Source organism: Specibacter sp. BI4 (assembly GCF_056680095.1).
Window position 1 is genome coordinate 1090362 of the sequence record NZ_CM155265.1, and the last position, 57326, is coordinate 1147687.

The 57326-nt window shown below is 62.0% G+C and carries 53 protein-coding genes and 1 tRNA gene (2 of these 54 cut by a window edge); 39 read left to right on the forward strand and 15 right to left on the reverse strand.

Annotated features, from left to right (window positions below):
- The 6 genes from AC1L6K_RS05120 to AC1L6K_RS05145 form a co-directional block, all read right to left on the reverse strand.
- Window positions 1-1220 carry the 5' portion of a hypothetical protein gene (locus AC1L6K_RS05120; protein ID WP_480951646.1) on the reverse strand. Its footprint begins 430 nt before the window's first position, so the window shows 1220 of its 1650 coding nt (coding positions 1-1220); its start codon is at window positions 1218-1220; the stop codon falls past the left edge of the window.
- A 362-nt stretch (window positions 1221-1582) separates the two neighbouring features.
- Entirely contained in the window at window positions 1583-2599 is a 1017-nt protein-coding gene (locus AC1L6K_RS05125; RefSeq protein ID WP_480951647.1) for an isopenicillin N synthase family dioxygenase, read from the reverse strand.
- A 177-nt stretch (window positions 2600-2776) separates the two neighbouring features.
- A complete protein-coding gene (locus tag AC1L6K_RS05130) occupies window positions 2777-3742 on the reverse strand; it encodes an NUDIX hydrolase (RefSeq protein ID WP_480951648.1) in 966 nt (321 codons plus the stop codon).
- On the reverse strand, window positions 3742-5985 hold the full coding sequence (locus tag AC1L6K_RS05135) for an RNA degradosome polyphosphate kinase (RefSeq protein ID WP_480951649.1): 2244 nt from the start codon (window positions 5983-5985) through the stop codon (window positions 3742-3744). The genes AC1L6K_RS05130 and AC1L6K_RS05135 overlap by 1 nt, the downstream gene beginning before the upstream one ends.
- An 80-nt stretch (window positions 5986-6065) precedes the next feature.
- Window positions 6066-7052 carry a mycothiol synthase gene (mshD, locus tag AC1L6K_RS05140; protein WP_480951650.1) on the reverse strand — a complete coding sequence of 329 codons (987 nt, stop codon included), beginning with the start codon at window positions 7050-7052 and terminating at the stop codon, window positions 6066-6068.
- 424 nt (window positions 7053-7476) lie between these two features.
- Window positions 7477-8175 (reverse strand): winged helix-turn-helix transcriptional regulator, encoded by a 699-nt coding sequence (locus AC1L6K_RS05145; RefSeq protein WP_480951651.1) that lies wholly within the window; start codon window positions 8173-8175, stop codon window positions 7477-7479.
- A 143-nt stretch (window positions 8176-8318) separates the two neighbouring features.
- Here AC1L6K_RS05145 and AC1L6K_RS05150 point away from each other — a divergent pair, with 143 nt between their 5' ends.
- The 5 genes from AC1L6K_RS05150 (at window position 8319) to AC1L6K_RS05170 (ending at window position 13374) form a co-directional block, all read left to right on the forward strand.
- Window positions 8319-9053: a permease gene (locus tag AC1L6K_RS05150; RefSeq protein WP_480951652.1), complete on the forward strand. Its 735-nt coding sequence runs from the start codon at window positions 8319-8321 to the stop codon at window positions 9051-9053.
- A gap of 208 nt (window positions 9054-9261) precedes the next feature.
- Window positions 9262-9864, forward strand: a complete 603-nt coding sequence (locus AC1L6K_RS05155; RefSeq protein ID WP_480951653.1) for a nitrobindin family protein — start codon at window positions 9262-9264, stop codon at window positions 9862-9864.
- A 113-nt stretch (window positions 9865-9977) separates the two neighbouring features.
- Complete coding sequence (ygfZ, locus tag AC1L6K_RS05160) at window positions 9978-11075, forward strand: CAF17-like 4Fe-4S cluster assembly/insertion protein YgfZ (protein WP_480951654.1); 1098 nt, start codon at window positions 9978-9980, stop codon at window positions 11073-11075.
- 161 nt (window positions 11076-11236) lie between these two features.
- Window positions 11237-11839, forward strand: a complete 603-nt coding sequence (locus AC1L6K_RS05165) for a PadR family transcriptional regulator (protein ID WP_480951655.1) — start codon at window positions 11237-11239, stop codon at window positions 11837-11839.
- 29 nt (window positions 11840-11868) lie between these two features.
- On the forward strand, window positions 11869-13374 hold the full coding sequence (locus AC1L6K_RS05170) for a DHA2 family efflux MFS transporter permease subunit (RefSeq protein ID WP_480951656.1): 1506 nt from the start codon (window positions 11869-11871) through the stop codon (window positions 13372-13374).
- On the opposite strand, the gene AC1L6K_RS05175 is transcribed toward AC1L6K_RS05170, so the two are convergent.
- From AC1L6K_RS05175 to AC1L6K_RS05190, 4 genes are all read right to left on the reverse strand, one after another.
- Window positions 13313-14044, reverse strand: a complete 732-nt coding sequence (locus AC1L6K_RS05175; protein WP_480951657.1) for a GNAT family N-acetyltransferase — start codon at window positions 14042-14044, stop codon at window positions 13313-13315. The two genes, AC1L6K_RS05170 and AC1L6K_RS05175, sit on opposite strands and share 62 nt — an antisense overlap.
- A 112-nt stretch (window positions 14045-14156) precedes the next feature.
- A complete protein-coding gene (locus AC1L6K_RS05180; protein ID WP_480951658.1) occupies window positions 14157-15182 on the reverse strand; it encodes a 6-phosphofructokinase in 1026 nt (341 codons plus the stop codon).
- 127 nt (window positions 15183-15309) lie between these two features.
- Window positions 15310-15651: a hypothetical protein gene (locus AC1L6K_RS05185; protein WP_480951659.1), complete on the reverse strand. Its 342-nt coding sequence runs from the start codon at window positions 15649-15651 to the stop codon at window positions 15310-15312.
- A complete protein-coding gene (locus AC1L6K_RS05190; protein ID WP_480951660.1) occupies window positions 15651-17015 on the reverse strand; it encodes a PspC domain-containing protein in 1365 nt (454 codons plus the stop codon). The genes AC1L6K_RS05185 and AC1L6K_RS05190 overlap by 1 nt, the downstream gene beginning before the upstream one ends.
- Window positions 17016-17129: 114 nt before the next feature.
- Between AC1L6K_RS05190 and AC1L6K_RS05195 the strand changes: the two genes are divergently transcribed.
- The gene (locus tag AC1L6K_RS05195) at window positions 17130-18425 is read left to right on the forward strand and encodes an ATP-binding protein (protein ID WP_480951661.1); all 1296 of its coding nucleotides are present in this window, start codon (window positions 17130-17132) and stop codon (window positions 18423-18425) included.
- Entirely contained in the window at window positions 18422-19078 is a 657-nt protein-coding gene (locus AC1L6K_RS05200) for a LuxR C-terminal-related transcriptional regulator (protein ID WP_480951662.1), read from the forward strand. The genes AC1L6K_RS05195 and AC1L6K_RS05200 overlap by 4 nt, the downstream gene beginning before the upstream one ends.
- Before the next feature lie 126 nt (window positions 19079-19204).
- Here the strand turns inward: AC1L6K_RS05200 and AC1L6K_RS05205 are convergent, their stop codons facing one another.
- Window positions 19205-20440, reverse strand: a complete 1236-nt coding sequence (locus tag AC1L6K_RS05205; protein WP_480951663.1) for a pyridoxal phosphate-dependent aminotransferase — start codon at window positions 20438-20440, stop codon at window positions 19205-19207.
- Window positions 20441-20719: 279 nt separating this feature from the next.
- Between AC1L6K_RS05205 and AC1L6K_RS05210 the strand changes: the two genes are divergently transcribed.
- The 9 genes from AC1L6K_RS05210 (at window position 20720) to rplL (ending at window position 26782) form a co-directional block, all read left to right on the forward strand.
- Window positions 20720-20792: transfer RNA gene (locus tag AC1L6K_RS05210), tRNA-Trp, on the forward strand.
- Between the two features lie 117 nt (window positions 20793-20909).
- Entirely contained in the window at window positions 20910-21203 is a 294-nt protein-coding gene (gene secE / locus AC1L6K_RS05215; RefSeq protein WP_480952699.1) for a preprotein translocase subunit SecE, read from the forward strand.
- A gap of 87 nt (window positions 21204-21290) precedes the next feature.
- Window positions 21291-22097, forward strand: a complete 807-nt coding sequence (gene nusG / locus AC1L6K_RS05220; RefSeq protein ID WP_480951664.1) for a transcription termination/antitermination protein NusG — start codon at window positions 21291-21293, stop codon at window positions 22095-22097.
- 129 nt (window positions 22098-22226) lie between these two features.
- Window positions 22227-22658, forward strand: coding sequence for a 50S ribosomal protein L11 (gene rplK, locus AC1L6K_RS05225; RefSeq protein ID WP_480951665.1), 432 nt, complete (start codon window positions 22227-22229; stop codon window positions 22656-22658).
- A gap of 151 nt (window positions 22659-22809) precedes the next feature.
- Complete coding sequence (gene rplA, locus AC1L6K_RS05230; RefSeq protein ID WP_480951666.1) at window positions 22810-23517, forward strand: 50S ribosomal protein L1; 708 nt, start codon at window positions 22810-22812, stop codon at window positions 23515-23517.
- Between the two features lie 115 nt (window positions 23518-23632).
- On the forward strand, window positions 23633-24196 hold the full coding sequence (locus AC1L6K_RS05235; protein WP_480951667.1) for a GNAT family N-acetyltransferase: 564 nt from the start codon (window positions 23633-23635) through the stop codon (window positions 24194-24196).
- 5 nt (window positions 24197-24201) lie between these two features.
- Window positions 24202-25308, forward strand: a complete 1107-nt coding sequence (locus AC1L6K_RS05240; RefSeq protein ID WP_480951668.1) for a GNAT family N-acetyltransferase — start codon at window positions 24202-24204, stop codon at window positions 25306-25308.
- A 346-nt stretch (window positions 25309-25654) separates the two neighbouring features.
- Window positions 25655-26242 carry a 50S ribosomal protein L10 gene (rplJ, locus tag AC1L6K_RS05245; RefSeq protein WP_480951669.1) on the forward strand — a complete coding sequence of 196 codons (588 nt, stop codon included), beginning with the start codon at window positions 25655-25657 and terminating at the stop codon, window positions 26240-26242.
- A gap of 162 nt (window positions 26243-26404) precedes the next feature.
- Entirely contained in the window at window positions 26405-26782 is a 378-nt protein-coding gene (rplL, locus tag AC1L6K_RS05250) for a 50S ribosomal protein L7/L12 (protein WP_480951670.1), read from the forward strand.
- Window positions 26783-26885: 103 nt separating this feature from the next.
- On the opposite strand, the gene AC1L6K_RS05255 is transcribed toward rplL, so the two are convergent.
- Window positions 26886-27386, reverse strand: a complete 501-nt coding sequence (locus AC1L6K_RS05255) for an aminoacyl-tRNA deacylase (protein WP_480951671.1) — start codon at window positions 27384-27386, stop codon at window positions 26886-26888.
- Window positions 27383-28582, reverse strand: a complete 1200-nt coding sequence (locus tag AC1L6K_RS05260; RefSeq protein ID WP_480951672.1) for an acetyl-CoA C-acetyltransferase — start codon at window positions 28580-28582, stop codon at window positions 27383-27385. Before AC1L6K_RS05260 ends, AC1L6K_RS05255 begins: the two co-directional genes overlap by 4 nt.
- A gap of 490 nt (window positions 28583-29072) precedes the next feature.
- Here AC1L6K_RS05260 and rpoB point away from each other — a divergent pair, with 490 nt between their 5' ends.
- Window positions 29073-32591: a DNA-directed RNA polymerase subunit beta gene (rpoB, locus tag AC1L6K_RS05265; protein WP_480951673.1), complete on the forward strand. Its 3519-nt coding sequence runs from the start codon at window positions 29073-29075 to the stop codon at window positions 32589-32591.
- A gap of 104 nt (window positions 32592-32695) precedes the next feature.
- A complete protein-coding gene (locus AC1L6K_RS05270; protein ID WP_480951674.1) occupies window positions 32696-36598 on the forward strand; it encodes a DNA-directed RNA polymerase subunit beta' in 3903 nt (1300 codons plus the stop codon).
- Between the two features lie 154 nt (window positions 36599-36752).
- On the opposite strand, the gene AC1L6K_RS05275 is transcribed toward AC1L6K_RS05270, so the two are convergent.
- Entirely contained in the window at window positions 36753-37745 is a 993-nt protein-coding gene (locus AC1L6K_RS05275; protein WP_480951675.1) for a patatin-like phospholipase family protein, read from the reverse strand.
- Between the two features lie 424 nt (window positions 37746-38169).
- On the opposite strand from AC1L6K_RS05275, the gene rpsL reads away from it, so the two are divergent.
- The 7 genes from rpsL to AC1L6K_RS05310 all read left to right on the forward strand — a co-directional run bounded on the left by rpsL (window position 38170) and on the right by AC1L6K_RS05310 (window position 48195).
- Window positions 38170-38544 carry a 30S ribosomal protein S12 gene (gene rpsL / locus AC1L6K_RS05280; protein ID WP_038464715.1) on the forward strand — a complete coding sequence of 125 codons (375 nt, stop codon included), beginning with the start codon at window positions 38170-38172 and terminating at the stop codon, window positions 38542-38544.
- A 1-nt stretch (window position 38545) separates the two neighbouring features.
- Entirely contained in the window at window positions 38546-39016 is a 471-nt protein-coding gene (gene rpsG, locus AC1L6K_RS05285) for a 30S ribosomal protein S7 (protein ID WP_038464713.1), read from the forward strand.
- Window positions 39017-39088: 72 nt separating this feature from the next.
- Entirely contained in the window at window positions 39089-41203 is a 2115-nt protein-coding gene (gene fusA / locus AC1L6K_RS05290) for an elongation factor G (protein WP_480951676.1), read from the forward strand.
- A 161-nt stretch (window positions 41204-41364) separates the two neighbouring features.
- Window positions 41365-42555 (forward strand): elongation factor Tu, encoded by a 1191-nt coding sequence (gene tuf / locus AC1L6K_RS05295; RefSeq protein ID WP_480951677.1) that lies wholly within the window; start codon window positions 41365-41367, stop codon window positions 42553-42555.
- Window positions 42556-42742: 187 nt separating this feature from the next.
- Entirely contained in the window at window positions 42743-43300 is a 558-nt protein-coding gene (locus AC1L6K_RS05300; protein ID WP_480951678.1) for a hypothetical protein, read from the forward strand.
- Between the two features lie 4 nt (window positions 43301-43304).
- A complete protein-coding gene (locus AC1L6K_RS05305; RefSeq protein ID WP_480951679.1) occupies window positions 43305-43790 on the forward strand; it encodes an SRPBCC family protein in 486 nt (161 codons plus the stop codon).
- 421 nt (window positions 43791-44211) lie between these two features.
- A complete protein-coding gene (locus AC1L6K_RS05310) occupies window positions 44212-48195 on the forward strand; it encodes a hypothetical protein (protein WP_480951680.1) in 3984 nt (1327 codons plus the stop codon).
- Window positions 48196-48292: 97 nt separating this feature from the next.
- Here the strand turns inward: AC1L6K_RS05310 and AC1L6K_RS05315 are convergent, their stop codons facing one another.
- Window positions 48293-49582, reverse strand: coding sequence for an MFS transporter (locus AC1L6K_RS05315; protein ID WP_480951681.1), 1290 nt, complete (start codon window positions 49580-49582; stop codon window positions 48293-48295).
- Window positions 49583-49999: 417 nt separating this feature from the next.
- Here AC1L6K_RS05315 and rpsJ point away from each other — a divergent pair, with 417 nt between their 5' ends.
- The 14 genes from rpsJ to rplE all read left to right on the forward strand — a co-directional run.
- Window positions 50000-50308, forward strand: a complete 309-nt coding sequence (rpsJ, locus tag AC1L6K_RS05320) for a 30S ribosomal protein S10 (RefSeq protein ID WP_038464699.1) — start codon at window positions 50000-50002, stop codon at window positions 50306-50308.
- Window positions 50309-50325: 17 nt separating this feature from the next.
- Entirely contained in the window at window positions 50326-50976 is a 651-nt protein-coding gene (gene rplC, locus AC1L6K_RS05325; RefSeq protein WP_480951682.1) for a 50S ribosomal protein L3, read from the forward strand.
- Between the two features lie 4 nt (window positions 50977-50980).
- Window positions 50981-51817: a 50S ribosomal protein L4, sunset domain variant gene (gene rplD / locus AC1L6K_RS05330; protein ID WP_480951683.1), complete on the forward strand. Its 837-nt coding sequence runs from the start codon at window positions 50981-50983 to the stop codon at window positions 51815-51817.
- The gene (gene rplW, locus AC1L6K_RS05335; RefSeq protein ID WP_038464693.1) at window positions 51814-52119 is read left to right on the forward strand and encodes a 50S ribosomal protein L23; all 306 of its coding nucleotides are present in this window, start codon (window positions 51814-51816) and stop codon (window positions 52117-52119) included. Before rplD ends, rplW begins: the two co-directional genes overlap by 4 nt.
- A gap of 30 nt (window positions 52120-52149) precedes the next feature.
- On the forward strand, window positions 52150-52989 hold the full coding sequence (rplB, locus tag AC1L6K_RS05340) for a 50S ribosomal protein L2 (RefSeq protein ID WP_480951684.1): 840 nt from the start codon (window positions 52150-52152) through the stop codon (window positions 52987-52989).
- Window positions 52990-53001: 12 nt separating this feature from the next.
- A complete protein-coding gene (rpsS, locus tag AC1L6K_RS05345; RefSeq protein WP_018773666.1) occupies window positions 53002-53283 on the forward strand; it encodes a 30S ribosomal protein S19 in 282 nt (93 codons plus the stop codon).
- Window positions 53284-53321: 38 nt separating this feature from the next.
- The gene (rplV, locus tag AC1L6K_RS05350; protein WP_038464687.1) at window positions 53322-53687 is read left to right on the forward strand and encodes a 50S ribosomal protein L22; all 366 of its coding nucleotides are present in this window, start codon (window positions 53322-53324) and stop codon (window positions 53685-53687) included.
- On the forward strand, window positions 53688-54536 hold the full coding sequence (rpsC, locus tag AC1L6K_RS05355; protein WP_480951685.1) for a 30S ribosomal protein S3: 849 nt from the start codon (window positions 53688-53690) through the stop codon (window positions 54534-54536). It abuts the gene before it with no gap.
- Window positions 54537-54953, forward strand: a complete 417-nt coding sequence (gene rplP / locus AC1L6K_RS05360) for a 50S ribosomal protein L16 (protein ID WP_038464683.1) — start codon at window positions 54537-54539, stop codon at window positions 54951-54953.
- A gap of 2 nt (window positions 54954-54955) precedes the next feature.
- On the forward strand, window positions 54956-55279 hold the full coding sequence (gene rpmC, locus AC1L6K_RS05365) for a 50S ribosomal protein L29 (protein ID WP_480951686.1): 324 nt from the start codon (window positions 54956-54958) through the stop codon (window positions 55277-55279).
- Window positions 55276-55569 carry a 30S ribosomal protein S17 gene (gene rpsQ, locus AC1L6K_RS05370; protein ID WP_480951687.1) on the forward strand — a complete coding sequence of 98 codons (294 nt, stop codon included), beginning with the start codon at window positions 55276-55278 and terminating at the stop codon, window positions 55567-55569. The genes rpmC and rpsQ overlap by 4 nt, the downstream gene beginning before the upstream one ends.
- 564 nt (window positions 55570-56133) lie before the next feature.
- The gene (gene rplN, locus AC1L6K_RS05375) at window positions 56134-56502 is read left to right on the forward strand and encodes a 50S ribosomal protein L14 (RefSeq protein WP_480951688.1); all 369 of its coding nucleotides are present in this window, start codon (window positions 56134-56136) and stop codon (window positions 56500-56502) included.
- A gap of 3 nt (window positions 56503-56505) precedes the next feature.
- The gene (rplX, locus tag AC1L6K_RS05380; RefSeq protein WP_480951689.1) at window positions 56506-56868 is read left to right on the forward strand and encodes a 50S ribosomal protein L24; all 363 of its coding nucleotides are present in this window, start codon (window positions 56506-56508) and stop codon (window positions 56866-56868) included.
- Window positions 56865-57326: the 5' portion of a 50S ribosomal protein L5 gene (gene rplE, locus AC1L6K_RS05385; RefSeq protein ID WP_480951690.1), read on the forward strand. 117 nt of this gene lie beyond the right edge of the window; 462 of the gene's 579 nt are visible here — the first part of the coding sequence; the start codon lies at window positions 56865-56867; its stop codon lies beyond the right edge, outside the window. The genes rplX and rplE overlap by 4 nt, the downstream gene beginning before the upstream one ends.

The window sequence follows — 57326 nt, forward strand, 5'->3', positions numbered from 1 at the left end:
TTGATGAGTGCCAGCACGAGTCCAACTGTTGCGACCGCAAAGGCAAGGTACATCGGCCGCGGCAGCAAGACACCCAAGCTGCCGCGGGGTGTGCCCGGGGTTGCATAGTTGCGTCGAAGGAGGAATTCCATGGCCAGGTGGGCCAGCAGGACGAAGACTGCTGCCGCAGCCACAATTCCCGTCAGGCCAAACCAGCCATGCATCGCAAAGCCCGCGGCGGCACCGGCGACGGCGGCCGGAAAGATTGCTGCGCTGGCAGAATTGGTGAGCTTGGCGGCCGCGGGTCCGTCATCCGAGGCAAGCGCTGTGGAAGGTCCCGGGACATGCAAAGTGTTGTATCCGGCGTCGTCCGAGGGGGCGTCAAGGAAGGGCGGCTTCCAGAACAGCATGGCGATGAGGACCGCCACGTTGACGATGGCCAGCCAGTTCACCCATGAAGTGGCGGGGGAATCCGGGGCCGGTTGGGTGAGGTAGTTGCCGGCTATGGCGGCCAGCCCCGAGGCGACAGTGGCCGAGACACGCAGCAGCCGGTTCATGCCGATGGTCCGCAGGGTGGTGTTTTGCTCGGGGCTCAGCGCCTCGAGAGACCTGCGTGAGGCAATGAGCCGCATGACCAGAATGGTTCCGGCGGCCAGGACGACCAGCGAAGCGCCCAGTGCTGTGGCAAGCATCCAGCCGGGAATTCGTCCATCGAGGGGGAGCGGGAAAAGTCCTTCCGAGGTTCGTCCGGAGTTGCGGCTGGGAAAGGCAGGGGCAAACGAGAGCCACATGAGGGCGCCCCCGGCGAGCAGGAAGATGCCGAGAGCTGTCCATCCCAGGGCTGGTTGCACGTAATCGCGGACCCTGCGAAACTCCAGGACGGCCACGCGCTTGGCAGATTTTGGTGCCGGCCAGGAAAGTTGGCCGACCAAATGAACCAGAATGACGGCCACGACCGGGACGATGAGCCAAAAGAAGGGAATCGTGGACCAAGGGTCAACCGGGTGAAGAATGGTCGAATCGAAGGAGTCAGTCGATTGACGGGGCGAATAAAGCCCGGCCCGGCTGGCGCCGGTCAGGCTGCTGAAGGCCCACGCGATGATGCCGGTCCACAGGGCGTGCTTGCGGATATGCTCCAACGACTTTGATGCAGCCTTGCTCCATACAAACATCCGCAGGGCCAGATAGACCACCACGGCAGCGCCGACCCCGATCGTCCCCACGAGGACGAGCAGTTCCATCCAGTTGATTCCAAGCATCGCTTCCCCCGTAACTCCGAACTCTTTGTACCGAGCGTACGGTACAAAGAGTTCAGGGGAAAGAGTTCGCCGCTTATGTCGTGCCCGAGGCGGCCCGAGCGCGCAATTGTGGTCACGGGCAGACGCGTTCCCAGCCACCATAGCTGCGAACAGGCTGGAACCAGTGCATCTGCGCATCGAAACAGCAGCAGATGTGAAATTGGTGGCCGGTTTAATTCGAAACTGCAGCAGATGCGATAAAACAGCGGCCGAAACAGCATCAGCTGCAGTTTCGATCGGGGCAAGTGCATCAGCTGCTGTTTCGAACCGGCTAAGTCACCACAACTTCGAGTTGGCCGAAAATACTACTTCTCGAGCAGGTCCGGGTGCTGGACTGCGGCAACATTGGGGTGCGCGCGCAGCCGGTATCGCAGGGCGTTGTCGCCATACGTTTCCAAAATGGGGCTGTTGCCCGGGTCGGCCGACACTCCGCGTGCCTTGGCCTGGAACTCCGGGCTGACGGCGAGCTGGGGCATGGTGGCGTCAAGGGCCGGGTTGTAGAAGAACGGCAGGGAGATCCTGTCGGTGCCGCGAAGCGGGGAGATGACGCGGTGCAGGGTCGCCTTGAGGTACCCGTTGGTGGCCAGCTCGAGCATCTCGCCAATGTTGACCACAAAGGTTCCGGGCACCTGGGGTGCGTCGATCCACGTCCCCTGGTATTCCACCTGAAGGCCGCCCTTCTCAGGCTCGACGAGCAGGAGTGTCAGCACGCCGCCGTCGCGGTGTGAACCCACGCCCTGTACGGGGTCGGGGTTGGATTCGCCGGGGTAACGCACAATCTTCAAGAGGGGGAAGGCTCGTTCGGCAAAAGCAGCGTCAAAGGTGTCCTCGGGTGCGCCAAGCGACACGGCAAGGGCCCGCAGAAGGTCAAGGGAAATGGCGCTGAGCCGCTCGGTCCACTCGGATACGACCTCGCGCATCTCGGGCAATCCTCCCGGCCACAGGTTGGGGCCCTCGAGGCGCCAGTAGCTGGGAACACCGTCGCCGGGCTCCACCACGTCACGTTCCACGCCGATGTCGATCTGCTCGCGCCAGTCGGTGGCGCCATCGGTAATTTCCCCGCCCATGCGGGTGTAGCCCCGAAATTGGGGGCTGTGAACGTTTTCAACCGCAAGCTTCAGATCCTCGGGGAGGTCAAAAAAGCGGCGGGAGATGTCGAGCATGGCATCAGTGAGCTCCTGCGGCACGCCGTGGCCCGCCAGATAAAGGAAGCCCACTTCATGCATTGCATTGCGCAGTTCGTCCCGGAATGCGGCGGCCTCTTCCGGGCCCGCGCTCAGTCGGGAGAAGTCCAAGACGGGGAGTGATTCGAGTGAAGACATCGTATATATCCTTTGCGGCGACATTGGCAAGCGAAATCCTGTATTCGCTTCAATGTTACGTACCGGAGTTCGGTAAAGGGGAACAACGTGTCGAAATGCTACGTTCGGCTTGGATTTTAAGGGTGGCTTCCCCGCCGCCACAGGGAAGCCCCAACCGCCACAGGGAGGCGTGGCAGGTCAGTCCTCGTACGGTTTGTGCTGCTCCAGGGCCACGATCCGCCCTGGTTCGGCGATGGAAACATGGGCAACCAGGACTTCGCCGGGAGACAAATACGGATCAAGCAACGGCAGGGCAGCACTGAGCGCAGGGGACATGTGGGTGGCCAATGTTGCCAAAATGGTTGGTAGCACCGGGCGGTGGGTGCACACTGCCGTGGAATTTGTCTTGGTCAACAATTTTTCAATGGCAGCTCCGGCCTTGTTCGGATGGCGTTTGTGGTCAGCCTCTGTCAGACAGGGAACCACCTTGACCTTGGCCTTTGTCGCCTGGGCGTAGGGCGACATTGTCGCGATGCACCGCATCCAGCCACTGGTGTATATCCGGGAAGGGTGCCAGGACATCAGCAGTCGCTGCAGGTACAGGGCTTGGCGTTTTCCAGTCGCGGCCAACGGGCGTTCGCCTTCGGCCCGTGTCCATGACGCACGGGGCTTGGCCTTTGCGTGCCGGATGATCAGCAACGGCCAGGTGTCAAGAGTCCCGTTTTCATGGGCTGCAACCAAGGCTTCAAGGGGTTCCAGGTCCGACGGGTTGGACAGCAGGCCGCGGGCTTTGTTGGGGCTGCACCAAATGACGGAGTCGACCTCTTTCCCGTCGGGGACGGGCGGCATGTCATCCGTGGCGGAAGCCCAGTAGTGGACTTCCTTCAGGCCGGGTTTCACCGCGTATTGAATGGCGGGCAGCGGAATTCCCAAAGTGATGGGCAGGCCCACCTCTTCGTACACTTCACGCACAGCGCATTCGGCCAGTGTCTCGCCCTTGTCGAGTTTGCCCTTGGGCCAGGACCAGTCGTCGTAGCGCTGGCGGTGGATCAAAAGCAGCTCGAGCTTCTTTTTCTTCACCCGCCAGCACAGGGCGCCTGCAGCGTAAATGGAGACGCCTGTGCCTTCGTCGACGGTTTCATCGAGATTTTCAGTTGTGCGCATTACCGGTGCAGTGTTGATCGCGGACGTGAACGGCTCGCGAGCAGCCAAGACTGGACATCGAGCAGGGGCGTTCCTTCGTCGTCGAGATGATGGCGTTTCCATTCGCCGTCGTAGTCCAGATGCCAGCTGGCAGTGCCTGGATCCAGGTAGCGGTCAAGCAGCGAGTTGACCTCGGCGATGTCTTCCTTGTTGGAAAGCTGCACAAGTGCCTCAACCCGGCGGTCAAGGTTCCTGTGCATCATGTCCGCAGAACCAATGTAAACAATGGGGTCTCCGCCGTTGGCAAAGGTGAACACCCGTGAGTGCTCAAGGAAGCGGCCAAGGACCGAACGGACGGTGATGTTTTCGCTGAGTCCGGGAACGCCCGGGCGCAGGGAACAAATGCCGCGCACAATGACGCCAACCTCCACGCCGGCCTGCGAGGCACGGTAGAGCGAATCGATAATGGCTTCGTCGACCATCGAGTTGACCTTGATGCGCACACGCGCGGGCAGCCCGGCCTTCTTGTTGGCAATTTCGGCGTCGATGCGTTCAATCAGGCCCGAACGGACGGAGCGCGGGGCCACCAGCAAGCGGTCAAAGGATGATTTGGGCGCATATCCGGACAACTGGTTGAACAGCTTGGACAGGTCCTCGCCCACCTGGTTGTCGGCAGTCAGCAACCCCAGGTCTTCGTAGTATCTTGCGGTGCGGGGGTGGTAGTTGCCGGTGCCGATATGGCAGTAGCGGCGCAGCCCGTCCTGCTCCTGGCGGACGACAAGGGACAGCTTGCAGTGGGTTTTCAACCCCACAATTCCGTACACCACGTGCACGCCGGCCTGCTCCAGCTTCCGGGCCCAGGAAATGTTGGCCTGCTCGTCAAAACGGGCCTTGATCTCCACCAGGGCCAAAACCTGTTTGCCGGCCTCGGCAGCATCCACCAGGGCGTCCACGATGGGGGAGTCGCCGGAAGTCCTGTACAGGGTCTGCTTGATGGCCCGGACCTTGGGGTCGGCCGCAGCCTGTTCCAGGAATGCCTGCACCGAAGTGGAGAAGGCGTCGTAGGGATGGTGCAGCAGGATGTCGCGACGGCGCATGGCGGCAAACACGTTGGCCGCCTTGGAAGTCTCCGAGGCGTTGAGGTCGCGGGAGGTGTGGGCCACATGCTTGGGGTAGCGCAGGTCCGGACGGTCGATGCTGCCGATGATTGACAGGCCGCGCAGGTCCAGGGGAGCCGGCAGCGAGTAAACCTCAGATTCCTCAACGTCAAGTTCGCGCACTAGGAGGGCCAGGACGCTCGGGTTGATGTCGGTGGCGACCTCGAGGCGGACCGGCGGCCCAAATTTGCGGCGCAGCAGTTCCTTCTCGAGGGCTTGCAGAAGGTTCTCGGCGTCGTCCTCTTCAACTTCAAGGTCCTCATTGCGGGTGACCCGGAACGAGTGGTGTTCGACAATGTCCATGCCGGGGAACAACTGGTCAAGGTGCTGGGCGATGACCTCTTCAAGTGAGATGAAGCGGGCCACGCGTCCGGGCACCATGCCGGCCCGCGGACCGTCAACGGACACCAGCCGGGGCAGCAGGTCCGGGACCTTCAGGCGGGCAAAGAGTTCCTTGTCGCTGACCGGGTTGCGCACCACAACAGCCAGGTTCAGGGACAGCCCGGAAATGTAGGGGAATGGATGGGCCGGGTCCACGGCCAACGGGGTGAGGATGGGGAAAATTTTCTCGGCGAACATCGCAGACAACTGGACCTTGGCCTTGTCGTCCAGCTCATCCCAATGCACCAGGTGGATGTGTTCGTACGCCAGTGCCGGACGGATCTGGCTGGCAAAAACGTGGGAGTGCCGGACCTGCAACTCGTGGGCGGCGTCGCTGATCTGCTCCAAAACTTCCACTGGGCTGAGGCCGGCGGGCGACGGCACGGCAAGGCCGGCCGCAATGCGGCGCTTCAATCCGGCCACGCGCACCATGAAGAACTCGTCCAGATTGGAGGCGAAGATCGACAGGAAGTTCACACGCTCCAACAGGTGCAGGTCCGGGTCTTCAGCCAGTTCCAGAACCCGGGCGTTGAATGCCAGCCAGCTCAGTTCGCGGTCCAGGAACCTGTCGGGGGTGATGTCGCCCTCGGGAATGAGCGTTGGCTCAAACTCGGGGATTTCAATCCGGTCCTGGGTGGCCCGTGAAGCCGGGACTTCCCCTGCAACGAAGCGTTCCCGGCCGTTGGCGGCCGCAGTGTTCACTGTTCGCTTGTATTCGCGCTTCATCAAAAATCCTCATGGTCGGTATTGCCTTGAAACAACCTTACAAGCCGCAACTGCAGCCGCCTGCAAAAGCAGAGTGCAGGCTATGCCGACATGGGGCCGTACATGACGTCTGAATCCCATTTGGTGAAACCAAGCTTGCGGTACAACGAAACCGCCGCCTCATTGTCCGCATCAACGTAAAGCATAACGGCACGCAGGCCGGCATTTTGCAGGTGGTCCATGCCCTGGCGCGTCAGGGTTTTGCCCAGGCCAAGTCCCTGCGCAGCCGGAGTCACCCCGACAACATAAACCTCACCCATGGCGGCCTGGCCCGCGCGGGCAGGATGGGTCTTGGTCCAGTGGAAGCCCAGGATCTCGCCGGCATCATTGACGGCGAGGAAAAATCCTGCCGGGTCGAACCAAGGCTCCGCCATGCGGGCCTGCAGGTCGGCCAGTGTCAGCGAACCCTGTTCAGGGTGGTGGGCGAAGGCTGCGGCGTTGGCCGCCAGCCATGCCTCCTCGTCCTGGTGGGGGACAAATGTCCGCAGCCTCACGCCGTCGGGCGTTGGATAGTCAGCTGCTGCCGGCTCCGGCAGGTCATCGGACGACGGCGCCTGCCGGACAAGGCGCATGCGCCACAGTTCGCGGATGGCACGGTAGCCGTAGCTGGCGGCGAGGTCGGCTGCAGCCTCATGATCGCCGTGGGACCAGGCCTTGATGCCCTGCAGCCCGCGGACTTCAACGAGCTTGTCGGCCAGGATCGCACCAACCCCGTCGTTGCGGTAGGCCGGGTGCACCACGATTTCCAGGACACCTTCACTGCCGTCGAGGACGACAACTGCCACGCCTGCCAGATCTTCGCCGACAGTGGGTGAGGCGTCCTCGGGGGCGTAGGTCAACAGTGTCAGGACACTGTGCGGGCCTGCCACGGTGGATTTTAGCTCCACCAGCGTTTGCTCGGAGAAGGGCGGATTGCCGTCGGCGTCCTCGGCCGCATCAATGACGGTCTGGATCTGTTGGAGAAGCTCAGGTCCGGGGGCGCCGGGGATGACCGTCACGGGCCAGCTGTCAGTCTTTGCGGGGCTCATAACCACAGCCTAGTGGGCCTGCGCAGGCTAAGGCGAGACTCTGCGGCCGCGAACGTGTCGCAACCGCCCGAAGTTGCGCGTTGCCGTGCCGACTTGTCCCTTGTTGGCAGGCTTGTTGGCAGGCCTCCCGGCCCGGATTCAGGGAATCCGGGCCGGGCTTGCGCGCAGCCGGGCTTGTGGCATAGAGTATGTGAGCAGCAGCCCGGGAGACCGGGTCGCTGGAAATCGCCGGAGTCGTTTGATTCCTGTGGTTTCACTGGGGGGATGCACCAGTGGGGTGTCCTCGATACGTTCGACCCGTATGTCCTCCACCAACAAGGAAGGCCCGTTTCCATCATGGAAACGGGCCTTCCTTTTCGTCGTGGGTTTGGGCTCAACCCCCAAGAGGTCCTGGGCGTTGAAGCACCACAGCGGGTGTGGTGGATCAGGCCTCAGCCATGGCGTCGTCGGACAGCTTGGAAATCGTGAGCCGGTAGCCGACATTGCGCACAGTGCTGATCAGGTTTTCATTCTCGGAGCCCAGCTTGGCCCGCAGGCGGCGAATATGAACATCCACTGTCCGGGTGCCGCCGTAGTAGTCGTAGCCCCACACCTCGTTGAGCAATTGCGCCCGGGTAAAGACCCGCCCCGGATGCTGGGCCAGATACTTGAGGAGCTCAAATTCCTTGTAGGTCAGGTTCAGCACCGCGCCGTGGACCCTGGCCGTGTAGCTGTCCTCGTCGATGACAATGCCGGCCGCCTGAATCTCCTGGTGTGTGTCTTCCTCGGCGCTGGCCGCCCGGGTTAACGCCAAGCGGATCCGTGCTTCCACCTCCGCGGGGCCGGCGGAATCCACGACGACGTCGTCTGCCGCCCAGGAAGCCGTCACCGCGGCCATGCCTCCTTCGGTCAAAACCAGCAGCAAGGGAACGCTGATTCCGGTGGCCCGCAGCAACTGGGTCAGCGAGCGGGATCCGGCCAGATCCTTCCGGGCATCCACCATGATGAGGTCGGAGGGCTTGGCCTCGAGCAGTGCCGTGGCAACTGCGGGGAGAATGTGGACGTTGTGGCTTAAAAGTTCCAGCGCAGGCAGAATCTCCACGGAACTGCCGTGGTTGTTGGTCAGCATTAAAATCTGCGACATGACTTCCTAACAAAGTGCCTAATAGCGCGCACCTTTGGGCAACGAACCAACTGCTGGGCCGGAGTCGGCCGGGCCCGGAAACAAAACGCTCCGCCCACAGGGTTGCTCCACAGTGTACCGGCAGAATAGGGCAGGATTGATGTGTGAAGTCATTTATAGCCGGACTTATTGGAATTATCGCGCTTGCACTTCTGGTCGCCGGGCATTTTCTGGGCTTGGGCTACACCGTCGGCGTGGGCATCGTCCTGTCCGCAGCCTTTGGCTATGGCTGGCCGCACTATTTGGGCATTCCGGCCAAGAAGACCCTCGGCACCGTCATTGCCTTGACCGGCGCGGGGGCGGCCCTCACAGCCGGTCAGACCGCGGGAGGCGATGTCCTGGCCTGGGCCCCACTCTTCATCGCGGTGGGATTTGGCGCCGTCATGGCCGTGCAGATCTTCCGTGGGACAGGGCAAAAGCACCGGCTTGAATCCATCCTCGGTGCCGGTGCCGGTGTGGCCGTCGCAGGGTTTACTTGTGGCTGGGTGGCCTCGTATCGGTTCCTGGGCGAGCCGGGCATGACGCTCATCGTGGCGATCAGCGCTGCTGTGGCTCTGCTGGTCGGCATGCTTTCCTGGCCCGACCGGGTTCTGGCACCGCTGTCGATCGTTCTGGCCGCCTTGGCCGGGCCCCTTGCCGCGCTGCTATTTTCAGATGTCCGCATTGTTCCGGCCGCAATTTTGGGAGTCCTGGTGGGCGCCGTCATCTCGGGGTTCCGCCGGCTTCGGACCCTCGCAGGGCCCTCGACATCAGCCGTCGGCATGGCCGCGGCAGCCCTGGCACCCATCCTGTCGCTGGGGTCACTGGTCTACCTCGTGGAAAAAATGCTCCTGCACTGAATGGTCCCGCACAGGATCATCCGGCGCTGAAGGCCGGCCCCGGCCCGGCCAGTCAAGACCCGCGCGAAGAACATTGTAGGATGGCACTATGAGCGTACTTGCCTTGGAAATCTTCTTCATTTGCCTATTGGCGTTGGCCGGCGTGGCCATGGCCTGGTTTGCCGGACTGGTGGTGTGGCGTCTCTTCAAGGGTCAGCAGTAACCTGCCATGGCCATTGAGATTCCCACTGACCTGACCCCGGAGCTGGTGCCGCTGTCATGGCTGCTTGGAACCTGGAAGGGTGCCGGCCGGCTTGGTGCGGGCGAATCCGATTCCGAATACTTCACCCAGACAGTCACCTTCGCCTCGAACGGGCTGCCCTATCTGCAGTACACGGCCGAGTCGTGGCTGACGGATGAAGAGGGCACCGTTTTGCGTCCGCTGTCCGTTGAGACGGGCTTCTGGCAGCTTGATCGCGCCCTGAATGATGCCGACGGCGGACCGGGGCTGATCCCCGCGGACATGGTCCCTGCACTGCGCACAGCCGACGATGTCGAAGCCCTGCGCAATGCCGACGACGGCTTTGACATCATGGCCAACATCGTCCACCCCGGCGGCATCTCCGAACTGTACTACGGCACCATCAAGGGCCCGCAGATCCAGCTGTCCACCGACGCTGTCATGCGCGGTGCCGGGGCCAAGGACTACACCGCGGCAACCCGCATCTTCGGCCTGGTCAACGGTGACCTGTACTGGCGCTGGGACGTTGCAGCCCAGGGCAAGGCCCTAGACGCCCACGCCTCAGCCGCATTGCACAAGGTCGCTTCCTAACTTTCCTGTCCGACGTCGGACCCGGCCCACCTGCCGCTGGTGGCGTGCCGGCTCCGCCGCCCTCCGGGGATTGATGCTGGAATAGGCCACCAAGAGAAGGCGTTGCACCCAATATGAGCTATTTGAGTCCTTTGCTGAACCGAGCCGGCGCCGTGCAAGCTGGCGGCCTTGATGCTGGCGTTGCGTCCCACTACGGGGACCCCAATCGTGAACAGCGCCTGTTGGCGGGCTACTTGGGGAAGCCGGGAACCGCCGTCGTCGACCTTTCCCACCGCGGTGTCGTCACTGTGACGGGTCCCGACAGGTTGAGCTGGCTTAATACGCTCTCATCCCAGGAACTGACCAAGCTTGCACCCAACGTCGGCACCGAGCTGTTGCTGCTCACCGTCCAGGGCCGCATTGAATTTGATGCGCGGGTTGTCGATGACGGGGAATCCACCTGGCTGATAGTGGAGACGGCGGAGGCCGGACCATTGGCGCAGTGGCTTAATTCCATGAAGTTCATGTTGCGGGTGGAAATTGCTGATGTCTCGGCGGAATGGGCTGTTGTTGGTTCCGTGACCGAGGTTCCGGAATGGGACAAGTTCCTGGCATGGGTCGACCCCTGGCCGCACGTTGGTGCCGGAGGCTACAGCTATGCCGCGATACCTGAAGACAAGCACCCCGGACTTGAACGCCCGTGGCGTGAATACCTGATACCCGCCGCAGAGCTGGTGGCGGTTGTCGGCGACCGCCCGCTGGCAGGGGTTTGGGCCGCTGAAGCGCTGCGTTTGGCCGCTTGGCGCCCCCGCCGCGGTGCTGAAACCGATGAGAAGACGATTCCGCACGAACTGGACCTGATGCGTACGGCGGTGCACCTGTCCAAGGGCTGCTACAAGGGTCAGGAGACTGTCGCCCGCGTCCACAATTTGGGGCGCCCGCCACGCCGCTTGGTGTTCCTTCAGCTCGATGGTTCCCTGCACACACTCCCCGCTGCCGGCAGCAGCGTGATACTGGAAGACCGTGTGGTTGGAACTGTCACATCTGCTGCCCAGCACTTTGAAATGGGCCCCATTGCGTTGGCCCTCGTCAAGCGCTCGGTCGACCCGGAAGCAGTGCTGACTGTCGACGACGACGGCGAGCAGTACCCTGCCAGCCAGGAAACCATTGTTGCCACCGACGCCGGCCAAGTGGTGGGCAGGCAGACAGGCTTCCTCCGCACACCCAGGTGAGCGGACGCAGCAGACCGCGGCTCGCGGAGCTGGTTTGCGGCTGGCTCCGGTAGTAAAATGGGGCCACATTGTTCCATGTGGAATACTTCCTATGGAACAGATCATGGACGGGGCAACGGCCACGGCCCGTGATGGCGGCACAGGCACGGAAAGGGCGGTCGATGGCGGCAGGGAAACAGCTCTCCCCACTGGCCATGGCGGCCCTGGGCCTGTTGGCTGAACGGGCAATGCACCCCTATGAGATGTACCAGCTTCTGGTGCGCCGCCATGAGGACCGCGTGCTCAAGGTCAGGCCCGGGACGCTCTACCACGCGGTTGGCCGGCTGGCCGCGGCTGACCTTGTTGCAGCCGTTGGAACTGCCCGGGACGGCAATCGGCCGGAACGGACCACGTATGCAATTCTTCCCGCGGGCCGGGCCAGGCTGGCGGACGGACTGCGCACGCTTCTGTCCCAGCCGGTCAAGGAATACCCGCGATTCCCGCAGGCACTCTCCGAAGCCCACAACCTGCCGGCAGGGAACGTCGTTGAGCTCCTGGCACAACGCGCCGAGTCAATCGAGCGGGAATTGGCTGCGCTGGAAGCCGAAAGTGCAGCGGCCCGTGCACGCGGGGTGCCACGACAGTACTGGGTCGACGTGGGCTACCAGCAACACCAACTGCAGGCCGAACTTCAGTGGGTGCAAAAGCTGTGCGCAGACATAGGCGACGGCACGCTGCCCTGGACGCCGGCGGCCCAGGAAACGACAGCATCGAACAGGCAATGAAATACAGTTCTAAACACTAAGGAACACCCATGGAAACTGTGACAAAACCGTGGCCCGCGTTATGGGCACTAGTCCTGGGCTTCTTCATGATCCTCGTCGATTCAACCATCGTTTCGGTGGCCAATCCCAAGATCATGGAAGGGCTCAACACCGACATCAACTCGGTGATCTGGGTGACCAGCGCCTACCTCTTGGCCTATGCCGTGCCCCTGTTGGTCACCGGTCGTCTGGGTGACAAGTACGGTCCGAAGAACCTCTACCTTGTAGGCCTGACAGTCTTCACCCTGGCTTCGCTGTGGTGCGGGTTCTCGGGCGACATTGGCACGCTCATCCTCGCCCGCGTGGCCCAGGGTCTCGGCGCCGCCATGATGACTCCGCAAACGATGGCCGTCATCACCCGGATCTTCGCCCCCGACAAGCGTGGCCCGGCCATGGGCCTCTGGGGTGCCACTGCCGGTGTTGCGATGCTGGTTGGCCCCATTCTCGGCGGTGTTTTGGTGGACGGCCTGGGTTGGGAATGGATCTTCTTTGTCAACGTCCCGGTTGGCGTGGTGGCCTTTGTGATGGCATGGCGCCTCGTGCCCACGCTGAAGACGCACGACCACAAGTTTGACCTGGTGGGCGTTGCCCTCAGTTCCGCGGGCTTGTTCCTGTTGGTCTTTGGCATCCAGGAAGGCGACACCTACGACTGGGGCACCATTACGGGCCCGCTGACCGTCTGGGGAATGATCATCGCCGGAATCGTCCTGCTCATCGGTTTTGTGTGGTGGCAGGCAGTCCACAAGGGCGAACCGCTGGTGCCGCTGCACTTGTTCAAGGTGCGCAACTTCTCCCTCGCCAACGTGGCCATCACCGCCACGGGCTTCAGCGTCACGGCCATGAGCCTGCCGCTGTTCTTCTACTATCAGCTGGTGCGGGGCATGACGCCCACCCAGTCGGCGCTCATGATGGTCCCCATGGCACTGTTCTCCGGCATCCTTGCCCCATTCGTGGGCAAGCTGGTCGACATTGTGAACCCGCGCTATGTCGCTTTCACTGGCTTCATCCTCATGTCTGTCGCCCTGGGCTGGACGGCACTGCTGATGACCCCGGACACCCCCATTTGGCTGTTCCTGCTGCCAAGCGGCCTGCTGGGCATTGCCAGTTCGGGCATTTGGGCCCCGCTGTCGACGACGGCGACCCGCAACCTTGCCCCGAGCGAGGCTGGCGCCGGGGCCGGGGTCTACAACACGACACGACAGATCGGTTCGGTTTTGGGAAGCGCCGCGATTGCTGCCCTGATTGCGGCCAGGCTGGCCGTTGAAATGCCGGCGGGTGCGGCCCGCGGTGCCGCTGGCGCCTCGGGGCCACTGCCGGAGGTCCTGCACGCCGGCTTCTCGACGGCGATGTCCCAGTCAACCCTGCTGCCGGCGGCCGCCGTGCTGCTGGGTGCTGCCGTGTCGATCTTCTTTGCCAAACCCCGCGCGGTCTCGGCTATCTATGCGGATTTTGCTGAGCCTGAAGGGAAACCTGCGTCTGCAACCCGGCCACGTTGAGGCCCATTGAGGTGGCCAGTGCATGGGCGCCGGCGTTGTTGATGTCGGCCCGCCACTGGACAATGAGCCCTGCCGCCAGGGCTTCGTGGGCCGCAATGCTGGTGGCAAGGCTGCCCACGCCCTTGCGCCGGAACTCGGGAGCCACCAGGGTGCCAAGCTGCGCCAGGAGTCCCTGGTACTCGCCGTAGGCACTGCACGCGACCGGTCCGGCGTCTGGCGCCCCTGTCTCCATGACAGTGAATTTGTGCTCCCTTGAGGCCAGGGCCACATCGTTTGCGTCATCCGGGGGACACAGGGATTCCAGGGCAGCGGCCTGTTCCGGGCCGGTGGAGACGTGGACGGTGTCCTCGGGCTGGTGCAGGGCCAGGTCATCGGCGTAGTACAGGGCCTGCGTGCCCAGGCCCCGTCCGCCGTCGTGCCTTGTCAGGCGCAGCATGGTCGAATGATCGCTGAGTTCGTCGTCGTCATAGGCGTCCGCGGCAGCCAGCAGGTGCTTCGGCCCCGTGAGGATCGACTGGTCCCACAACCGGATGAAGGTCAGCGTCTGTGCCTGGACAGGGTGGATGATCCGGTCATGCCCCGTCCCGGCCAGGAGCGAATCTGCGGGCAGTCCCAAGCCACGCTCCCAGGCAAGGAACACGATGGGTGCGGAGGAAATCTCGAAAGTCATGGCTTCAACGTTAGCGCCCCGGAGCACTTGAGTGCTCCGGGGCGTACTTGTTGTTTCAGTCGTGGCTCCGGGCTGCCCCGTCCGAGTACCGGAACGACAGGGGTTCGGGAGGTCAGCCGAACAAGATGGCGGCTTCGTCGTAGCGGTGCTGGGGCACAGTCTTCAGGTTGCCCAGGGCGGCTTCAAAGGGGACGTGCTCAATCTCGGTGCCCTTGAGTGAAACCATCGTGCCCCAACGCTCTTCCACGATGGAATCGACGGCGGCCATGCCCAGGCGGGTGGCAAGCACACGGTCGAAACTTGAAGGGACGCCGCCGCGCTGGATGTGGCCAAGGATGGTGGCGCGGGTTTCAATGCCTGTACGGGCCTCGATCTCCGGCGCGAGCTGCTCGCTGATGCCGCCCATGCGGGGACGGCCAAAGGTGTCCAGGCCGCGCTCCGAGTGGGCCGAATCCTGATGGTCCGGCACGAAGCCTTCGGCCACAACCACCAATGGGGCGCGGCCGCGGTCGTGGGCTTCCTTTACCCATTCAACGATCTGGTCCATGCTGGTTTTTTGTTCCGGGATCAGGACGGCGTGGGCGCCGGTGGCCATGCCGGCATGCAGGGCAATCCAGCCAACGTGGCGGCCCATGACCTCGGCAATCATGCAACGGTGGTGGGATTCGCCCGTCGTGCGCAGGCGGTCGATGGCTTCGGTGGCGATCTGCACCGCCGTGTCAAAGCCAAAGGTGTAGTCGGTGGCGTCGAGGTCGTTGTCAACAGTCTTGGGCACGCCAACAATTTTCAGGCCCGCATCCGTGAGCCTGCGTGCCGCGGCGAGCGTTCCCTCGCCACCAATGGCGATGAGTGCGTCTACGCCCAAGCGGTCCATGTGGGCCTTGATGACGTCCGGGCCGCCATTGCCCTCGAAGGGGTTGGTGCGGGAGGTGCCCAAAATGGTGCCGCCCTGCTTGGAGATGCCGCGCACCATTTGGCGGGGGAGGTCCATGACATCGCCCTCAACGACGCCGCGCCAGCCGTCTCGGAAGCCAACAAATTCATGGCCGTACGCCTTGATGCCCTTGAGCACGATGCCGCGGATTACCGCATTCAGGCCAGGGCAGTCTCCGCCGCTGGTGAGAATTCCAATCTTCATAAGTCTTTAGGTCCTTCGAGGGGTGGATTCAATGTGGTCTGAGCGCACCATTGAGCTCCTCTGTAGATCATTCTAGACGTACATGTGATCTCGGCAACCCCTCGTTCGACCCGTGGACGCGTCCCGGCTACCGCTGCGGCTTCCGCAGGAGCTTGACGGCGCCGCCGGCAACCATGGCCACACCGGCCCCCAACAGGAGCCACATGGCGGTAAGCCCGGCGTCCAGGTCCAGGCCGGTGCGGCTGGCAATGATGATCAGTGCGGCCAGGACAATTACGACGGCGCCCCAGACGATTGTGCCGACCCTCGCCGGGTGCCTGGCTGGCCGGGTTTGCTTCGCGCCGGCATCGTCGTTGGGGACGTTCAGGGATTCTGTGGGCTGGTCCATGGGGTGCTCCGTTGGGTTGATCGGGGTGGTGCCGGATTCGTGTGGGGATCCAAAGGGGAAGGCATTGTCGTCCGTGACCATCACTTCACTGTCACGATCTCGATGTTGCTGGCCGCGCCCTCCAGATCGATGACCATGCCAGGGCCGGTGGCGTCCGGGTTGAGTTCGGTCGTCAGGTCCCGGGTGAGTGTGTCGCCGTCGTTCTTGCCGTCGACGGAAAAGGAGACGGCGGCCAACTCACTGTTGATGGTGACGGGGACGCTGGCCGGAACCTTGACGGTGACGGTGGAGGCGACGGCCTTGAGCGGGAGCGACAGCTCGCTGTCAAGGGAGGAGATGCCGTCGAGCTTGGTCAGGTCAAAGGTGGCGTTGCCCAGCACGATGGTTCGGCCGGCCTCCGCCGCGCTGACGGTGGCGGGTGCCCAGGTGACGTTGTTGAAGGCGGTGAACGGCCCGGTCTGGGCCGGCAGGCTCAGCAGGGACGCGAACACCAGCGCGATGATGGAAAACGTTCCCAACCCGCTCGCGCTGCGACCCATGATCCCTGCGGCCACGATGCCAAGGCCGGCCGTGATGGCCGCGGCGGCTGCCGCGATTCCGGTTTGGTAGCCGTTGAGGTCAACGAGGTTGGTTGCATCCAACAGCAGAACCAGGGCGCCAATTACAGCTGCCAGGCCCAGCACGAGCAGGCTCGCCGCCGCGCCCAACCGGGGAGTGGTCTTGACCGGCTGGTGCTTGATGTACATCTGCGGATTGGGGACAAACTGCTGTTGGGGGGCGAAACTGAAGGCACCCGGCCCGGCATTGCCCGCCTGGGCCGGCACCTGCCACGATGTCTGGCTGAAGTCGTGGCCCTGCCCAGTTTTGGGCTGCCGATCCTTGGACTTGTTGTAGTTGACGCCCCAGTAGAGGAAGCCGGCGACGACGGCGATCCAGAAGAGCGGCCACGGGAACCAGCCGTCGTTCCGCCCGAAGATGAACCCCTGCCCGGGCCCCGCCAGGCCCAGAACCGTCAGCACGCCGGCACCCGTCATCCCGGTCGACCAGCTTCCGCGGGCAACTTCCTCAACGTGGATGCGCCCGTCAGGCTCGGGGAGCAGCGCCCAGGCCACACCGTAGGCCAGCAGGCCGACGCCGAAGAACAAGGTGAGGACCACGGCAAGCCCCCGCACAATGACAGGGTCAATGCCCCATTTGTTGGCCAGTCCGCTGCACACCCCGCCAATCCAGCGGCTGCTTCCACGCTGGACGCCCAGGCCGCGGAGCCACTGGAAGAATTTGGCGGAGTCGGCCGGGTGGTTTCCTGCCGGGCCATCGGCTGGACCGCCTTGGCCCGGGATCGGACCGGGGTTCGGTCCGGGAAGGGGATCGGGGCCGGGGGCGGCGGTTTCCGGACCGGGTGTGGGGGCTGCCGGCTGTTCTGGGGTGTCCTGGGGATTGTTCATACTTCAATGGTGGCTGTCGGCAGGGGGTGCTGACCATCGGTGGTGACCCTGAAAGAACCCTGAAGCAACCCCGGGAAACACTGCAGGCGGGCCGGGGCGTGCTTGGATTGAACCATGAGCGCAAAGATGTACCGTTCCCAAGAGCGCGTTGTCGCCGGGGTTTGCGGTGGACTGGCCGAACACCTCGGCATCAAGGTGGGGCATGTGCGCGCCATCATGATCGGCACCAGCTTCTTCTTTGGTGCGGGTCTGGTGTTTTACGCCTGGTTGTGGCTGCTGGTGCCCTTAGCGGGCGAGCAGGCTGACGCGGGAAGCAGGCTGCTCGACGCCGACGGGAACCCCCGGCTCAAACTCTTCCGCCCCACGCAGGCAGAGCCTGACGGCGGGGCACCGCCCGAGACCGGCGGCAACAGCTATGCCGGGCGCCGGAAGCCCTCACTTGCCTTCAAGGATGTGCTCATCGGTGGCGGTCTTGTCATCGCCGCCATCATCGTGTTTGGCCAGCAGATGGGCTGGAACCTGCAACTGGGAACCCTGATCCCGCTGCTCGTCATCGCCCTGGGGGCCGTCCTTGCCTGGATGCAGCTGGACAACACCCGCCGGGTGGGGCTGCTCACCGCGGCAAAAATGGACACCCCCATGGCCATGCTCCGTCTGGGCGGCGGCGTCGCCCTTGTCATCGCCGGAGTCATTGTCATTGTGGCCGGTTCCGGTTCCTGGCAGCTGCTGTGGTCATCGGTGGTTGCCTCCCTTGCCGTGCTTGCCGGTGTGGCCCTCGTCCTTGCCCCCTGGGCACTGAAATTTTGGCGGGAGTTCCAAGGCGAACGCGCCGGGCGCATCCGGGAAACCGAGAGGGCGGAGATTGCCGCGCACCTGCACGACTCCGTGCTGCAAACGCTGGCCCTGATTCAAAAGAACGCCGGCTCCGCCGTGGACGTGACCCGGTTGGCCCGGGCCCAGGAGCGTGAACTGCGGGAATGGATTTATCAGGACAATGCGCACAATTCCGGGGCCCTGGTGGAGCGGGTCAAGGCTGTGTGCGCGGAGGCGGAGGACCTGTACGGCCAGGTCGTGGAGGTTGTCGCAGTGGGCGACGCCGAACTGACAGAGCGCGGAAACGCACTGGTCCAGGCCGTGCGGGAGGCCGTGCTGAACGGCGTGCGCCACGGCGGAACCACGGTTTCCGTGTACGTTGAAGCCGGTGCCAAGGGCGTTGACGTATTCGTCAAGGACCGTGGACCGGGCTTTGACGTCAGCGCCGTGCCGGCGGACCGTCTGGGAGTCCGGGAGTCCGTCGTCGGGCGCATGCAGCGCAACGGCGGCACTGCTGAGATTATTAGTTCAGCTGAGGGCACCGAAGTGCGGCTGCACCTGCCCAGCGAAACACCAGCCACCGAGGAGGCCAAATGACATTGCCGGCAACGCCCATCAGGGTTGTGATTGTGGATGACCACGCAATTTTTCGTTCCGGACTCAAAGCCGACCTGGCCGGGGACATCGTGGTGTTGGCGGAGGCCGCGACGGTGGAGGACGCCATTGCGGCGGTCAACACGCAACAGCCCGACGTGGTCCTGCTCGACGTCCACCTGCCCGGCGGCCGCGGACAGGGCGGTCGGGAAGTCATCGCCGGCTGCACGGCTTTGCTGGCGACGACGAAGTTCCTGGCCTTGAGTGTTTCGGATTCTGCGGAGGACGTGGTCTCGGTGATCCGGGCCGGTGCCCGCGGCTATGTCACGAAGTCGATCTCGGGTGCGGAAATTTCGGATGCCGTCCGGCGGGTGGCCGGTGGTGACGCCGTGTTTTCGCCGCGGCTTGCGGGCTTTGTGCTGGATGCCTTTGGCACGGCAGAGGTTGCGGTTGAGGATGAGCTCGACAAGCTCTCGGCCCGCGAACTTGAGGTCATGCGCCTGATCGCCCGCGGCTACTCCTACAAGGAGGTGGCCAAGGCCCTGTTCATCTCCATCAAGACAGTGGAAACACACGTCTCTGCCGTGTTGCGCAAGCTGCAGCTGTCCTCGCGCCATGAACTGACACGCTGGGCCGCCGACCGCCGCCTGCTGTAAACCTGCGCGCCGGGGCCGAAGCTGCAGCGGGAGGTCCCGGAGCGAGGATGGATTTCGGAGGTCGCTCAGCGACCGAGGAAATCTTACTGCTCGCGAGGGACCTCCCGCGGAAGCTTCGGACAGAGGCTACGCCTTGGCGGAACCCAGGAAGTCCTGCAAACGGCCGACGCCCGTGGCAAGGTCGTCGTCGCCCAGGGCGTAGGACAGGCGCATGAAGCCGCTGGGGCCAAAAGCCTCGCCCGGCACAACTGCAACTTCAACCTTGTCCAGGATCAGGGCAGCCAACTCGGCCGACGTTGCCGGGCGGATGCCGCCAATGTCGCGGCCAAGCAGGCCGCGAACATCGGCGTAGGCGTAAAACGCCCCGTGGGGGGTGGGGCACTCCACACCGTCAATGGCGTTCAGCGCGGCAACCATGGCCTTGCGGCGCCGGTCAAAGGCAAGCTTCATCTCGTCCACGGCCGTCAGCGGCCCGGCCACGGCGGCGAGGGCTGCCATCTGGGACACATTGGCCACGTTGGAGGTTGCATGGGACTGCATGTTGGTGGCAGCCTTCGTGACATCCAGTGGTGCGATCATCCAGCCAACCCGCCAGCCGGTCATCGCATAAGTCTTGGCGACGCCGTTGAGAATGACGACGCGATCGCCCAGTTCAGGGGCGGCCGTGGCAATCGAGGTGAACGGAACGCCGTCGTAGGTCAGGTGCTCATAGATTTCATCGGTGATGACCCACAGTCCCTTGGACGCGGCCCACACACCAATCTCGCGGGTCTGCTCGGGGGAGTAGACGGCTCCCGTCGGGTTTGACGGGGACACGAAGAGCAGCACCTTGGTGCGGGGCGTCAGCGCAGCTTCAAGTTGCTCGACGCTGACCAGGTAGCCCTGCTCCGGTCCGGCAAAGACCTCGACGGGGACGCCGCCGGCCAGTCGGATGGCCTCCGGGTAGGTCGTCCAGAACGGGGTGGGGACGATGACTTCATCGCCCGGGTCAAGCAGGGTTGCAAAGGATTCGTACACGGCCTGCTTGCCGCCGTTGGTCACCAGCACCTGGGCGGGGTCCACGGCGTAACCGGAATCGCGCAGCGTCTTCGCGGCGATGGCGCTGCGCAGCTCCGGCAGTCCGGCGGCGGGGGAGTACCTGTGAAACTTGGGCTGGCGGGCGGCGGCAATGGCCGCCTCAACAATGTAATCGGGGGTGGGGAAATCGGGCTCACCGGCACCAAAACCAATGACAGGGCGTCCTGCAGCCTTCAAGGCCTTGGCTTTGGCGTCAACGGCGAGGGTGGCGGATTCGGCGATGGCGGCGATCCGGGCGGAAACGCGGCGCCCGGAGGCTTGGTTGGCTGTCGGTTCGGCAGGCATCAGGATTCTTTCTTCGGGGGAGGCTCAAAATGCAAACTTCTGCACCATCCACTTTAGGCGCATACGGTTTGGGGCGCATACTGTGTCCAGTTCGACGAACCGGCCCAAGGATGCGTAGAATGGGTAACCGGTGTTCAAGCACGATGATGGTCTACGCCTTGATGTCGGTCTCCAAGTCCGTTTGGAAAGACGGCCTTCAGACTGTAGGTTATTCATGGTTCATGGCATCGAACGGATTTTTCGCCGCAGCACACAGTGTGTTCTGCGGATGGATTCCAAAGGGTAGTGGCGCAATTGGTAGCGCAGCGGTCTCCAAAACCGCAGGTTGCAGGTTCGAGTCCTGTCTGCCCTGCGCATGGGCGCAATGGGTTTACTGCACGAATTCAAAGTGCAGGCAGCCCGGGGTGCCCGAGCGAATATTTTGCACAACGCACTGTCCGGGCCACCGGAGGTGCCGGCATCCCAACAAATGACGAGTGAGGCACTGGTGACCGAAACTGCGGCAAGCAGCTCCAAGGGCCCTGCCAAAAAAACGGCAAAGCCCGGCAAGCCCGGTTTTTTCAGCCGGATTGCCACCTTCCTTCGCCAAGTCATTGGCGAGTTGAAGAAGGTTGTCACCCCCACTCGCAAAGAGTTGATCAACATGACACTTGTTGTGTTGGTATTCGTGGTAATCGTGATGGGTATTGTTACCGTCCTGGATCTGGGATTCGGCAAGGCCGTGCTCTGGATCTTTGGTGGAAACATAAACGTCGAACAGTAATACGCTCAACGTGGCCGACCTCGCTGAAATCTTTGGCATGGGGTCGGTTTGAGCCATTTAAGAACGCACAAGGAAAGCAGGAAATTCGTGTCTGAGCTGGAGCCCAAGGCAACAAACAGTGAGCAGGACCAGGACACTGTGGTTGCTGATGCTGCCATCAGTGCCGACCTTGCTGCACCCGCGGATGACGTCGCAACTGACGAAGTCCCCGAGGTCACCGACGCCGTGGCCGGCGAAGAGGACGAGTCAGCGGAAGCCGCTGACGCCGCCGTCGAACCCGCCGAGCCCGAAGTTGACCCGGCAGAAGAATTCAAGGCCAAGCTGCGCCGCCAGGAGGGTGACTGGTACGTCATCCATTCCTACGCCGGCTATGAAAACCGGGTCAAGGTAAATCTTGAATCCCGCAGCCTGTCGCTGAACATGGAAGATTACATCTTCGAAATTCAGGTCCCCATGGAAGAAGTCGTGGAGATCAAGAACGCCCAGCGCAAGGTTGTCAGCCGCGTGCGCATTCCCGGCTACGTCCTGGTGCGCATGGAACTGACCGACGCTTCGTGGGGCGTTGTCCGCCACACTCCCGGTGTCACAGGCTTTGTTGGCAACGCCCACAACCCTGTCCCGTTGCGCCTGGACGAAGTCTTCTCGATGCTTGCCCCCATCTTCGAGGAGCAGCAGGCTGAAGAGACAGGCGTTCCGCTGCGTCACGATCCCGTCGACGCCGTCATCGACTTTGAGGTCGGCGAAGCCGTCATCGTCAAGGATGGCCCGTTTGAAGGCCTGTCGGCGTCGATCTCCGAGATCAAGCCCGAAGCTGCACAGCTCGTTGTGCTGGTTTCCATCTTCGAACGTGAAACACCCGTCACGCTCGCATTCAACCAGGTCACCAAGATCTAGTTGCCCACAAATTTCGTTGCACGCGAACTTGCTTAGTTCTGTGTGAAACGTTCGGCCGGACGCCATCCGGCCACCCACCTGGGACGCGCTCCGTCGTTCCAGGAAAGATATTGAGAGAAGGACCCTACATTGGCTCCCAAGAAGAAGGTCACCGGCCTTATCAAGCTGCAGATCCAGGCAGGCGCCGCTAACCCGGCACCGCCCATCGGTCCGGCACTTGGTCAGCACGGCGTCAACATCATGGAATTCTGCAAGGCGTACAACGCTGCAACGGAATCCCAGCGCGGCAACGTCGTTCCCGTTGAAATCACGGTTTACGAAGACCGTTCATTCACGTTCATCACGAAGACCCCGCCGGCTGCAGAGCTCATCAAAAAGGCTGCAGGCGTCGCCAAGGGTTCAGCTACCCCGCACACCGTCAAGGTTGCCCAGCTGACCAAGGCACAGGTCAACGAGATCGCCACCCAGAAGATGGTTGACCTCAACGCCACCAGCATTGAAGGCGCAGAGAAGATCATCGCCGGCACCGCCCGTTCCATGGGCATCACCGTCGAGGCATAAGTCTTCTTTTAGACTTTGCTTCACGCCCATTTGGGCATTCACAAACATTAAGAACGACGCCGGAGCACTCACCTTAGGGTGTTGGCTGGCGGACGTAGTGGCAGGGCCCGCGCGGTCCTAACGACCACAACTGCACAAGGAGAAACGCAGCATGGCAAAGCGCAGTAAAGCATATGAGGCAGCTCAGGCCAAGATCGATGCGGAGAACGTATACGCACCCTTCGACGCCATCAAGCTCGCCAAGGACACCAACCCGTCCAAGTTCGACGCGACCGTTGAGGTTGCCTTCCGCCTGGGTGTAGACCCTCGCAAGGCTGACCAGATGATCCGCGGAACGGTTAACCTGCCTCACGGTACCGGTAAGACTGCCCGCGTCCTGGTTTTCGCAACCGGTGACCGTGCCGAGGCAGCAATCGCAGCCGGCGCCGACTTCGTTGGCACCGACGACCTGATCGAAAAGATCCAGGGCGGCTGGACCGACTTCGATTCCGCCGTTGCCACACCTGACCTTATGGGCAAGGTTGGCCGCTTGGGTAAGGTATTGGGTCCTCGCAACCTCATGCCCAACCCGAAGACCGGCACCGTCACCAACGACGTTGCCAAGGCTGTTAATGACATCAAGGGTGGAAAGGTTGACTTCCGCGTCGACAAGCACTCCAACCTGCACTTCATTATCGGCAAGGTTTCCTTCGACGCCGTGAAGCTGGCCGAGAACTACGGCGCTGTTCTGGAAGAGGTGCTTCGTTTGAAGCCGTCCGCTTCCAAGGGCCGTTACCTGCAGAAGGCCACCGTCTCCACGACGTTCGGCCCGGGCATCCCGGTTGATTCCGCAGCAACCAAGGTTGTTATCGAGGACTAGTCCTGATGGATAGGCGGGGAGGGCCGTTGTAGCATATCGCTACAACGGCCCTCCCTTTTTTGTAAACTGTGGGGACAGGGCGCTGTCAGTGCCCGACGGCAGGAGGAACGCAGGAATGGAAGTCAACATTCGCACGGCGGAGCCATCGGACGCCGCCGCCCTGGCCGAACTGGCGGCCATCACGTTCCCGCTGGCGTGCCCCGCCGACAGTTCCGCCGATGATGTTGCCGCCTTTGTCAAGGACAAGCTTGGCGCACAGGCCTTCGCGGGATATCTGGCGGACCCGCAGCGAGTGGTGTTTGTTGCCCAGGAAGGCGCCACAAAGGGTGCCGGCCGCCTGCTGGCCTATACGATGCTGGTGGACTCCCCGCCGTCGGACATTGACGTTGCCGCCGTGGCCGAACCGGATGCGGTGGAATTGAGCAAGTGTTACGCGCACCCCGACGTCCATGGTGGGGGCGTGGCCGCACAGATTCTGGGCAGGAGCCTGGACTGGATTGCCGGGCATGGCAATCGGCAGGCGTGGCTGGGCGTCAACAGCGAGAACGCGCGGGCCCGGTCGTTTTACGGCAAACACGGGTTCACCATTGCGGGGACCAGAAGTTTTCAATTGGGGAGCAGGGTCGAGCATGACTACGTCATGCTGCGGCCTCGAGGAAAGTCAACTACGGGGTATTGAAGACAATGAGTGAAGCTACCATCGAACAATTGCGGATTCCGGAGACGCTTGACGGCGACGACGCGCAGGACTTCCTGCAGGCCGTCGAAGTTTCCCGGCAAGTGCGCGTGCATACGTGGGGCAATGACGTGTTGGCGTACACGGCAACGGAATTGTTCGCCCAATGCCATGACCCCTACGAGTGGTACGTGGTGCTGGTCGCCCGCAATGACGGGGAAATTGTTGGGCGCGCGGGCATCGCGATGCCCCTGGACGACAACACCGAGCTGGCCCATGTCACCCTCGACGTGCTCCCCTCCGCCGCCGGTGCCGGGCTGGGGCGCAAGCTGCTGGAGGCGGCCGAGCTGTTCGTCAAGGGTGAGAACCGCAAAATTGTCATGGTTGAAACGAACCATCCGGTCGCGGCGCTGGTGGATGACGCAAGCGACCCCATCATGGCCACGCATGGCAGCGGGGCACTCCCGCTGAGCAGCAGGGAAGCCCGGTTTGCCTACAGTGCCGGTTACGACCTCGAGCTGGTGGAACAGTTCAGCGCTTGTGCGTTGCCGCTTCCGGCGGGTGTCGCCGCGGAGCTGGTCAGCCAGGCCGCGGCCAGGCAGAAGCCCTCCTATGCCGTGCACCAGTGGATGGACAGCTGCCCGGAAAAATGGGCGCAGGACTTCGTTCGCCTGGAGCAGGATCTGAGCGGCAGGGAAGACGCTGCCAAGGACCAGGACCAAGATCAGGGCGGCGGGCAGTGGGATGTGGTCCGCTTGCGTGAAGCAGAGGAACTGTCGGCGCGCACAGGCCGGCGAACGCTTGTCACTGCAGCCGAGTGCCTGGAAACCGGGACCTTGGTCGGCTTCACCTCCATTTCCATCTTGGGGCACCGCAACGATGTGGCTTTCCAGGACGACACGTTCGTGGAAATGGCGCACAAGGGCAAGGATGTCGGGCTGCAGATCAAGGTGGCGAACATGGAGATGCTCATGCGCGAGTTTCCGCAGACCACGGCCATCTACACGTGGAACGCACCTGAAAATTCAGCCATGCTCTCCGTCAACGCCCAGCTGGGCTTCGTCAACGCCGGGGCGACAGGGCAGTGGCGCAAGGACTTCAACACCATTTCCTGACGACTGTGGCCGTGCACACACCGGGCTGATTTGGAATCCGGCCCCGGCCTCCTGTAATCTATAAGAACCAAAGACCGTCGGTCGATGTCAACCACCCCCAGCCAGCAAGTGCAGCATGCATCTTACTGCGTTGGACCCGGGCGGGTTTGCATCCGAAAGTCCTTTACATGGACGGCCAGCGCAGGTGCACAAAGCTTATGGGCAGTGTTGAACCGGGATAAAACCCATGGTTCCGCTGCGCACGACGCCCCGTACATCTGTGCGGGGCGTTTTGTTTGCCCACAATCCAGCTTGCTGGTGGCGGGGCGGGCTGGAAAGACTGGCACCAATTCCCGGAAGGAGGGTTATGGCAACGCCAACAAAGGTGGCTGCAGTTGCAGAAATCACACAGGATTTCAATGAGTCAACTGCCGCAGTCCTAACCGAATACCGTGGGCTCACCGTAGCTCAGCTCAAGGAGCTGCGCATTTCTCTCGGCCAGGACACCAAGTTCTCGGTTGTAAAGAACACCCTGACTGCCATTGCGGCCAAGGAAGCCGGTGTTGACGCTTTCGATGGTCAGCTGTCCGGTCCCACCGCCATTGCTTTCATCAAGGGTGACGCTGTTGCAGCAGCCAAGAGCCTCACGGATTTTGCAAAAGCCAACAATCAGCTGGTCATCAAGACTGGTTTGTTTGAGGGCAAGGCTCTCGACGCCAACGGGCTTATCGCCCTGGCTGCCCTTGAGTCTCGTGAACTGCAGCTGGCCAAGGTTGCCGGCATCCTCAAGGCTCCGATGGCCGCCGCTGCGCGCACCCTCGAGGCCCTGCGTTTGAAGCTGGCCGAAGGCGCTCCCGCTGAAGAGGCTCCGGCCGCTGAGGAAGCACCCGCCGCTGAAGAAGCAGCTGTTGCCGAAGAGGCGCCTGCTGCTGAAGCTGAGACCACCGAGGCTTAGTCCCCACTTGCCGGTCTGAAGATTGTTCACGCGATCTTCCCGGACCTGGCAGGCGCGGCGTCAAGCCCCAGGGGGAAACCCCACAGTATTTCCCTAAGTCCAGCAGGATTTAGGTTTATGGATTCGGCCCGGTTGGGCCAGTGAACAGAAGGAGCGCCACCCATGGCTAAGCTCACCAACGACGAGCTCATTGCAGCTTTCAAGGAACTGACCATCATCGAGCTCTCCGAGTTCGTCAAGCTCTTCGAGGAGACCTTCGAAGTTACTGCAGCTGCTGTTGCAGTTGCAGGCCCCGCCGGTGGCGGCGCTGGCGAAGCTGAAGAAGAGCAGACTGAATTCGACGTCGTCCTCGAAGCAGCCGGCGACAAGAAGATCGCTGTCATCAAGGAAGTTCGCTCGATCACTTCCTTGGGCCTGAAGGAAGCCAAGGAGGTCGTTGACTCGGCTCCCAAGGCTGTCCTCGAAGGTGTAACCAAGGAAGCTGCCGAGAAGGCCAAGGATGCTCTCGAAGCAGCCGGTGCCACGGTTACTGTCAAGTAATCTCCTCGCACTTCACAAGGAAGCCCCGCACCGATTGGTGCGGGGCTTCCTTGCATTCTGCGCCGGTGGCCGAACCCCGGGACCCGGCGACTCTCCGCTGCTGTTACTCCGGGACGGAAATGTCCGCCACGGTTGCCTCGAAGGCAGCGATCAGGGCGTCAGCCTCCACGAACAGGCTGTACCCGTGCTCGCCGGCGCCCATGGCAACCCGGCGGCCGCTGATGCCCGCATCGACGAACACGGGCCACGCCGTCGTGCTGCCCAACGGGGTGATGGTGCCGCGTTCGTAGCCCGTTGCGTCCAGGGCGACGTCGGCCGTGGGCATCTTGAGCTTGTTGACGCCCACCACTGCCCGCAGTTTCGGCCAGGAGATGGAGCGGCCGCCGGGCACCAGGGCAAAGAGGAACGTGCCGTCGCTGCGCTTGACCACGAGGGACTTCACAATGTCCGACGGCGTGACCCCCAGAAGGTCTGCCGCTTCCGCAAGTGAGTTCGCGGCGGGCCGCACCACCAGTTCAACCGGCAGGCTGCGCGCGGCAGCGTCGGCTGCAACACGTGCGCGGCCTGTCAATGCCGGGGCTGTCGGTTCGGGCCCTGCGCTCACTCTGCGTCCCGGAACAAAAGCAGCGCTTCGCCCTGGCCGCCACCGCCGCACAGCGAAACAGCGGCCCTGCCTGAGCCTCTGCGGCTCAGTTCAAGTGCCGCATGGAGCGCCAGCCGGGCACCTGAAGCGCCGATGGGGTGGCCCAGTGCGATGGCACCGCCGTGGATGTTGCATTTCTCCAGCGGCAGCTTCAGGTCAAGCAGCGACTGGACGGCAACGGAGCCAAAGGCCTCATTGATCTCGATGAAGTCAAGGTCGTCCACACCCCAGCCCGCTGTGGTCAAGGCTGCGGAGATGGCATTGGACGGCTGGGAGTGCAGGGAATTGTCCGGCCCGGCCACCTGGCCCGGGGCGCCGACAACGGCCAGCCAGGCCAAGCCGTGCTCCTCGGCGTAGGCGCGGGACGTCAGGACAAGGGCACTGGCGCCGTCGGACAGGGGAGAGGAGTTCCCTGCGGTGATGGCGCCGTCTGCGGTAAAGGCGGGACGCAGCCCGGCCAGGGTGTCCACTGTCGTTTGGGCGCGGATGCCTTCATCGTCGCTCAAGACAAGCGGTTCACCCTTGCGCTGGGGGACAGTGACGGGGATGATTTCGTCTTTGAAAACCCCGGCGGCAACGGCTGCTGCCGCTCGCTGGTGCGAGGCAGCCGCCACTTCGTCCTGCGCCGTCCGGGAGATGCTCAGGCGGAGGTTGCCACGTTCGGTGGACAAGCCCATCGAGTCGTCGTCAAAGGCGTCAGTCAACCCGTCGCGGGCCGCCACGTCCAGGGCCTGGATGGCCCCATAGGTCCAGCCTTGGCGGGAGCCGGGCAGAATGTGCGGGGCCCGGGTCATTGACTCCTGACCGCCCGCCACTACCACCGACGCCTCGCCGCTGCGGATCAACCGGGCCGCATCGATGACAGCAGTCAAGCCGGACAGGCACACCTTGTTGATCGTCACAGCCGGTACATTCCAGCCAATTCCGGCCCCCACGGAGCTCTGCCTGGCCGGGTTCTGTCCGGCGCCGGCCTGCAGGACCTGGCCCATGATGACAAAATTAATGTCTGCGGCGTCAACGCCGGAGCGGGTGACGGCTGCGGCAATGGCCTTGGAACCCAGCTCGACGGCGGTAAATGGCGCCAGCTGACCGTTGAGCCGGCCCTGTGGGGTGCGGGCCCCTGCGAGAATTACAACATCATTTGTTTGTGCCGTCATGGCTGCCGCGCTCCTTGAAACTTGTGTCGCACAGATCCTCGTTGAGCTGTACGCTTCCTGCCTAAAACCTAACAGCAACCGCTGTCAGTCATGGAATTCAACGGCTTCGGGCGGAAGAAAATTTCCGGGCCGCCGCGACCGCCAAAACCACTGTGTGACGAGCCCAACGGCAGGCAATATTTCCCGGAAAACCGGGTCCGATGTGTCGTGGAATATCGATACTTGCGGTTTTTGGCATCGTGGGGTAGACACGATGGTGCAGTTGCCTGTAGAGTAGATCTTTGCGTATCCCTCTTAACCTTCAGCCTTCATATAGCGGTGGGCTTTGTTTCGGTCAAGAGCCAAGGACAACGTGCAAAAAGGCTGGTTTGACCGCGCCTTGGAGCACTTGCCGCGGCTGCTTGGCCAGCGTTCGTCCGGGTTTGATGACCAGGAGTGAAACGGGTGAGGGTCGTAAGAACAAGCCTGCAGGTCTGTGGAAGGATCCCTCTTGGTCGCCTCGAGCACCTCTAATGTAAATAACGCTGCAACCGCTATCGATTCAAACAGCACCGACGGTGCAAAGAGTCGCCTCTCATTCGCAAAGATTCACGAGCCGCTTGACGTGCCGAATCTGCTTGCGCTCCAGACCGAGAGCTTTGACTGGCTCGTAGGCAATGGACGCTGGCAGGACCGCATGCAGACGGCAGTGGATGCTGGCGATGACAGTGTGGCCGTCACGTCGGGCCTGTCCGACATTTTCGAAGAGATCTCCCCCATTGAGGACTTCCAGGGCACCATGTCCCTGTCCTTTACGGAGCCGGAATTCTCTGACCCCAAGTTCACCGTTGACGAATGCAAGGACCGCGACGCCACGTACGCCGCCCCGTTGTACGTCAAGGCCGAGTTCATGAACAACTTGACCGGTGAAATCAAGCAGCAGACTGTCTTCATGGGCGATTTCCCGCTCATGACCAACAAGGGCACCTTCGTCATCAACGGCACCGAGCGTGTCGTTGTGTCGCAGCTGGTTCGTTCCCCGGGTGCTTACTTTGAGCGCACCGCGGACAAGACCAGCGACAAGGAAATCTTCACCGCCAAGATCATCCCCTCACGTGGTGCATGGTTCGAGCTGGAGATTGACAAGCGCGACCAGGTTGGCGTCCGCCTCGACCGCAAGCGCAAGCAGTCAGTCACAGTGCTGCTGAAGGCCCTTGGCTGGAGCGAAGGCCAGATCCTGGAGGAGTTCGGCGAGTTCGACTCCATCCGTGCCACCTTGGAAAAGGATGCCACGACCGGCCGCGAAGATGCCCTGCTGGACATCTACCGCAAGCTGCGTCCGGGCGAGCCGCCCACAGTTGACGCCGCCGACGCGTTGCTGCACAACCTGTACTTCAACCCCAAGCGCTACGATCTGGCCAAGGTTGGCCGTTACAAGATCAACCGCAAGCTGGGCATTGACCTGCCGTTGAGCGACGAGAAAGCCTCAGTGCTGAGCGTGGACGACATTGTCGCCATGATCAAGTACCTGGTCGCCCTGCACGCAGGCAACAAGACCACCAAGGGCCAGCGCGACGGCGCCGAGGTTGACTTGCGCGTTGATGTCGATGACATCGACCACTTCGGCAACCGCCGCATCCGCGCCGTGGGCGAGCTCATTGAGAACCAGATCCGCACGGGCCTGTCCCGCATGGAACGCGTTGTCCGTGAGCGCATGACCACCCAGGACGTCGAAGCGATCACGCCGCAGACGCTGATCAACATCCGCCCCGTGGTGGCAGCGATCAAGGAGTTCTTCGGAACATCCCAGCTGTCACAGTTCATGGACCAGAACAACCCGCTGGCCGGTCTGACGCACAAGCGCCGCCTGTCCGCTCTGGGCCCGGGCGGTTTGTCCCGTGACCGTGCAGGCATGGAAGTTCGTGACGTTCACCCGTCGCACTACGGCCGCATGTGCCCGATTGAAACTCCTGAAGGCCCGAACATTGGCCTGATTGGTTCCTTGGCATCCTACGGACGCATCAACCCGTTCGGCTTCATCGAGACCCCGTACCGCAGGGTCAAGGATGGCGTTGTCTCCGACGAGGTTGATTACCTCACAGCCGATGACGAGATGGATGTTGTGATCGCGCAGGCCAACGCGCCGCTCGATGCCAACAACCACTTTGTTGAAGCATCCGTTCTGGTTCGCCAGCGCGGCGGTGGCGGCGAGCCCGTCCTGATCCCGGCGGATGACGTCGAGTACATGGACGTTTCCCCGCGCCAGATGGTGTCTGTGGCAACCGCCCTGATCCCGTTCCTGGAGCACGACGACGCCAACCGCGCCTTGATGGGTGCAAACATGCAGCGTCAGGCAGTGCCGCTGGTCCAGTCCGAGGCCCCGTTTGTGGGCACCGGCATGGAGCGCCCCACAGCTGTTGACGCCGGTGACGTTGTCATCGCCAAGAAGGCAGGCGTGGTCTCGGAGGTGTCCGCAGACGTTGTTGTCATGTTGAACGACGACGGCACGGAGATCAGCTACCCGATCGCCAAGTACCAGCGTTCCAACCAGGGAACGGCCTACAACCAGCGCGTCCTGGCCTCCGAAGGCCAGCGTCTGGAAGTTGGCGGCATCATCGCCGACGGCCCGGCAACGGACCTGGGCGAGCTTGCCTTGGGCAAGAACCTCCTGGTTGCCTTCATGTCCTGGGAAGGTCACAACTACGAGGATGCCATCATCCTTTCGCAGCGTATTGTTGCCGAAGATGTGCTCTCCTCAATCCACATCGAAGAGCATGAGATCGATGCCCGCGACACCAAGCTTGGTGCCGAGGAAATCACCCGGGACATCCCGAACGTTTCCGAGGAAATCCTTGCCGGCCTCGACGAGCGCGGCATCATCCACATCGGTGCAGAAGTTGAAGCCGGCGACGTCCTGGTAGGCAAGGTCACCCCCAAGGGTGAAACCGAGCTGACCCCGGAAGAGCGCCTGCTGCGTGCCATCTTCGGTGAGAAGAGCCGCGAAGTTCGCGACACTTCCTTGAAGGTTCCCCACGGCGAGTCCGGAACGGTTATCGGTGTCCGCGTCTTTGACCGCGACTCCGAAGACGACCTGCCCCCCGGTGTGAACCAGCTCGTTCGCGTCTACGTCGCCAACAAGCGCAAGATCACCGATGGTGACAAGCTCGCCGGCCGCCACGGCAACAAGGGTGTTATTTCCAAGATCCTGCCGATCGAAGACATGCCCTTCCTTGCAGACGGTACACCTGTCGACATCATCTTGAACCCGTTGGGTGTGCCGGGTCGAATGAACGTCGGCCAGGTCCTGGAAATCCACCTCGGGTGGGTTGCCAAGACCGGTTGGAAGATCGAGGGAGAGCCTGACTGGCTCAAGGACCTGCCCAATCTGCCCCGTGAAAGCGGACAGACGAAGGTTGCCACCCCCGTGTTTGACGGCGCCCGTGACACTGAAATCACAGGCCTGCTCGATTCCACCACGCTGACCCGCGACGGCGACCGCCTGATCGACTCCTCGGGCAAGACCCGCCTGTTTGACGGCCGCTCCGGCGAGCCGTTCCCGGACCCGGTTGCTGTGGGCTACATGTACATCTTGAAGCTTCACCACTTGGTGGACGACAAGATCCACGCCCGCTCCACAGGTCCGTACTCCATGATCACCCAGCAGCCATTGGGTGGTAAGGCCCAGTTCGGTGGCCAGCGCTTCGGTGAGATGGAAGTTTGGGCACTTGAGGCATACGGTGCGGCTTACACGCTGCAGGAATTGCTGACGATCAAGTCCGATGACATCCATGGCCGCGTGAAGGTCTACGAAGCCATCGTCAAGGGCGAGAACATCCCGGAGCCGGGCATCCCGGAATCCTTCAAGGTTCTTATCAAGGAAATGCAGTCGCTGTGCCTGAACGTGGAAGTTCTTTCCACCGACGGCACCACGATTGAGATGCGTGACTCGGATGAAGAAGTCTTCCGGGCCGCGGAGGAGCTGGGCATCGACCTGTCACGGGCCGAGCCGAACTCTGTCGAAGAAGTTTAGGCGGTCGACGGCGGCACCCAGCCGTGCCGCCGTCGCACCTTCCCTTCCTCCCGTAACCCGCTTAGACATTCAGACTTTAGAGAATTAGAGAGAACAGGACCCATATGTCCAGCGAATCCTCCTTCGGCCTCATGCAGATTGGCCTGGCCACCGCGCAAGATATCCGCGACTGGAGCCACGGCGAAGTCAAGAAGCCGGAAACCATCAACTACCGCACGCTCAAGCCGGAAAAAGACGGGCTCTTCTGTGAGAAGATCTTTGGCCCTTCCCGCGACTGGGAGTGCTACTGCGGCAAGTACAAGCGCGTGCGCTTCAAGGGCATCATTTGTGAGCGTTGTGGCGTGGAAGTCACCCGCGCCAAGGTGCGCCGTGAGCGCATGGGCCACATTGAGCTTGCTGCTCCCGTAACCCACATCTGGTACTTCAAGGGCGTTCCCTCGCGCTTGGGCTACCTGCTGGACCTGGCACCGAAGGACCTTGAAAAGGTCATTTACTTCGCCGCCTACATGATCACCAGCGTTGACGACGCCGCCCGCCACGAAGAACTGCCGAACCTCCAGATTGAGCACGACCTGGAGAAGAAGCGCATGGTGGACACGCGTGACAACGACATTGCCACGATCGCCCGCGATCTTGAGGGTGAGATTGCACGCCTGGAAGGCGAAGGCGCGAAGGCTGCCGACAAGAAGAAGGCCCGCGATTCCGCGGACCGTCAGATGGCGAACGTGCGCAAGCGCGCCGACGCCGACATCGACCGCCTCGAGCAGGTTTGGGACCGTTTCAAGGCCCTGAAGGTTGCCGACCTCGAAGGTGACGAAGCCCTGTACCGCGAGTTGCGTGACCGTTACGGCATGTTCTTCGAAGGTGCCATGGGTGCCGAAGCCATCAAGAGCCGCCTTGAGACCTTTGACATGGCCGGTGAAGCCGAGATCCTGCGCGACATCATCGCCAACGGCAAGGGCCAGCGCAAGACCCGTGCCCTCAAGCGCCTGAAGGTTGTCAACGCATTCCTGACAACCAACAACAGCCCGCTTGGCATGGTTCTGGATGCTGTCCCGGTGATCCCGCCGGAACTGCGCCCCATGGTTCAGCTTGACGGTGGCCGTTTCGCCACCTCGGACCTGAACGACCTGTACCGCCGTGTGATCAACCGCAACAACCGTCTCAAGCGCCTGCTTGACCTGGGTGCTCCGGAGATCATCGTCAACAACGAAAAGCGCATGCTGCAGGAAGCTGTTGACTCGCTCTTCGACAACGGTCGTCGCGGCCGCCCCGTCACCGGTCCGGGCAACCGTCCGTTGAAGTCCCTGAGCGACATGCTCAAGGGCAAGCAGGGTCGTTTCCGCCAGAACCTCCTGGGTAAGCGCGTTGACTACTCGGGCCGTTCCGTTATTGTTGTTGGTCCGCAGCTGAAGCTGCACCAGTGTGGTCTGCCCAAGCAGATGGCCCTGGAGCTCTTCAAGCCGTTCGTGATGAAGCGCCTGGTTGACCTCAACCACGCACAGAACATCAAGAGCGCCAAGCGCATGGTTGAGCGTTTCCGCCCCCAGGTCTGGGATGTTCTCGAAGAGATCATCACCGAGCACCCGGTACTGCTGAACCGCGCACCAACCCTGCACCGTTTGGGTATCCAGGCGTTCGAGCCTCAGCTTGTTGAAGGCAAGGCAATCCAGCTTCACCCGCTGGTTTGTGGTGCTTTCAACGCCGACTTCGACGGTGACCAGATGGCAGTCCACCTGCCGCTGAGCCCCGAAGCACAGGCTGAAGCGCGCATCTTGATGTTGTCCTCGAACAACATTTTGAAGCCGTCGGATGGCCGTCCCGTGACCCTGCCGTCACAGGACATGATCATCGGTCTGTACCACTTGACCACCAAGCGTGAGGGCTCCGTCGGCGAAGGCCGCGTGTTCTCCACCTCCGCCGAGGCCATCATGGCCCACGACGCCGGTGAGCTGCACTTGAACTCGCAGGTGAAGATCCGTTTGGACAACTTCATCCCGGGTGCCGAGCGCAAGGGTCCGGAAGGATTCGAAGCTGGCGGAACCGCCATCATCGACACCTCCCTGGGCCAGGTCATCTTCAACCAGACGCTGCCTGCGGATTACCCGTGGGTTGAGGCTGTTGCCGACAAGGGCCAGCTCTCCGAGATCGTCAACGACCTCGCCGAGCGCTACCCCAAGGTGATTGTGGCGGCAACACTGGACAACCTGAAGGATGCCGGTTTCTACTGGGCCACCCGTTCAGGCGTCACAGTTGCCATCTCCGACATCAAGGTGCCCGAATCCAAGCCCGCCATTTTGGAGAGCTACGAGGTCAAGGCAGCCAAGGTCCAAGCCCAGTACGACAAGGGTTTGATCGCTGACGAAGAGCGCCGCCAGGAGCTCATCGACATCTGGAACCAGGCAACCAACGAGATCGCTGATGTGATGCGGGCATCCTTCGCCGCATCCAACACGATCAACCGCATGGTTTCCTCCGGTGCCCGTGGTAACTGGATGCAGGTCCGCCAGATTGCCGGTATCCGTGGCTTGGTGGCCAACCCCAAGGGTGAAATTATTCCTCGCCCGATCAAGTCCTCCTACCGTGAGGGCCTGTCGGTTTTGGAATACTTCATTGCCACTCACGGTGCCCGCAAGGGTCTGGCCGATACGGCTCTGCGTACGGCCAACTCCGGTTACCTGACGCGTCGTTTGGTTGACGTTTCGCAGGATGTCATTGTTCGTGAAGACGACTGTGGCACCGAGCGCGGCTTGACCCTGCCGATCGCAGTGGTTGATTCCATGGGTGAGATCGTGCTGCACGAGGAGGTCGAGAACAGCGTTTACGCCCGTACCTTGGCTTCCGAGGTAGTCGACTCGAACGGTGTGGTTCTGGCTGAGGCCGGGGCTGATGTTGGCGATGTCCTCATTGACAAGCTGTTCGCGGCTGGCATTGAAGAGATCAAGGTTCGTTCGGTGCTCACCTGTGAGTCAACCGTTGGTACCTGTGCCCTTTGCTACGGTCGTTCCTTGGCCACCGGCAAGACAGTGGACATTGGTGAGGCTGTCGGCATTATTGCCGCCCAGTCCATTGGTGAGCCCGGCACGCAGCTGACCATGCGTACCTTCCACACCGGTGGTGCTGTTTCCGCCAGCCGTGGCGAGGACATCACCCAGGGTCTGCCCCGTATCCAGGAGCTCTTCGAAGCCCGCACCCCCAAGGGTGTGGCTCCGATCGCAGAAGCTGCCGGCCGCATCAACATTGATGAGTCCGAGAAGACGATGCGTTTGATCCTGACCCCGGACGACGGCACCGAAGAGATCGCCTACCCGGTTCTGCGACGCGCACGCCTGCAGGTTGCTGACGGCGAGCACGTTGAAGTTGGCCAGAAGCTCATTGTGGGTGCTGTTGACCCCAAGCAGGTTCTGCGCATCCTCGGCCCGCGTGCCGCCCAGAAGCACCTCGTTGAGGAAGTTCAGCGCGTTTACCGCAGCCAGGGTGTGGGTATCCACGACAAGCACGTCGAGGTTATCGTCCGCCAGATGCTCCGCCGCGTCACGGTTATCGAGTCCGGCGACTCGAAGCTGCTGCCCGGTGAGCTTGCCGAGCGCGGCCGCTTCGAAACGGAAAACCGTCGCGTTGTGTCCGAGGGCAAGAAGCCGGCATCCGGCCGTAACGAGCTGATGGGTATCACCAAGGCTTCCTTGGCCACCGAATCATGGCTCTCCGCCGCTTCCTTCCAGGAGACCACCCGCGTTCTGACGCAGGCGGCCATGGAAGGCAAGTCTGACCCGCTGCTGGGTCTGAAGGAGAACGTGATCATCGGTAAGTTGATCCCCGCCGGTACAGGTCTTCCGCGCTACACCGATGTCACGGTGGAGCCCACGGAAGAAGCCAAGGCCAATCTGTTCACAGGTCCGAGCGCGTTCAGCGACTTCGACTACGTGGGCGGCGCTGGAGATTTGGGTGCAGAGTTCCGTGCCATCCCCTTGGATGACTACGACCTGGGCACCAACTTCTCCGGCTGACACTAGCTGAATAAGCGAGCTGCCGAGGGTCCCAAGCCGTGTTAGTGAGGTTTGGGAGGTAGCGAAGTACGACGGCGGTTGGTGGGTTTCATTGCGAAACTCACCAACCGCCGTCGTAGTTTGACCCAACCACCCAACGCTCCTGCAGCTATGGCTATGTGGTGTAGTCGCCGGCCTTCCACTTCTCCCAGTCCCAGGTGGACAGGAACTTTTTCCCGCCGGCCAGGCCCGCAGCGTACAAGGCGTCCTTGTCCTGCCGGGAAAGATGGAAGTCGGTGGCGCGGTAATTGGAAGTGTCGACAAAGATCGTGCGCGACGAGGCCTGGGGATCACTGATGTAGGCGCGGTCGTGGGCGCCCAGCATGGTGGTCAGCAGCGACATGGCCAGTTGCAGATTGTTGTTGTCAGGGCGCCAGTCCTGGGCGCGGATGGTGCTCTGGCCTGAAAGCTTCACACCGATGGTCGGCCACCGGGCGGGCTTGCCGTCGTGCCTGTCGAAGATCGACATCGGATAGTTCGAGAGCAGACCGCCGTCTGCACACACAATGTGGTCGTGGCCGGTGACTGCAGGGTTCGTGGGCATTATCCACGGGCGGAAGAAGAACGGGATGGAGGCTGAGGCCCTGATGGCGTCGGCCACCGACGCGGTGTCCGGATCCATGCCCAGCAGCTCCTCATAATCCCACGGCAGGCGCAACATGAGACCGCGGGAAATATCCGACACAATCACCACCAGCTTGTAGCGCTGTGACGGCGGCAAGGCACTGTCGGGGTCGTCGTCCTTAAGGTCCGCCCACGTGCGCACACCCTGCGCGGCCAGCGTTTCCTGCAGCCAGCGGTGCAGGTATTCCCCGGCGTACAGCCCCTGATGGAACAGCAGCCCGGCAAGCGGACCCAATATCGGAACCCCGGCCATGAGTCCTGCCTGGTCCTCAAATTTTGAAAAGTCCAGGATGTCCATGGTGGCACCGACCTTGGCAACATCCATGCCTGCCGCCAGCAGTCCGGCCACAATGGCACCCGCCGAGGTGCCGGCAATCCGGTGAAGGGAATACGGGTCGCTGAAGTCCGTCAACGCAGCGACAGCCCCCACCAGCGCCGACCCCTTGACCCCGCCACCTTCAAGGACCAGGTCTGCATCAGCCATGGCGTGCCTCCGGTCGTCGGGAAAACGCTCCTCAGCGGGCTGCCGGAAAGATGCCAGGCGCAGTGCCCCCGTGAAGTATCTTCGACACTGGAGCATGTGCGCCGGGCTGTCAAGAGGTGCACGCGGCAGTTGGCCGAACCGGGGCCTGCGGCCCCGATTTCAATACACGGCACAACCCGTGGTAACGTAATTAGTAATTGTTAGTGTGGCAGTGGATAAGAGTGTCAATTTCCTTCATTTATCCGAAGGAAGTGGATGCGGGTCCGGGTTGTACGGTTCTTGTACAGCGAATGCCACATTTTTGCATGCCTAGGCGCTGTGAAGTCGCCAAGCCTGCGACTACCAGTAAACGGCTTACCCCCAGCGGCTGAATCATTCCGGCCGGAGGGGCAAGCAACACGATAAAACAACGGAGAACACGAAAGTGCCTACGATTAACCAGCTGGTCCGAAAGGGCCGGACACCCAAGGTCACAAAGACCAAGGCTCCCGCACTAAAGGGCAGCCCCATGCGTCGCGGCGTTTGCACGCGCGTTTACACAACCACCCCGAAGAAGCCGAACTCGGCTCTGCGTAAGGTTGCACGTGTGCGCCTCAACGGTGGCGTGGAAGTTACCGCGTACATCCCCGGTGTAGGCCACAACCTCCAGGAGCACTCCATCGTGCTCGTTCGTGGAGGCCGTGTTAAGGACCTTCCCGGCGTTCGCTACAAGATCGTCCGTGGCGCATTGGATACCCAGGGCGTTAAGAACCGCAAGCAGGCTCGCAGCCGCTACGGTGCAAAGATGGAGAAGAAGTAATATGCCTCGCAAGGGTCCGGCCCCCAAGCGGCCGCTAGTTGTAGATCCCGTATACGGTTCCCCTTTGGTCACTCAGCTGATCAACAAGGTCCTCGTTGACGGCAAGAAGTCCACCGCAGAGCGCATCGTTTACGGCGCACTCGAGGGTGTACGTGAAAAGACCGGTGCTGATCCAGTAGTTGCCTTGAAGAAGGCCATGGAGAACATCAAGCCCAGCCTTGAGGTTAAGTCCCGCCGCGTTGGTGGCGCCACCTACCAGGTTCCGGTTGAAGTGAAGCCGGGTCGTCAGACCGCACTTGCACTTCGCTGGTTGGTTGGTTACTCGAAGGCTCGCCGCGAGAAGACCATGACCGAGCGCCTGCGCAATGAAGTTCTGGATGCCTCCAATGGTCTTGGTGCCGCTGTCAAGCGTCGCGAAGATACCCATAAGATGGCAGAGTCCAACAAGGCCTTCGCTCACTACCGCTGGTAACTAGAGCTTTGAGGATGTCGGCGGCAACTCCGCCGGCATCCTTCCAACACATCTCTAGAAAAGGGAGAAACCGTGGCACAGGACGTGCTTACAGACCTTAACAAGGTTCGCAACATTGGCATCATGGCCCACATTGATGCTGGCAAGACCACAACAACTGAGCGCATCCTGTTCTACACGGGTGTGAACCACAAGCTCGGCGAGACCCATGATGGTGCCTCGACGACTGACTGGATGGAACAGGAAAAGGAACGCGGCATCACCATCACGTCTGCCGCCGTGACCTGCTTCTGGGACAACAACCAGATCAACATCATTGACACACCTGGCCACGTTGACTTCACGGTGGAGGTCGAGCGCTCCCTGCGTGTGCTTGACGGCGCCGTTGCTGTTTTTGACGGCAAGGAAGGCGTTGAGCCGCAGTCGGAGACCGTTTGGCGTCAGGCTGACAAGTACAACGTTCCGCGTATTTGCTTCGTCAACAAGATGGACAAGCTCGGTGCTGATTTCTACTTCACGGTGGACACCATCATCAACCGCTTGGGTGCCAAGCCCCTCGTTATGCAGCTGCCCATCGGCTCTGAAAGCGAATTCACTGGCGTCGTTGACCTGCTCACCATGAAGGCCTTCGTTTGGGCCGGTGACTCCAAGGGTGACGTCACCATGGGTGCCGCCTATGACATCCTGGAGATCCCCGCGGATCTGCAGGTAAAGGCTGAGGAATACCGCGCAGCCCTCGTTGAGGCAGTTGCCGAGGCTTCCGAAGAGCTCATGGAGAAGTACCTCGAGGGCGAAGAGCCTTCCATCGAGGAACTGAAGGCCGGCATCCGCCACCTGACCGTGAACTCCGAGATCTACCCGGTCTTCTGTGGTTCTGCATTCAAGAACCGCGGCGTGCAGCCCATGCTCGATGCTGTCATCGACTACCTGCCGAACCCGCTGGATGTTGGCGCCATGGTTGGTCACGATCCCCGCGATGAGGAAATTGAGCTCACCCGCGAAGCCAGCGAGGACGCACCGTTCTCCGCATTGGCATTCAAGATTGCGGCACACCCGTTCTTCGGCCAGTTGAACTTCATCCGCGTGTACTCCGGCAAGGCAACTTCCGGTACACAGCTGCTGAACTCCACGAAGCAGAAGAAGGAACGTCTGGGCAAGCTGTTCCAGATGCACGCCAACAAGGAAATGCCTGTGGATGAAATCCACGCAGGTCACATCTACGCCGTTATCGGCCTCAAGGACACCACCACTGGTGACACCTTGTGTGATCCGGCAAACCCGATCGTGTTGGAGTCCATGACGTTCCCGGACCCCGTGATCTTCGTGGCCATCGAGCCGAAGACCAAGAGCGACCAGGAGAAGCTGTCCACGGCTATCCAGAAGCTCTCCGCTGAGGACCCGACGTTCACCGTCAACCTCAACGAAGACACCGGCCAGACCGAAATTGGTGGCATGGGCGAGCTCCACCTGGATGTTTTGGTTGACCGCATGCGCCGCGAGTACAACGTTGAGGCCAACGTTGGCAAGCCGCAGGTTGCGTACCGCGAAACCATCAAGCGCGCCGTCGTCAAGCACGACTACACGCACAAGAAGCAGACCGGTGGTTCAGGCCAGTTCGCGAAGATCCAGATTGCCATTGCGCCGCTGGATACTCACGACGGCGAAATGTACACGTTCGAGAACAAGGTCACTGGTGGCCGTGTTCCCCGCGAATACATCCCCAGCGTTGACCAGGGCATCCAGTCCGCACTGCCTGACGGCGTGCTGGCGGGGTACCCGATGGTTGGCATCGCGGCCAAGCTGCTTGACGGCGCGTCCCACGATGTTGACTCCTCCGAAATGGCCTTCAAGATCGCCGGTCGCATGGCGTTCAAGGAAGCCGCACGGTTGGCCAACCCGATTCTGCTTGAACCGCTGATGGAAGTTGAAGTCCGCACCCCTGAGGAATACATGGGTGAAGTTATTGGTGACATCAACTCACGTCGCGGCCAGATGCAGTCCATGGAGGACGCAAGCGGAGTCAAGGTCATCAAGGCCCTGGTTCCCTTGTCCGGCATGTTCGGCTACATCGGTGATCTGCGTTCCAAGACCCAGGGTCGCGCAGTCTACTCGATGAAGTTCGACAGCTACTCTGAGGTTCCGAAGGCAGTAGCCGACGAAATCATCCAGAAGGCCCGCGGCGAGTAGTCGCCCTTTTGCTTGGCGTCTGGTTCAGGTTCTACACTTGATCAGACGCCAAGCAGCAGTAATTTCATAAATATCAAAAGCCCCCAGTAGACTTACTACGATTTCAGTGACGAATAGCGTCGCTGAGAGTATGTCATCTGAAAACGTTCTAGGAGGAACCCGTGGCGAAGGCAAAGTTCGAGCGGACCAAGCCGCACGTTAACATCGGCACCATCGGTCACGTTGACCATGGTAAGACCACGTTGACGGCTGCCATTTCCAAGGTACTTTACGACAAGTACCCCGATCTCAACGAGGCGCGTGATTTCAGCACCATCGACTCGGCTCCCGAGGAGAAGCAGCGTGGCATCACGATCAACATCTCCCACGTTGAGTACCAGACCGAGAAGCGCCACTACGCACACGTAGACGCCCCCGGTCACGCTGACTACATCAAGAACATGATCACCGGTGCTGCCCAGATGGACGGCGCTATCCTGGTGGTTGCTGCGACTGACGGCCCGATGGCCCAGACTCGCGAGCACGTTCTGTTGGCCCGCCAGGTTGGCGTTCCCTACCTGCTGGTCGCCCTGAACAAGGCTGACATGGTTGACGACGAAGAACTCCTCGACCTGGTCGAAATGGAAGTTCGCGAACTGCTCTCCTCACAGGGCTTCGACGGCGACGAGGCACCTGTTGTGCGTGTCTCCGGCCTGAAGGCACTGGAAGGCGATCCCGTTTGGGTCAAGTCCGTTGAAGATCTGATGGACGCCGTTGACAACAACGTTCCGGACCCGATCCGCGACAAGGACAAGCCGTTCTTGATGCCGGTTGAAGATGTCTTCACCATCACCGGTCGTGGAACCGTTGTTACGGGCCGCGCCGAGCGTGGAACCCTGAAGATCAACTCGGAAATCGAGATTGTTGGTATCCGCCCGGTCCAGAAGACCACGGTTACCGGTATCGAAATGTTCCACAAGCAGCTCGACGAGGCTTGGGCCGGCGAGAACTGTGGTCTGCTGCTCCGCGGCATCAAGCGCGAAGACGTAGAGCGTGGCCAGGTTATCGTGAAGCCGGGTTCCATTACCCCGCACACCGATTTCGAAGCCAACGTCTACATCTTGGCCAAGGACGAAGGCGGGCGTCACAACCCGTTCTACTCCAACTACCGCCCGCAGTTCTACTTCCGCACCACGGATGTTACCGGCGTCATCACCCTGCCTGAGGGCACGGAAATGGTTATGCCTGGCGACAACACCGAAATGTCAGTCGTGCTGATCCAGCCGATCGCCATGGAAGAGGGCCTCGGCTTCGCTATCCGCGAAGGCGGCCGCACCGTTGGTTCAGGTCGTGTCACCAAGATCGTCAAGTAGTCTTTAGACTGTTTGAACTCTTATAGGAAGGGTCCCAGCTTCGGCTGGGGCCCTTCCCGTTTAAGCACTGACCCGCGGTAGCCGGCGACGACATGCCCATTGAACGGGAGGTTCGCCGCCCACGGCGGGCCAGTCGATGGGCAGGGTTCCCCATGGCGCGAAACCGGCAGGCCGATAGGCTGGAAACATGGCAATTGGAAAGCAACAGATCCCGGCGGGAACACTCCGAACGGCATCCATCATCATTTTGGCATTTGCCGCAGCCATGCTGCTTTTTGGCTTGAACATGTTTCAGATCGGGAACAACTCCGCAAATACCGCCCGGGACCTCCAGGAGACCGGGAAGCAGGGGACCGTCACCGATGCCCGGGTCAATGTGGGCCGTGCCAATGACGGCCTGCAGCACGTCTTCCGCGTGGAGCTTACATTCGTGGGCAGCGACGGGACGGAACACTCGCTCACCACCAACCACTTTCCCCGCCATCCTTCGCCCAACACTTCCACCCAAGGCTGGGTTGAGGACTTCCCCACGAAGGGTGAAATCGTGGACCAGCCCGTCAGCTACCGGCTGGGTGAGAGTCCCGCCGTCGAACTTGACAGTGAAATTCCGGCCTTGGTCTCCGCCGGTTGGAGCTTCCCCAATTATCTGGGCCTGGCGCTCATGGTCCTTGGTGCTGGTGCTGGTGCGGCCGTCGGCGGAACCGTGAGCTTGGTGCGCGCCGTCCGCCGCCTTCGAGTGGGCTGAGCCCATGCCTCAGGTCATTGCCGAACGGACGGTGCCACTGGATCCGGCCACCGCGTTCAAACTTTCCCAGACCACGGGGGAGTTGCGGCTGAAATGGGACCCGTTCATCCACTCGCAGCATTTTGAAGGTGGTGCCACGCGGGCGGCCAAGGGTGTTCGCACCCGGACCCGGTCCCGGCTGGGGCTGCTGATGGTCAGCGAATACGTTTCCTATGTGCCCGGCCGAAACGTGGGCATGAAGATGGTGTCAGGTCCATGGTTTTTCGCCCAGTTTGGCGGGGGCTGGCGTTTTTCCGGGCACGACGGCGGAACCCGGCTGGTCTGGAAGTACACCTTTTCCTGTCGGCCAGGATGGTTGCGGTGGCTGGCCCATCCGGTGGGCAAGTGGTTGTTGGGGCGCGAAATTGAGCGGCGTATCGCTGCATTTGCGAACGCGTGCGGGGACGCCGGCCTGCTCGCTGAAATGAGCGCGGATTTTGGTGATGGGTAGTTATATCCATTTGATGGCCTAAGTCGATATTTTGTACACCCTGTAGCTTAGGATGGGAACTTACAGTCACTAGGGGAGTCGCATGAACCAGCCTTCGGAACCCGAATTTCCGGCCCAGCGTCCCGCGCCGTCCGCAGTGCAAGAGGCGTACGGCCAGGGTTACTTGGCGGGCCACCTCGCCGGTTGGCGTGATGCCCTTTCATCCCAGGCCGCGAATGTGTCACAGGCGGTCCAGCCTACGCAGGCCGCTCAGTCCGCCCAGCCGATCCCGTCGGGCCAGGCTCCGGCTCCCGTTCACCAATTTGCTCCGGGGCAGGCTGTGCCTCCTGTTCCCACCATCCCGGCGGCACAGGTTGCCGTGGCCCCGGCAAATGCACTGCCGTCACAGTCTGCACGCCCTCAGGCTCCCATCAGCACACCCATGGCGCCTTCGCAGAATGCGATGCCGGCGCCCACGCAACGCCAGGGTGTTCCCGTGGTGCCGCCGCGGATGCAGGCGCCCATGCAGCGGCAGCTGCCGCCAATGCAGCAGCATCCCCGCCTTGTTCCTCTTGACCCTGCCGCGGTGGCAGCCCGGAAGAGCCGGCGGGAAACGCAGAACATCAACATCACCCTGTATGTTGCGAGCCTGCTGATGGTGGCCGCAGCGGCCTTGTTCGTTGGCAGCAGCCAGCCGGTGCCCGTCCGTCTGGGTGGTGTCTGGCTGGCGACGGCGCTCTTCTATGCCGCAGGACTGATGCTGCACAGCAAGGTTGCGCGGCTCAAGCCGGCGGCCGTCGCCTTTACCGGCACGGCCCTGGCGATCATCCCCTTCGCGGGCCTGGCCACATACAACCTGGGCTTCCCCGACGCTCCGGCCGTGTGGCTCGTGACCTCGCTGATTGGCACTGTGGCCTATATCGTCGCGGCGGTGCGGCTGCAAAGCCGGCTGGTTGTGTACCTTTCCCTTGCTTTCCTGCTCTCCACAGCATGGTCGTCCGTGGCGGTCCTGGGTGCCGCCCTGGCCTGGTATTTTGCTGCCCTGATTGTCTTCTCGGCGCTCCTGTCCCTGGCCGGCCACCTGCTGCGCAAGGGTGAGGGCGAACCGAGCCTGTATGCCAAGCCGCTGTCAGATCTGGGTCCCTGGTTTGCGCCCGTCGGCATTGCCGGATCGCTCTTCTTTTCACTGGCCTTGAACGCCGCCGACCACACCCTGGTTTTGCTCGCCGGCGCCATCTACTACGCTGTCATGGCGGCCATCTGTGCCCCGGCCATGCGCAGGTGGAACTACCTGGGCCTCAGGGCCTCCGTGACTCTTGCGGCACCGTTCATAGGCTGGCTGATCCAGCCAGACCTCGCGTGGTCGGCCGGGGCGTTCACGTTGGTGCTGGCCCTGCAGGCCGTTGCCCTGGCCTACCGCCGTGAACAGCTGGCAGTCTTCCTTGGCGATGCGCGATGGGTGGACGTGGACGTGTTCACCAGTGTCCCTGTGGTGGCCGCGGGGTCCATGGCGTGGACCGTTGGCCTGGCCTTGCCCTTTGGTGCGGCATCGGACTACGCACCCTTTGGGGCCCTGGGCCTGGCCGTTGCACTGGCGACGGCCATGGCCGTGGTGCCGGCGTTCCTGCCCAAGGGGGAGTGGCTGCCGCTCCCGGCAGTTGCGGTCACTGTGTTGTGTTCGCCGTTCCTGTCCGCGTCAGACTGGATGGCCCTCACGGCGATTGGCGTGCTCTACTCGGCTGCCCGGCACCTGTCTGCAAGGAAGACCACGGTGGGGCATGCGATGCTGATTGTGGCGCGGGTGTTGGTGAGCGCATTTGCCGCGGCTGCCCTGGCGCACTTCATCCCTGCCCAGCCGGGCAAGGCCCACTTGATCCTCGCCGTCATGGCGGTGATCTCCGCCGCGCAACTGTTGGCCGATGCCATGCTGGCCAAGTCTGGTGCCGGCAACCCGGCCACCAGCTATTCGGCCGCAGCCTGGGCCGTGGTGGGAACCGGCCTGGTGGTGCTGCTCTCGGTCTCTTACGCGGGCCAGGCCAACTTTTCCTTCCTCGGAACGCCGACACTTCCCCAGCTGCGGGTGGAGTTCCTGGTTTCCGCCCTTGCCATGGGCGTGGCCGCGGCCGTGCTGTCCTTGGCGAAGCTGCCCCGCGGCGGGGGATTCTCGGGCGCGGAGCTGGTGGCGCCGTCGTACCTTGCCATTGCGGCACTGTGCACGGGACCGGTGTTCGACGCCGGCGGGGCAAGCCTTGCCTGGGCGGCGGGGCTGGCCTACCTGCTGGTCGCGGGCAGCCTGTTGCACAAGCAGAAGGGAAGCCTGCACCGCTGGACGTACTGGCGGGCGGCCAGGGCAGTGTCGCTGCTGCTGGCCATTGCACTTTTCCAGCTGTGGCGGGAATTCGATCCGGACACGGCCATCGCCGGCACGGCGGTAGGCCTTGGCACCGTGCTGCTCGTGGCGCTGCTTCCGCAACTGGTGATCCTCACGGTGGTGGCGGTTCAGGGCCGGACCGTCGCCGGGATGTCGGTCGACGTCGGGCTGACGCTGGCCGCCGTTGTTCTCGTGGCGGCACCGGCAGCCTTCGCACCGGGTCCTGGGCCCTGGCCGGCTCGGACGGCTGTGGTGCTGGCGGCCGCGGCGGTGGCTGCCCTTGCCGCCTCCGGCACTTTGCGCAGTGACGTCATGCCTGCGGTGCTGTGGGCAGCGCCCGGGGCGCTGGCCATGCTCTCGCTGCTGTCACTGGCCGACCGTCCGCAGGCGGCCGTGGTCGTTGGGATCTTTGCCGCCACCTCTGGCTTCCTCGCGGCCCGGGCGGGCAGCGGACTCCTCAGGGGCCTGCACTTCCTGCTCGCCAGGGTTGCCGTGTTTGGGCTGGCCTGGATTGTGGTCCGGGAGCTGACGGACCACCTCGCAGTGGTGTCGCTGGTGTTGACGGGAGTGCTGCTGCTTCAGCTGGGGTTGCAGTATGTTGCAGGCGTGCCTGGGCGGTTCAATGCGGAGGTGGGGCAGGAGCAGCTCCTGCGGGCCGGGTTGTGGCTGCTGCTGGCAGCGCAGGTCCTGGTGCCCTTCACCTATGTAGTCCAGTCCCGCGGCTTCCAGCCCCAGGGCACTGCGCTTCGGTGGGTGGTTGCGGTTGAACTGGTGGTCCTGGCGGTGTCAGCGTTGGCGGCCCAGCTCTGGTTGAAGCAGCGCGGCGCCTCCTACCTGGCCATTGTTGCCGTCATTGGCGGGGCGGCGGTGATTGCACCAGTGATGTGGCCCGGTGCCACGGCACTGATTCTGCTCGGACTGTGTGTGGCCGCCGTCGCCTGGCGCTGCACCAGCGAGCCGGCCGCGCCTGAGATGCGCTGGTACTGGCTGGTGGCCACGGGCAGCTTCCTCGCCACGGCCACGATTGTGGACAGTGCAGCGGCAACCGGCATTTTTGCCGCGATGTGGCTGGTGGCGGGGCTGGCGCTCCTGGCCGGTGCCCATGCCATGAAGATTTCTTGGCTGACACTGCCCGGCTCACTCATGGTGCTATTGTCCGCATTCCTCTTCCGCAGCCAGGTCTCCGATCTGGTGGAGCGCCCGGGCTATGCGTCCTTCGCCGGGTTCGTGGTGGTTGTGGGCGCCCTGTACATGGTGCGCATGATCCTGCTGTCACTGGTCCGGGACCCGCAGGTGCAGCGCGGAGCCTTGATTTCCGTGGCCCTGGGTGGCGGCGCCTTCTTTGCGCTGTGGACCCTGGGCGATGACACGACGGCGCTGCTGGGCGCAACGGCCTTCACAGCCGTTGCCGTGCTTGGCTGTGTCGAGGCTCCGGCAGCGCGCCGCCGCCTGGCCATGGACTTGGCCGTGATCGCCGCAGCGTTTGTCTGGTTCTGGGCCTGCAGCGTCTATGTTGACTTGGGCGTCTACTGGTTCGTCCAGTGGACGGCAATGGCGCTGGCCGCCCTGGCCGTTATCCGTTACCGGGCCAAGCAGGCGCCGGCCGGCAAGGGACTGCTCATGGCCGCGGCAGCTGCGGCGAGCCTGGGTGGTGTCCTGACCATCTTCAGCGGCGACCCCCTGCAGCAGGTCGTTTCGCTGCTGGTCTTTGTGGCGCTGCTGGCCGTTGGCATGGGGCTTGACGAACGCGTCTTCACCATCTGGGGCGCCGTTGGTGTTGCAACCGCTGTCATTTGGTACCTGCGCGGCTTCACGTACGTATTGCTTGCGCTGCTGGCCTTGGGCTTGATTGCCTTCGCCATTTGGCGGTTGAACCGCAAGAAGCCACAAGGGAACGACGGCGTGCCCGCGGGGCCCGGCGGGCAGGCGCCCCCGTACGGTGCCGGAGCGCCGCAATGGCAGCAGGGTCCGCCGCCGCTGCAATACGCGCCACAGCAATCCGCACCCCTGCCACCCGCACCGCAGTGGCAGCAGGGCCCGCCGCCGCAGCCGTGACGGGGATGGTGGCCGGGACAGCCGACGACGGCAACTCCCTGCCAGCCGACCCGCACCCGGGCGGGGAGGCAACGGGTGCCGGGACGCGCCGTCGTGCTTACCTGACGCCCTTGACCCGCCCCACGGCCCAGGCCCCGGCCAGCGCGGTGACCCCGGAGACCACGAAGAGCAGGGTGAAGCCGCCCACGGCGCTGACCAGCAGGGCCCCGAGCATGGGCGCGAACGCCTGCGGCACAGTCAGGGCAATGTTCATGATGCCCAGGTCCTTGCCGCGGGAGAGCTGGTCCGGCAGCACTTCGGTGGCCAGGGCCTGGTCGACCGAAAGGAAACACCCATAGCCCAGACCCAGCAGGCCCGCCGCGACGGTGGCGGCCTCCAGGCTGGGGACGAAGGCCAGGATCAAGGCGGCGGCGGCCTGGAGCACGGAAGCACCAAACACAAATACGCGGCGCCGGCTCAATTTGTCGGAGAGCCGGCCCAGCCACAGCGATGCGACAATCACAAAGAGCATGTAGATCAGTGTCAGCAGAATAAGCGAGCCCTCGGCGTCGGGCACCTTGAGGCCGTACATGAGGAAGTACAGCAACAGGCTGGTGCCAAAGGCGTTGCCGAGGTTCACCAGAATACGGCTCAGCAGGGTCCAGCCAAAGTCGGGGAACAGCCGGGGACTGATCCACATGCCCTGCAGCAGGGACCGCCAGGTAAGCGGCGACACCAATCCCGGCGGGAGCACGGCATCGGGCACCAGGAGCAGAAATGGCAGTCCAAGCACCACCAACAGGCCCGCCAGGAGCGCATAGCCGCCGAAGGTGCTCAGCCCCAACGCTGTCACCAGCACCAGGCCGGCGATGATGCCGATTGCCTGCGGCGCAGATATCCAGCCCGACACGTAACCGCGCTGGCCGACCGGCACCTGGTCGGAGATCGCCGCCGTCAAGGCCGCTGTGAGGACGCAAAAGAACGTGCTGGCCGCCACCCAGCAGATCCCGATCCCCGGCAGGGACGTCTGAATGCCAAGGAAGACCAGGGAGATGGCAAAGCCCGCCGTCCCTGCAGCGATCCAGGGCCGACGGCGGCCGAAACGGGACGTGGTGCGGTCGGAGAGTGCGCCGGTAAGCGGGTAGGCGACGAGGGCAAAGGAACCTGCGATGCCTGAAATGTAGCCGAAGCCAAGGACGTTTTGAACCCAATCAGTGGTGTTGAGGAATTTCTCCAATTGCAGGGGGAGGAGGAGCTGCACCGGCGTCAGCTGAGCAATCCACACACCAAACCAGCTCAGTGCAAAGAATGAGATCCACCGCCCGCCAACCCTGTGGGTGGGGACTGCCGCCATTGAGCCCATGGTTGAGGGCCCGGACACCCCGCCATCTCCCGTGACTTTACTCACGCCTGTAGCATCTCACGCCTGTCAAGGACGGTCCCGGAGCGGTATTTCCCCGCTGCAGCAGTGAACAACGTGCATGCCCCGATTCGCGTTCAGCCGCAGAATCCGGCATACTTATTGAGTTGTTCAAGTGCTTTTTCGTGTCCCGGTCGAGATAATGCTCGATGCAGGGTCCAAGCTGAAGCCCAAACATAACCTTCCTTCGCATAGTTAGTGCGGGTACGTGCGTGAATTATTCGCGACACGCCCGACCGCGGGGGTCGGAGCTTCGATGGATTGAGGAACCCGGAATTATCCGGATTCAGTTCGTTGGAAGCGTGGCTGTGAATGCCACATTTGAACAGGAAAAGTAAACAGCGTTTACGTCAACAGCATTGCTCCTACAGGATGCTTCGTTACAGGAAAGAGAGTCACGACGCCATGGCGGGACAAAAAATCCGCATCCGGCTGAAGTCATATGACCACGAGGTTATTGATGTTTCAGCCCGGAAGATCGTTGAGACGGTCACGCGCGCAGGCGCAACGGTAGTAGGCCCCGTGCCGCTGCCCACCGAGAAGAACATTTACTGCGTAATTCGTTCGCCTCACAAGTACAAGGACAGCCGCGAGCACTTTGAAATGCGCACGCACAAGCGACTGATCGACATCATTGATCCCACGCCCAAGGCAGTTGATTCGCTCATGCGTCTCGACCTGCCGGCCGACGTGAACATCGAAATCAAACTGTAGGGAGGTGCTGAGAAACTATGACCGCGACCCGAAACACTAAGGGCATCCTGGGCACGAAGCTCGGCATGACCCAGGTCTGGGACGAGAACAACTTGCTTGTTCCTGTAACTGTCGTCCAGGCCGACTCCAATGTCATCACCCAGCTGCGCAACGCAGAGGTTGATGGCTACGTAGCGATCCAGATCGGCTACGGCCAGATCGATCCTCGCAAGGTAACCAAGCCTTTGGCTGGTCACTTCGCAAAGGCAGGCGTCACGCCTCGCCGCCACGTCGTCGAGCTGCGCACCGCAGACGCCGACACCTACGCCCTCGGCCAGGAGCTCTCAGTTGAGATCTTCGAAGCCGGCCAGAAGGTCGACGTCGTCGGCACTTCAAAGGGTAAGGGCTTTGCCGGTGTCATGAAGCGTCACGGCTTCCACGGCGCCCCGGCCTCGCACGGTGCACACAAGAACCACCGCAAGCCCGGTTCCATCGGTGGCGCGTCCACCCCAGGCCGCGTTTTCAAGGGTATGCGCATGGCAGGCCGTATGGGTGCCGAGCGCGTAACCACCATGAACCTCACGGTTCACGGTGTTGACGCCGAGAAGTCGCTGCTGCTGATCAAGGGTGCCGTTCCCGGCGCCCGCGGCCAGGTCGTATTCGTACGCACCGCCGTGAAGGGAGCATAAGTAAATGGCTACTGTAAAGGTTGACCTGCCTGCTGAGATCTTCGACGTACAGACCAACGTGCCCTTGTTGCACCAGGTTGTCGTAGCTCAGCTTGCTGCTGCCCGCCAGGGTACCCACAAGACCAAGACCCGCGCCGAAGTATCCGGTGCAGGCCGCAAGCCGCATGCTCAGAAGGGTACAGGTCGTGCCCGTCAGGGTTCCATCCGCGCCCCTCACATGACCGGTGGTGGCGTTGTCCACGGTCCGACCCCTCGCGACTACAGCCAGCGCACACCCAAGAAGATGAAGGCTGCTGCCCTGCGCGGCGCCCTCTCCGACCGGGCACGCAACGGCCGTATCCACGTCATCGCTGAACTGGTTGCCGGCACCACGCCGTCCACCAAGGTTGCAATGGCCACCTTGGCTGCCGTAACAACGCGCCGGAACGTGCTCGTTGTTATCGAGCGCGCCAACGACGTTGCCGCCTTGAGCGTCCGCAACATCACCAACCTGCACGTCCTGTACGTTGATCAGCTCAACACCTACGACGTGCTCGTTTCCGATGACATTGTCTTCACACGGGCTGCCTACGACGTCTTCGTCTCCGGCCGCGCCGCCTCTGAGGCTTTCGCCTCGAGCATGCTGCTGGTTGAAGACCTGGTTTCTGAAGAAGCCGAAGATGATGCCCAGGGCACCATCAAGGGCAACAAGGACTCCATGAAGTACCACGTGCCTGGTTCACGCTGGTATGACGCCACTGTGGCCGAGGTTTGGTTCGCAACGGTCGAGGAGGCCAAGGCCGCAGGCTTTGTTCCCGCCGGCGGCGAAGCTGCCCAGACTATTGAGGAGGACGCCAAGTGAGCGCCGTCACCATCAAGGATCCGCGCGACGTAGTGCTTGCACCCGTCGTCTCGGAAAAGAGCTACGGCTTGATCGACGAAGGCAAATACACCTTCCTGGTCGACCCCCGCTCGAACAAGACCGAGATCAAGCTGGCCGTGGAGAAAATTTTCTCCGTCAAGGTCGACTCGATCAACACCATCAACCGTGCCGGTAAGCGTAAGCGCACCAAGTTCGGATGGGGACAGCGCAAGAACACCAAGCGCGCCATTGTCTCCCTTCGCGAGGGCACGATTGACATCTTCGGCGGTCCGCTTTCTTAAGCGGAGACCACTTTAACGAGGAAATATACTATGGGAATCCGTAAATACAAGCCGACAACCCCGGGCCGTCGCGGCTCGAGCGTTGCCGACTTCACAGAAATCACGCGGTCGACGCCGGAGAAGTCTCTGGTCCGTCCCCTGCCCAAAAAGGGTGGCCGCAATAACACTGGTCGTATCACGACTCGTCACAAGGGTGGTGGCCACAAGCGTGCCTACCGTCTGATTGACTTCCGTCGTCACGACAAGGATGGCGTCAACGCCCGTGTAGCTGAGATCGAATACGATCCCAACCGCACAGCGCGCATTGCCCTCCTGCACTATGTTGATGGCACCAAGCGCTACATCATCGCCCCGAACAAGCTCAGCCAGGGCGATTTCGTGGAAGCCGGCGCCGCAGCTGACATCAAGCCTGGCAACAACCTCCCGTTGCGCAACATCCCCGTGGGTACTGTTATCCACGCTGTGGAGCTGCGTCCCGGCGGCGGTGCCAAGATGGCTCGTTCAGCTGGTGCCTCTGTTCAGCTCGTAGCCAAGGAAGGCAAGTTCGCCCAGTTGCGTCTGCCCTCCGGCGAAATCCGCAACGTTGATGCGCGCTGCCGCGCGACCATCGGCGAAGTTGGCAACGCTGAGCAGTCGAACATCAACTGGGGCAAGGCTGGCCGTATGCGCTGGAAGGGCGTACGCCCGACCGTCCGCGGTGTTGTCATGAACCCTGTTGATCACCCGCATGGTGGTGGTGAAGGTAAGACCTCCGGTGGACGACACCCGGTCAACCCGAACGGTAAGCGCGAAGGCCGTACCCGCCGTCCCAACAAAGAGAGCGACAAGCTGATTGTTCGTCGCCGCCGTACTGGCAAGAACAAGCGATAGGAGCCTGGAGACATGCCACGTAGCCTGAAGAAGGGTCCCTTCGTTGACCAGCACCTCTTTGTTAAGGTAGCTCGGGAGAACGAAAAGGGTACCAAGAACGTAATTAAGACCTGGTCCCGCCGCTCGATGATCGTCCCCGATATGTTGGGTCACACGATCGCCGTGCATGACGGACGCAAGCACATCCCCGTGTTTGTTACCGAGTCGATGGTCGGGCACAAGCTCGGCGAATTCGCCCCCACGCGGACATTCCGCGGCCATGTCAAGGACGACCGTAAGGGCAAGCGCCGCTAGGCGCCTGCATTTACGGCTAAGACGAGAGAGAGATAGCAATGGAAGCCAAGGCAAGTGCGCGTCATCTGCGCGTAACGCCTATGAAGGCCCGGCGCGTCGTCAACCTGATTCGTGGCAAGCAGGCGAATGAGGCATTGGCGATTTTGAAGTTTGCCCCACAGGCAGCTTCGGAGCCGGTATTCAAGGTAGTCCAGTCCGCAGTGGCTAACGCCCGCGTTCTGGCAGATCGCGACAGCGTCGCGTTCAACGAGAACGATCTGTACATCAGCGAAATCTTCGTTGACGAAGGCCCGACCATGAAGCGGTTCCAGCCGCGTGCTCAGGGTCGTGCGTTCCAGATCAAGAAGCGCACCAGCCACGTAACTGTGGTTGTCGCTACACCCGAGAAAGAGGAGGTTCGCTAAGTGGGACAGAAAGTAAACCCGCACGGATTCCGACTCGGGATCACCACGGATCACCGTTCACACTGGTTCGCGGACAGCAACAAGCCCGGCCAGCGGTACAAGGACTTCGTAAAGGAAGACATCCAGATCCGCGCACTCATGTCCACGGGCATGGATCGCGCCGGCATTTCCAAGGTTGAGATCGAGCGCACCCGTGACCGTGTTCGTGTGGATATCCACACAGCACGCCCCGGTATTGTCATCGGTCGCCGTGGAGCAGAAGCAGACCGCATCCGCGGCGAGCTTGAAAAGCTCACCGGCAAGCAGGTTCAGCTGAACATCCTGGAAGTCAAGAACCCGGAAGCAGACGCTCAGCTTGTTGCCCAGGGCATCGCCGAGCAGCTGACTTCACGTGTGGCTTTCCGCCGCGCGATGAAGAAGGCAATGCAGTCCGCTCAGCGCACCGGCAGTGTCAAGGGCATCCGTGTCGCTTGTGCTGGTCGCTTGGGTGGCGCTGAAATGTCACGCACCGAGTTCTACCGCGAAGGTCGTGTGCCCCTGCACACCCTGCGCGCCAACATCGATTACGGCTTCTTCGAAGCCAAGACCGTGTTCGGCCGCATCGGTGTCAAGGTCTGGATCTACAAGGGCGATGTCACGTCCAAGGAACTGGCTGCCCAGGCAGCTGCTGCTCCTGCCCGTGGCCGCGGCCCGCGCCGTGACGGCGATGACCGCGGAGCCCGCGGTCCCCGTGCCGGTGGCGACCGTCGTCGCAACGACCGTCCTGAGCGCACCGAGGCAGCTGCCCCGGTTCAGGCTCCTGTAGCTGCAGAGGTTGCGGCTCCGGCAGTAGAAGGAGGACAGGCTTAAATGCTTATCCCACGTCGAGTAAAGCACCGCAAGCAGCACCACCCGGGTCGTTCCGGGCAGGCTACTGGCGGTACCACGGTTTCGTTTGGTGAGTGGGGCATTCAGGCTCTTTCGCCTGCATATGTAACCAACCGCCAGATCGAGTCCGCTCGTATCGCCATGACCCGTCACATCAAGCGTGGTGGCAAGGTGTGGATTAACATCTACCCTGACCGTCCCTTGACGAAGAAGCCTGCCGAAACCCGCATGGGTTCCGGTAAGGGTTCGCCCGAGTGGTGGATCGCAAATGTCAAGCCCGGCCGTGTTCTTTTTGAACTCTCCGGTGTATCAGAAGAGGTAGCACGCGAGGCATTGCGCCTGGCAATCCACAAGCTGCCGTTGAAAGCACGCATTGTGCGTCGCGAAGGTGGTGAGTAGAGATGTCCATTGGTTCCAAGGAACTTGCCCCTGCACAGCTTGACGGGTTCGATAACGCACGTCTGGGCGAAGAGCTCCGTAAGGCTAAAGAGGAACTGTTCAACCTGCGCTTCCAGTCGGCCACCGGCCAGCTGGAAAGCCACGGACGGTTGCGCGTTGTAAAGCGCGACATCGCCCGCATCTACACGGTGCTGCGCGAACGCGAGCTGGGCATTCGCCCGGACGTGGTTGCCGCTGCACCCGTGGAGAAGGCCTCCAAGAAGGCTGACAAGGAAGCCAAAAAGGCCTCCAAGAAGGCTGAAACACCCGAGGAGGACGCCAAGTGAGCGATTCTGTAAACAACACTGAAGCCGCGGAGACTGTTGTCCGCGGCGATCGCAAGAAGCTTCGCGGCTTCGTCGTCTCCGACAAGATGGACAAAACCATCGTTGTCGAGGTCGAAGACCGCGTCAAGCACGCCCTGTACGGCAAGGTTCTGCGACGCAACAAGAAGTACAAGGCTCACGATGAAGAGAACAGCGCCGGCATCGGCGACCTGGTCATCATCAGCGAGACTCGCCCGCTGTCCGCCACCAAGCGGTTCCGCCTCGTCGAGATCCTCGAAAAGGCCAAGTAGGCGGTTCACGCACCTGTGCGTGGCTGAGTACTAAATTGTTGGGCCCGTTGCCACTTGTGGCGGCGGGCCCAACGCCGTTTAACACCCCGATGCTCGACGGCGTGACGCCGAGAATCAGCGCTGGTGCCGGTGTTCTCGTAGGCGACGTAAAGGAGACAATAAGGCCGCCGCGGCCGGTTGTCGGATAGTGCCGAGAGAATGCCGATACCAGCGCGAAGGTGCGTGGTGTGGGGGAGGTAACGCTTTTGGCGGGCCGGCAGCGTACGGCCAGGTTCCGCCGTCGTGCTAGGATTATTTATTGCTGCGCTTTTTCTGTGTGACCGTTTTCGGTCGCGGCAGTCAGGTGTGCAATTTCCTCGTAAATACTCGTGCCACTACAAACTTCCGTTCGGTCATGGAATTTTTCCATGCAGCCGGTGCGGAAAGTGCAGTTGGCATGAGGTATTTAGGCGTGTTTTGGCAAAATCCAGGCACGTCGAGAGACATCCCGAACAATACGTTCCGCAAGGCTTGTCCATAGAAGTTTGTATGGCCAAGAACCGGCGCGACGAACAGGAGATACTAGTGATTCAGCAGGAGTCGCGGCTTAAGGTCGCCGACAACACGGGGGCCAAGGAAATCTTGACCATCCGCGTTCTCGGTGGATCTGGGCGCCGCTACGCAGGTATTGGCGACACCATTGTCGCCACCGTCAAGGATGCAATTCCCGGCGGTAACGTAAAGAAGGGTGACGTCGTCAAGGCTGTCATCGTTCGCACCAAGAAGGAACGCCGCCGTGCGGATGGTTCCTACATCAAGTTCGATGAGAATGCAGCAGTGCTTCTCAAGACTGACGGGGACCCCCGCGGTACCCGTATCTTCGGCCCGGTCGGCCGTGAACTTCGTGACAAGAAGTTCATGAAGATCATCTCGTTGGCTCCGGAGGTGCTGTAACTTATGGCAAAGATCAAGAAGGGTGACCTGGTTCAGGTCATCACAGGCGCCAAGGCTGAACGTGGCGGCGACCGTGGCAAGCAGGGCAAGGTCCTGAAGGTGTACTCCGAAACCAACCGCGTGTTGGTCGAGGGCGTCAACCGTGTTACCAAGCACACCAAGGCCGGTCAGACCGAACGTGGCACCAACACTGGTGGCATCGAGACAGTCGAGGCACCCATTCACATCTCCAACGTTGCTGTAGTGGATCCGTCCACGAAGAAGCCGACTCGCGTTGGCTACCGCATCGACACCGTTGAGCGCGATGGCCGCGAGCGTCAAGTACGCATCCGCGTTGCCAAGACCTCAGGGAAGGACCTGCCATGAGCGCCTCAGTTGCAGAGAACACGATCACTCCTCGCCTGAAGGCCCGCTACGCAGCGGAAATCAAGGCGTCCTTGATCGAGGAATTCAGCTACGGGAACGTCAACCAGGTTCCGCGCCTGGTGAAGGTTGTTGTCAACATGGGTGTTGGAGATGCCGCAAAGGACTCCAAGCTTATCGACCACGCCGTCCGTGACCTCACAGCCATCACCGGCCAGAAGCCCCAGGTTTCCAAGGCCCGCAAGTCGATTGCACAGTTCAAGCTGCGCGAAGGCATGCCGATCGGTTGCCACGCAACTCTGCGTGGAGACCGCATGTGGGAATTCCTTGACCGGTTGGTCACCCTCGCACTGCCCCGTATCCGCGACTTCCGCGGCCTCAGCGGCAAGCAGTTCGACGGCAACGGCAACTACACCTTCGGTCTGACCGAACAGGTTATGTTCCACGAGATCGACCAGGAT

Excerpts from the sequence above, each read along its gene's own strand:
- AC1L6K_RS05125 (WP_480951647.1), bottom strand. The coding sequence starts at position 2,599 with ATGTCTTCACTCGAATCACTCCCCGTCTTGGACTTCTCCCGACTGAGC.
- AC1L6K_RS05130 (WP_480951648.1), bottom strand. The coding sequence starts at position 3,742 with ATGCGCACAACTGAAAATCTCGATGAAACCGTCGACGAAGGCACAGGC.
- AC1L6K_RS05135 (WP_480951649.1), bottom strand. The coding sequence starts at position 5,985 with ATGAAGCGCGAATACAAGCGAACAGTGAACACTGCGGCCGCCAACGGC.
- mshD (WP_480951650.1), bottom strand. The coding sequence starts at position 7,052 with ATGAGCCCCGCAAAGACTGACAGCTGGCCCGTGACGGTCATCCCCGGC.
- AC1L6K_RS05145 (WP_480951651.1), bottom strand. The coding sequence starts at position 8,175 with ATGTCGCAGATTTTAATGCTGACCAACAACCACGGCAGTTCCGTGGAG.
- AC1L6K_RS05155 (WP_480951653.1), top strand. The coding sequence starts at position 9,262 with ATGGCCATTGAGATTCCCACTGACCTGACCCCGGAGCTGGTGCCGCTG.
- ygfZ (WP_480951654.1), top strand. The coding sequence starts at position 9,978 with ATGAGCTATTTGAGTCCTTTGCTGAACCGAGCCGGCGCCGTGCAAGCT.
- AC1L6K_RS05165 (WP_480951655.1), top strand. The coding sequence starts at position 11,237 with ATGGCGGCAGGGAAACAGCTCTCCCCACTGGCCATGGCGGCCCTGGGC.
- AC1L6K_RS05170 (WP_480951656.1), top strand. The coding sequence starts at position 11,869 with ATGGAAACTGTGACAAAACCGTGGCCCGCGTTATGGGCACTAGTCCTG.
- AC1L6K_RS05175 (WP_480951657.1), bottom strand. The coding sequence starts at position 14,044 with ATGACTTTCGAGATTTCCTCCGCACCCATCGTGTTCCTTGCCTGGGAG.
- AC1L6K_RS05180 (WP_480951658.1), bottom strand. The coding sequence starts at position 15,182 with ATGAAGATTGGAATTCTCACCAGCGGCGGAGACTGCCCTGGCCTGAAT.
- AC1L6K_RS05185 (WP_480951659.1), bottom strand. The coding sequence starts at position 15,651 with ATGGTCACGGACGACAATGCCTTCCCCTTTGGATCCCCACACGAATCC.
- AC1L6K_RS05190 (WP_480951660.1), bottom strand. The coding sequence starts at position 17,015 with ATGAACAATCCCCAGGACACCCCAGAACAGCCGGCAGCCCCCACACCC.
- AC1L6K_RS05195 (WP_480951661.1), top strand. The coding sequence starts at position 17,130 with ATGAGCGCAAAGATGTACCGTTCCCAAGAGCGCGTTGTCGCCGGGGTT.
- AC1L6K_RS05200 (WP_480951662.1), top strand. The coding sequence starts at position 18,422 with ATGACATTGCCGGCAACGCCCATCAGGGTTGTGATTGTGGATGACCAC.
- AC1L6K_RS05205 (WP_480951663.1), bottom strand. The coding sequence starts at position 20,440 with ATGCCTGCCGAACCGACAGCCAACCAAGCCTCCGGGCGCCGCGTTTCC.
- secE (WP_480952699.1), top strand. The coding sequence starts at position 20,910 with ATGACGAGTGAGGCACTGGTGACCGAAACTGCGGCAAGCAGCTCCAAG.
- rplA (WP_480951666.1), top strand. The coding sequence starts at position 22,810 with ATGGCAAAGCGCAGTAAAGCATATGAGGCAGCTCAGGCCAAGATCGAT.
- AC1L6K_RS05235 (WP_480951667.1), top strand. The coding sequence starts at position 23,633 with ATGGAAGTCAACATTCGCACGGCGGAGCCATCGGACGCCGCCGCCCTG.
- AC1L6K_RS05240 (WP_480951668.1), top strand. The coding sequence starts at position 24,202 with ATGAGTGAAGCTACCATCGAACAATTGCGGATTCCGGAGACGCTTGAC.
- rplJ (WP_480951669.1), top strand. The coding sequence starts at position 25,655 with ATGGCAACGCCAACAAAGGTGGCTGCAGTTGCAGAAATCACACAGGAT.
- rplL (WP_480951670.1), top strand. The coding sequence starts at position 26,405 with ATGGCTAAGCTCACCAACGACGAGCTCATTGCAGCTTTCAAGGAACTG.
- AC1L6K_RS05260 (WP_480951672.1), bottom strand. The coding sequence starts at position 28,582 with ATGACGGCACAAACAAATGATGTTGTAATTCTCGCAGGGGCCCGCACC.
- AC1L6K_RS05270 (WP_480951674.1), top strand. The coding sequence starts at position 32,696 with ATGTCCAGCGAATCCTCCTTCGGCCTCATGCAGATTGGCCTGGCCACC.
- AC1L6K_RS05275 (WP_480951675.1), bottom strand. The coding sequence starts at position 37,745 with ATGGCTGATGCAGACCTGGTCCTTGAAGGTGGCGGGGTCAAGGGGTCG.
- rpsG (WP_038464713.1), top strand. The coding sequence starts at position 38,546 with ATGCCTCGCAAGGGTCCGGCCCCCAAGCGGCCGCTAGTTGTAGATCCC.
- AC1L6K_RS05300 (WP_480951678.1), top strand. The coding sequence starts at position 42,743 with ATGGCAATTGGAAAGCAACAGATCCCGGCGGGAACACTCCGAACGGCA.
- AC1L6K_RS05305 (WP_480951679.1), top strand. The coding sequence starts at position 43,305 with ATGCCTCAGGTCATTGCCGAACGGACGGTGCCACTGGATCCGGCCACC.
- AC1L6K_RS05310 (WP_480951680.1), top strand. The coding sequence starts at position 44,212 with ATGGCGCCTTCGCAGAATGCGATGCCGGCGCCCACGCAACGCCAGGGT.
- rpsJ (WP_038464699.1), top strand. The coding sequence starts at position 50,000 with ATGGCGGGACAAAAAATCCGCATCCGGCTGAAGTCATATGACCACGAG.
- rplC (WP_480951682.1), top strand. The coding sequence starts at position 50,326 with ATGACCGCGACCCGAAACACTAAGGGCATCCTGGGCACGAAGCTCGGC.
- rplD (WP_480951683.1), top strand. The coding sequence starts at position 50,981 with ATGGCTACTGTAAAGGTTGACCTGCCTGCTGAGATCTTCGACGTACAG.
- rplB (WP_480951684.1), top strand. The coding sequence starts at position 52,150 with ATGGGAATCCGTAAATACAAGCCGACAACCCCGGGCCGTCGCGGCTCG.
- rpsS (WP_018773666.1), top strand. The coding sequence starts at position 53,002 with ATGCCACGTAGCCTGAAGAAGGGTCCCTTCGTTGACCAGCACCTCTTT.
- rplV (WP_038464687.1), top strand. The coding sequence starts at position 53,322 with ATGGAAGCCAAGGCAAGTGCGCGTCATCTGCGCGTAACGCCTATGAAG.
- rplP (WP_038464683.1), top strand. The coding sequence starts at position 54,537 with ATGCTTATCCCACGTCGAGTAAAGCACCGCAAGCAGCACCACCCGGGT.
- rpmC (WP_480951686.1), top strand. The coding sequence starts at position 54,956 with ATGTCCATTGGTTCCAAGGAACTTGCCCCTGCACAGCTTGACGGGTTC.
- rplX (WP_480951689.1), top strand. The coding sequence starts at position 56,506 with ATGGCAAAGATCAAGAAGGGTGACCTGGTTCAGGTCATCACAGGCGCC.